This window comes from Bacillus sp. FSL M8-0063, assembly GCF_038005545.1.
GTDB classification, from domain to species: domain Bacteria; phylum Bacillota; class Bacilli; order Bacillales; family Bacillaceae_G; genus Bacillus_A; species Bacillus_A wiedmannii.
This window is the reverse complement of sequence record NZ_JBBOTJ010000003.1, coordinates 1-57,671: the sequence shown is the minus strand read 5'-3', so window position 1 is coordinate 57,671 and position 57,671 is coordinate 1. Positions and strand designations below refer to the sequence as shown.

Sequence of the window (57,671 nt, the reverse complement as noted above, 5' to 3'; positions counted from 1 at the left end):
ATCTATAAAAAATTTAAATTATCAGGATGTATATAAATACTGTCAAAATGTATCTCAAGGGCATCCATCAGCATATATCTCATTTTATAATGACAATTATTTATTGTATATAAATCAGGATGTACTTGATATAATTTCATTTAATGAGAAGTTAATAGAACAATTAAAAACTAAATATGCAGTGGAATATGATAAATATTACGAATAATTGATATATTTTAAAGGAATATATTAAGAGATTATAGAGAATTCCAAAAAGACCAACCCCTTAATAAATAAGGGTTTGGTCTTTTTTGATTTTTCTTCCATAATAAAGTATTTAATTACATTGAGTCTTGTTATTTATCCGTACATATGCAATGTTCTCAACTAATTGAAAGTCATTTTAATGGTACTAATAAACAATGGTTATCTTCATTGAAAAGTAGAATGATGGAGATTAAAGATTATACAACGTCTTCAGCAGCATTGGGAGAATTACGCGCATATGGTTATTTATTAATGGCAGGCGTAGAGGTAAAACCTGTACCATGTCAAAAAGGAATTGGAACGCCAGAATTTGAGTGTTCTTTTAATGGAAACCCGTTTATTGTTGAAGTGCATTCAAAACAAATGAATAATGAGGAAACTAGAGCTTATCAGGAATTCAAGAAAGAGGAAACAACAGCTCCTGTTAGGATGCATACAATTACACCATTTGGAAAACCAGATGCAAATAAACCTGGGGATACTGTATGTTTAAATGCAATTAGTAAAATTTGTGCTATGAAACAACGTGGTCATCAACTATCAAAAGAAATTCCATCTATTATTTGGCTGGATTATCAAGTTTTGTTTTTGGGGTGTTTACTTTTCTTAAGTTGATGGATGTGGTGATACCCCAAATATGACAAGAGAGCAATTTGGCTCTCTTGTTTCATACACAATAATAAGTTTATGGAATCGGGCTTGTAAAAGGAAATCTTGATGCCGCAAAGAATGTTGGATTAAATTGATCGCCCACAATACTTCCATTTGTAGTAGCACGAAATATAACTTGCACACTGTCTCCTGCTTTTAATCCATATATAGTGGAAATATTCACAAGTAAGTCGGCAAAAAAATCCACATTATTAGTTGCAACTATAACTTCAACATTGTTAAGAAAAATATTGAATGAAAACCCATATCTAACTAATGTACTACTAGGGCTAAATCTTGCACCTGCTGCTAATGAATATACTCCGTCTTGATTTGGTTGGAATGTTGAAACACCGTCAAATTCATTTCCAAAATCAAATTGTTCATTATTAAATGTAAGAACTAATTCATCCCCTGCGGTATATGCTTGTGCCTCTAATGGTCCTTGTTTAGAAGCTCTAAATGCAGATTCAATTACGTTTAATCCAGTTGGACCCGTTGGTCCTGTGGGGCCTGTTATTCCGGCTACTCCTGTAGGTCCCGTTGGTCCCGTGGGGCCTGTTATTCCGGCTACTCCTGTAGGTCCCGTTGGTCCTGTGGGGCCTGTTATTCCGGTTACTCCTGTAGGTCCCGTTGGTCCCGTGGGGCCTGTTATTCCGGCTACTCCTGTAGGTCCCGTTGGTCCTGTGGGGCCTGTTATTCCGACTACTCCTGTAGGTCCCGTTGGTCCTGTAGGCAAAGTAAATGGTGGAATAGGTGGAAGTGTCGGACCGAGTAAGCTTGGGTCTATTGCCGCACCTTGTAAATCTTTTTCTTCTGACATACGTCACCTCCAAAAAACACTTATCATACTAAATATATGCATTGTGGAATCAATTATGACAAAAGAACCTATCGGATCTCTTTTTTATTTTTTCTAAACAATACAGCAGATGGTTGCGAATAATTTCACTGTCGATATTCAATTGAAAAAAAGACATGCAATATTCATATCCACAATTTGTAATCTAATCCATATTTTACTAATACTACTATAGTTACAAGTATGCTAAAATACACTGGATCTGTTGCATTTGTTAGCTTGATAGCGATGGGGTACCGCCAGCATTTTGGAAAAAAATCACGCTAAGAGCATACAAGATTTTATACAGTTTTTCGGCTAATCTAGTAACAAACGAGAACCCGAAAACCCGCGCCACAATAGAAATGTATAAAAAGATGTATAGAATGATAGAAAAAGAAAAAGGCGGATTCCTTGTGAGAGTGAGGGTCCGCCTTTTTCCTTGCTACCGATAATAAGACGTTATGTTGACTAAAATTGTATACCATATACATCTTAAAAACAGAAAAAGACTACCTTTTCCCAGTTAAAAGAAGTAGTCTTTTTCTATTACGTAATTGGGTTTCATGAATAATTCCTTATCGCACCTTGGATAGTTTGCTCAAAGGATATTTCCCACAATTATGGAAAATATCCTTTGTTTGTTAAGTTTATTGTTGGCTAGATTGTTGGTTCTTTTTAGCTTCTGCTTGAGGGTTTTGTTGTTTTACTGCTTGTACATCTGTTTCACTAGCAAATTCCGTTCCAAATTTGTTAGATGCAGATGCACCATTTGTTCTTACAGAAGTTTTGTTTGGTTGTTTGTTATTATTCATTACAATCACCTCCATAAAAATTAATGTTCCCAATAGGATCGTAACTATCCCAAAAAGCTTTTAACAAATATAAGATCGCTAATAATAGGTCGTTATGTTAACTAGACGTGTATAAGATATACAATCAAACAAAGTTATTTTCCATTTTCATTCTTATTTTGAAATAGATGCACAATCAAAAGTCTACCAACAAATAAGATTGGAAATCCTACAACTATATATAATCCGTTTTTGGGTATTCCTAATATAATTGCAAGATAACTAAAAAAAAGCCCATAATGCTAAAATTATGATTTCTAACATCTTCTTTTTTTAAAAGTTAAGCACCCCAAATTCCCTTAAAAAAGTTGTATTCGGAATATTGTAACAAAATCAAAAAAAGACCCTACAAGAGGGTCTTTCATCAGCTAATATTAAGCTTTTTGAACATTAGTAGCTTGTAGGCCACGTTGTCCTTGTTCTACTTCAAACGTTACACTTTGTCCTTCGTCTAAAGATTTGTAACCGTCGATTTGGATAGCTGAGAAATGTACGAATACGTCTTCTCCACCTTCACGCTCGATGAATCCAAAACCTTTGTCTGCATTAAACCATTTTACTTTACCTTGTTCCATAATTGTTGCCTCCTAGTGTGGATACCCACACATATGTTACTACCCTTGCTCAAATACCTTAGACGAAAAACAAAATTTATTCTTAATCTCAAACCGAACAAAAATAGGTCTTTCTTAAATTAACATACTTTCTAAAAAATAGCAAATTTCAAAAATAAGTCCTTATGGTAATTAATCACTAATAGTGGTTGCTGGAGAAAAAGTCACTATGATAGTCATCGCAGCAAGAAGTTGCCAAAGGATCTCGACAATATCATTGATTTGATTTTTTTCAGACATTCAATAATTGATAAAATTAGCTATTTTCGAGTTAAATTTTACTTCTGATAACGATAATTATGTAAATGAGCTGTCCAAATGGATGGCTTATTTTATTTTTTGCTTAGCGTGGTTTTTTTCCAAAATGCTGGCGGTACCCCGAGTAGTGACATTCAATTCATTCTAAAATTTCTCAATATTTTTATCTTATTATTAAATTATAATATAAGTAATTCTTTTTATTATTATATGTTTGTTCTTTCCTGTTGCAGAATCCTTAAGCTATTAAGGATTCCTTTTTTGTACCTAAAATCCAAAAATAAAAAGATAAGATCCGGGAACAGGATCTTATCTTTAGCACAAGGAGTAAACAAAAGGATAACCATCATATTGTTATTATAATTTATTTTTTGTCAATTTTGAATATTAGAACCATAATTAACGAGTATATCTATATTGAGAAATTTATTACAAAATTAGTTATAAAAGATTCAAAACTCCAAAGTAAACTTTTACCCAAAGGTTTACTTTCATTTAAGTGTCGAAAACAATATAGATAATTGTCCAGAGATAAAAAAGAAGTTTAATTTACAATAGATTCGTTTAAAACATAATAAAATTGTTTAAAAAATGCTGGTCATGTTATTCAATAATTGGGCCATTTAATAGAATAACTCCTTGTAAAATTTATTTGAATTTAATTACTCTAAAGGGAGTTGACCCACCATCATATTTTCTAGCTACCATCTATCTTGGTGGTTCCACACACTACCATAAGAACGTAAAAATACATATTGCGTGGACCTTTTGGGATTAGTGCAGGTATGTAAAAATTTTAGCAAGGGTATGAATGTAGTGTTTAACGATTTTAATCTTATAGACGGCCGTCCTGTATAGTATTCCTTATGTATTGGAAGTTAATTAATTGCCTGGGAAGACGAAAAAAGTCTGTTCTTAAAAAGTGCACAATTAGCGGATAATCCGTTTAATGAGCTACTTGAAACGATCATTGAAAATTCACCTAAAGTGAGGGGAAATGATGTATAGACCAATATGGGCTTAAATTAGCCTTAGCAATATTTCACATAATATTAGTGAATTTCGAAGAATAATACCTAACTCAACAAGAATAATGGCCACCGTAAAAGCGAATGGTTATGGCCACGGTGCTGTCGAGGTTTCCAAAAAAGCTATTAATAGTGGAGTGGATTATTTAGCAGTGGCCAGTTTAGAAGAAGCTATTAAACTACGAAAATCAGATATTTAGGCACCTATACTTATATTTGGATACACACCTCCATCAGCAGCAAATCATGTTGTTTATTGGAATTTAACACAATCAATTTTTGATATGGAACATGCAGAAGCTTTATCAAAGTCTGGGCAGATCTTAGGAAAAAAGGCAAAGGTTCACATCAAAGTCGATACAGGAATGGGACGATTGGGACTTCAAGTAAAAGAAGCAAGTGATTTTATCCATATCGTGTCACAAATGGATGGGCTCTATCTAGAAGGAGTGTACTCACATTTTGCTACCGCAGATGAAGCCGACAAACGGTATGCAGAAAAACAAAAGAACCGATGGAAAAGGTTATTGGAAGAATTGGAGAAACGAAAAGTTTCTATTCCCCTATTTCATATTGCGAATAGTGCTGCAACAATAGAAATGCCAGATATGACCTACGATATGGTTCGTATTGGAATTTCAATGTATGGTCTTTATCCATCTAAAGAGGTGAATAAAACAAAAGTTAATCTTAAACAAGCAATACAGTTAAAAACCAAAGTCATCTATATTCAGACACTTGAGAAAGGGTATGGCGTATCATATGGAGCAACTAACATTGAAAGAGATAAAGCAATTATTGCAACTATTCCAATTGGGTATGCAGATGGATATTCGAGGCGATTATCTGGAACGGCTTATGTTCTTATACACGGACAAATAGCTCCTGTTTTTGGTAGAATATGTATGGATTTTTGTATGATTGATGTTACTGATATTAAGAATGTAAATATTGGTGATGAGGTGGTAGTATATGGAGGTCAAGGGGATTATTTCATATCATTAGATAAAGTGGCAAATATGTTAGGAACGATATCGTATGAAGTTGCTTGTAACTTGGGTCAGAGAGTTCCTAGAATTTACAAATAACCAGCTAAAGACAGCATTCATCATAATTATCTCGATTGTTATGTATTAGGTCACTATGTTGAAAAAATATGAAATGGATGTAGCGTCATAATCCTTTTCCCAGAATAAATACATAGCTTTATTCAAAACATGTTCTTTGTTAAAATTTATACTTCTACCCAATTTACAACACCCCATTCCTATAATTTATTTTGAAATCAATTCTTCCATAAAAGGGAGCTATTGTTGAATAAACCTAAGATTTTCAAACAACTGTATTGTTATATTTTTGAGTACAGTGAAATATCTTATTTCGAAAATTAAACAACTATAATTTAACCCCGTCCTAAATTTAGAACGGGGTTATGCTTGTTTTAGGTTTTGAAATTTAATAGCTTTATTTAGTTAAAAGCCTCGAAAATAAACCTTTTATAAAGGTTTCCTTTAAATATGATTATTGTATTTCGAGGGGTTCATTATAAATCTTAGCTATATATTTTACAAAATCAATGACGGGATAGTGTATGAGTGAACGGTGCTGCGTAAAATGAATCCCTGATTTTTCTATTTTCGAAATGAGTTGTTCAACTTTCAACTCTTTTTGTTGTATTCTATTATAATTTTGATATACAATGTTTTTCCATTGATGGGAAGAGCAGTGAAAATAACTCTCTCCTTTTACCATGTGACTAAATATAATTTCTATTTTTTCTCTACGTTGTTTTTCCTTCATATGCGCTTCCGTTGACTGCATGTTTATCGCCTCTTCCTTTTGTGTTGTATACCGTTTCACAAAATTTGGTCTAACTCATCCATAGCCAATGTACATTGATCTTGTTGGGATTTGTCGTTTAAGGCTATCTAATCAACTATATTTGTTTTTCAAGCGCTTAATCTTTACGTCTAAATAAACTGATAGTGTGTATAAAACACTATCAAACTTTATTATAAAACGATTCTTTATAGGCATGCACCTTTTTACACTCACCAAGATTTACAACATGACGATAATCTTCATCCATGAATGTTATTCTGTATTTACTGAGGTTAGTTTTTTTATTTAGGCTAACTAACATATTGTATGCCTCAGTATCTATTTTATAAAAAAGAAAATATATGTAACGGGTCCCCCTTTTGATATAAAAAAATCTTATAAAAATATTGCGCTCTTAAAGAATTTTATTACAAATTTATTATGTTTGACTTTAAAAAAGGAACGTAATATTTATTTGTAGAAAATTTTAAGAGTAAAAATAGAATGACTATTTATATGATAAGAAAAGGGGGCACTTATAGATGCTAACAAATGATTTAGATTTCCGATTAGAACCACGTTTAAAAGAACTGTATGAACAACATAAAATAAGAGCTCAGAAGATAGACTGGGGTTATCATGAGTTTTTACCATGGGATAAGGGAATGGACTTTAAAAGAGTTCCTTGGGATGAAAGTCAAGTTACTCTTCCTTCTGGTGTAATTACAGCCATTGAAACAGCTTTATTAACAGAAGTGAATTTACCATGGTTTACAACGTATTTATCTGCAACTTTTAAAGGATCCCTTTCTGTTATTACGGACTTTATTCACACATGGACTTCAGAAGAGGATCAACATTCGAATTTATTGGAGACATATTTACTACTCACTCGAAGTGTGAACCCTAAACGAATACATGAATTAAGAAAGTCAGTCGTTGAGGGTGGATTTGAGCCAGATTTTCATACACCAATCGAAGCCATGACGTATACGACCCTACAAGAACTTGCAACGATGGTGTTTTACAATAATGTTGCTAAGGTTGCAAGTAAGCATGATCCAGATCTTGCTACATTATTACGCCGTCTTGCAAAAGATGAGACTCTTCATTATGCGTTTTATCGAGATGTCATTCGAACACATTTGGAATTGGAACCTAATTATTGCTATCATATTGCCAATGTGATTAAGAATTTTAAAATGCCAGGTGCCGTTATGCCTGATTTTGAAAATAGAATGGCTGTGATTGCAAAAGAAGCGAATTATGGACCACTACAATATTTTGATCAAGTACTTGATGTAGTGGTTGATTATTGGGGGTTAAAAGACTTACGACCAATTGCACCTTTAGCTGAAAAAGCAAGAATTGAGATTTTGGAATACCACACAAGATTGAAAAAAATACGGGATCGATTTGGTCGTTTTCAAGGGTAAGCTGACACACTCCTTATTGTTTTGGGGGTGTTTTTTACTTAATTTAATTTTTATTAAAAAAGTTGTTGACGATAAAAATGATTTTATGATATTATTAAATATTTGATAAAAAATAACATGTGTGTTAAGCTTGAGAAGGTTACCACATATGGAGGTGGATTATATGTTTCAAATTGGCGATAACATTGTTTATCCAATGCACGGAGCAGGTATAATTGAAGCCATAGAAGAAAAAGAATTCTCAGGGAAAAAACAACAGTATTATGTTATAAAAATGTCAATCAGTAATATGCAAGTCATGATTCCTATGGGTAAAATACTAAGTTCGAGTATACGCCCAGTTACTGATATACTTGCATTAAAACAGATTATACACATTTTTCAGCATGGGGAATCAGATAAATCATTGCCGTGGAAACAAAGGTATAAAGTGAACACGGACAAAATAAAAACGGGTGAAATACAAGAAGGTGCTGAGGTTGTACGTGATTTAATGCGTATGAAGAAAGAGAAAGCACTGAATACAAGCGAAAAAAAAATGTTGGATAACGCACATGAATTTTTGATTAGTGAACTAGGATTAATTAAAGGGATCACTGAAAATCAAATAAAAAGTTTCTGTTAAGATTCATTATAGATAATGTATTAAATCCCCCGAAAATATCCTGAATTTTTCGGGAATATGATGAGTATTAAAAGTAAATCATTTCAAAGACATTCAACTTCTTCAACTCACTTTTAGAGTAGGAACCTCTTTTGTTATTACTTCAATCTTATCCATTTTTATTTTTAAATTTCTTTTACGAACGTTCAAAGTTTAATCAAATAACTCGATTAAATAGTCACTTGATTTTTGCAATCCTGATTCACACTGGCACGGACAAGGATCCGTAAGGATGGAAGAGAGGTAGGGCTTTCATTGTTTTAGGTAATATATTATCTAAGTCATTATTTCTAGAAGAAAAAACAATCAATCTCACCGCTATCTCTTTAAGAGTTCCTTACATCTACTGAGACAGTGAATAGTAATTGTTTATCTTCTTTACGTAAAATTGATAAACGAACTGGTAACACCATATGGTCAACTACAAAAAAATGGTTTCCAGACCAGGAAACCATTTTTAATCTTATTTACATTACAATAGTAAATGAAGCAGTAAGAAGGAGTGCACAAATGAAAAAAATGTTAACAAAAGAATTAAGTAATGAATTACAGAAGCGAGAAGGTGTCATTTCTATTACAGTTGAGTCTTATGAAAAAATTGAAGTTGGTGGAATTCGTGTAGATGGACCAGCTGTTATTCTAATTAATCAAGAATAGCTAAAAATAGTTGAATGAAAGAAGAAAAGGATCAACCTTTACGAGAAGGGAAGATCCTTTTTGTTTGCTACAGCTAATCTGGGATATACGTAACTTTTTTCTGATGTGTTGGGGTTAAAAGGAAGGAGAGGGTCGGGATTATCCTGGTGGAAAGCTTAATATTGGTAGGATTTCTTTTTACGTTATATAAATTAGTTGATAAAAAAACAAACTAATTTACATAACGATATATTGTTTCCTTTTTAAGGGCGAGATTTATTTGATAGTGAAATGGATAATTTAAAGGAGGAATTTAGATGGATGCAAGGAAAGAACGCATAAAATACGAAAAGATGTCAAAGAATTATGACCGTATGTATTCAGTTTCGTTTATCCTATTAATTGTGCTTGTTTGTAGCAGTGTGATTATTATAGGAGCTACAGGGGGGAAATATGGAGTGTATTTATTGTTAGCAATTTTACTTAACGCACGTATTACGAAAGAATCTCAAAAAAAGTATGAGTACTATTCTAATAAAGGGCGCATTTAAAATGATACATATCTTGAAAGGAACAACCTGGATGTACATTCAAAATATCCCTAAATCATTACCTATTAACTAGTAAAAGTAATCTAATATAAATAATTTTTTAGCAATTTAGGAATAGAAACCGTACCTTATTAAAATGTTATTTCCGTTCCTATAATGAATTATCCTTCTAGCATATTTATAAGATTTATATCATATATTAGGAGAAAGAATGTAAGTTAGAAAGGAGTCTTATAGAATGAGTTATTCGGAAGGAAATGACTTGAGTGAACAACATATGGTAAGTGTACCCAATCCCTACGTATATCAGACATTACAATCAGTAATTGGTAAACATGTGGTTATTGAAACTGTAAGAGGTAATGTAAGAGGAAAGTTAAAAGATGTGAAACCAGATCATTTGCTCATTGAAGATACGGTGCCATATATCGTACGCATTCAACAAATTGTATGGATTATGCCAAAACAATAATCAAATTACATCTAATTTAATTTATAACAGATTGGCGTCATAAACGACCCAATAAAAACACAGGGTTTTATCTCTGTGTTTCTTCAAGTTTTCGTTTTTGAATATATGCTTGAGCATGAATAATTTCTTTTTGAAGTTCTTTTAATTCTTCCGTAGATCCTGTTTCAATCCTCATGTAAGTAGTAACTAGACTAATCATCATATCCATCTTCTCTACTATATTTTGAATGACCTGTTCAGATTGCTCTTTTTTAGGGTGTTGTATTGCTATTAATACATTTTCTATATAATTGTTCTTTCTTTGCTGGATATCATTAATAAACTGTTTTGTGTTTGAGTTCATTTGTTTTTCCTCCGTTTTGCATATACTTCTATTCTATCATATTTGAATAGAAAATATTGGATCCCCCTAAATTCACATCTGTCTCGTACATCTCCTCAAATATACAAACTAATTCCTTAACGTACAGAGAACTAATTGAAATGTGTCATTTTTATGTCTAAACGTACAATTTTCTTTTTTTGATATGGTGACCACAAATAAGGGGTTCAGCCGAGATGCGTGTAAAATTGGGTCATAGCATGGAATTTATTTCCGCACTATGACCTTCTTTTGTTTTAATACGCATATGTGCATTGGCTTTTTGTATCATTTGCATAAAGTTTGGTAATTTAAAAAAAGATTGATAATTTGTATGAAAGTTGGATAAAAACTGTTTCTTATTTTTGAAGAGATCTCTAAGGATTTAAGTTACTTTTCAAAGCTACAAACAGCTACTATTGGACCCGCTTTTTTCCTCGCTACCGATAATCAGTTGTTATGTAAACCTAGAGTGCATGGAAATGTATAATCAAAGGCCATCATCCAGAAGGATTTAGAATTACAATCTAATTCAAAACAAAAAGAACTTGTAGAAATACTACAAGTTCTTTTTTACTAACAAGTATGTATAAATACTTGTTGCTATGATCTTTATTTTTTATTATTGATTTACTTTCAAGTAGTTTGTAAGTACTCTATGATAGTCTTCTTTTCCCCAAGCGCCATTTAAACGTACATCATATAAACCTTTTAGTCCTTTTGTTGGGAAACTAACAGTAAAATTCCCATTTTTCATATTTTCATAATCTACATCTTTACGGCCTACAACTTTACCATCCTTAGCTATTAATTCGATAGAAACAGCTCCTCCAGAAGTCCATCCAGATACAACGATAGGAGTATTATTAGAATACACATCTGCATTAGTGCTTAACTTCAACTTAGCATCACCTTTTGATCCCATTGCAAAGGCATCTGAAGTACTGAAAAGCAATCCGCTAGTTAAGATAAGTGCTGTTAAAAGTAGTTGTCCAAATTTTTTCATTTTATCCACCCTTTCTTTACCTGATTTACATAATAATGTTATCTAATATATTCAATAATATACCATAATACCCAACAAATTACCAAGACCTTTTAATTATATTTTCTAAATATAATTATAAATTAAATAATTGTATTTGTAATTAAGTATCTTTATTGGATAATTATGTTCGCGAATGATATGAATAATTTTTTTATCTATTTTCCAAAGTAAACTTTTGCCCATTAGTTTACATTAAGTTCTTCACAAACATTGAATTCAAGCTGAATCCTCTAATATCCTCAAAATACGTAACGAAAGTATACATTCAAAACACTATACATAAATAGGTGTAGAACCCAATGAACAAAAAACAAATCTAATTGATACTCACCCCATCCTAACATCCTAAGTGGAAAATTGGAGAAATAAATGAAGTCAAGTTTCTCGAAATGGTAGAACTGAAGAGGAATACACTTTATAAGGTAATAAAAGAATATGAAAGTACATTAAAAAGAATCAGTCGTAATCTGATTCTTTTTTTAGTGGAATTCTATATTAGCTCCGTATTAGCTGTTCACTTCACATATCTCTCAAATATAAAAATAATACTGATTCCTAAACGTATAATTTTCTATTCTGGAAATGGTAATTTCTAATAGTATCTATATGAGGTACGTAAAGTCCAAGAGAACACTCTAGGAATTAAACCGACAAATATATTTCTCAATTCTAGATTAGGAGTTAGTAAATTATACTTAATGGGTATTAAAATAACGAAATTAAGAGGTGATGAGTTACTTATTGCTCTTGCATTGTATTTTACTATATAAAGTTTGAAGTTCGAAATATTAATTGTATTGCTACGTATAGCAGGCGTATTATCAATAATGCGAATTAATTTTATATATTGAGAGGGTGTATTGTAATGGTAAAACGAGATATTTCTCCAAGAGATCTTGGAGGTAAAGAAGATTCCCCATTTTTACTTTCTAAAGAGGAATGGATTACGATTCAAAAATATACAGGAGATGGAGCATATGTACCTGTGAATGAAGCCGAAATGCGTAAAGCTTTAGCACTTTCAGCCTCAGACGAGATGCCAGATTTTAATGAATTATATTCTGTTTATACAAATGTTAAAAATCACTGTCAAAACTGGACAGATAACACATATAGAGAAGTTCTTGGAGTTGCTAATGAAATTGTAAATTATGCAAGAAGAGCAAAAGTTTACTACAAACCATTAATCGATTATTTACCAGCTATTATAGATGGCGATACTGAGGCTTTAGAAATGTTTAAGAGAATTTGTGAGAGGCTAGCAAGGGAAGCAGCCGAATTTCGTGATCATGCCGGTGCATTGGCAACGATGATTGGAGCATTTGCAATTGATACGGCAAACGATTATCAGAGTTTAATAGTAGTTAAGGATAAATATGATAAAAAATATGGTGAACATAGTGAAGAAGTAAAACAACTTAGAGCTTCGGTAGAGCGATTACGGGAAGACTTAGAGGAGTATATGGATGAGTATGAGGACTATCAATCTCAATCATGGTTATCTCTGTTACTTGGTCCGATTTTTGGATTTGTATTAAAAGGGATTCTCGACAGTACAAAAGGTAAAGCATTAAAAGCTCGAATTGATGCTACAAAACAACAAATTGAAGAATCTGATAAAATAATTCAAAGAAATGTTTATCTGATGTCTTTACTTGATAAAACTGATACAGGCACGGATAAAATCCAAGAACAAATGGCTGCTGCGTTACCTATCATACAGAAAATTCATGGCATTTGGAATTCTCTTCATAGTGATCTTGATGAACTATCTAAAATTGTTATGGAAGATATTCATGATGATCCAGAATTTGCTGATCTTGGGGTTGAATTGGCTATTATGCAGTGGGAAGCTGTTGGAAAACAAGCGGATGACTTCCGAGTTAATGCAGATGTTGGGTTTGTTGTTGAACAATACACAGCTTAAGTATGAAATATTCATGTCACTTATAATATAAACCGCCCTAATATAAAAATAACTGAATTAAAAACAGCTTGGGCTATAAATCTAGAGACAAAAGAAGAATAAGAAGGATAAATCCGCATTTATTCTATACATTCTTTCTTTTGTCTCTCATTTTTTAAATGGAGGAATTCATAATGGTTAGTAGTATTGATTATAAAGCTTTGTATGAGGAATTATTAACAAATCAACCAATTCCAGGAACGTCTTACTTAAATGCAACAAGAACAAAATACGAAATTCGAGATTTATTTGTGGACTTAGGTGAAGTATATAAGTCTATTGAGAACGGTGAATTAGCACCAAGAATGATTTCAATCTTTGCGGATGTTGTTCGAATTCCTGACAAATTTAGTTGTACTTTACAAGATATACAACTAGTTATTAGAGCAAGAAGAGTGGAAATACAATCAGAAGGGACCGCAGAGATTGTACTAGACTATAAGAATGGAGGCAAGTTAGCTCAGTTGACGATATATGGTATTGAACTTTCTGGAGTGTTACATGCAACTCCAATTTATAATCAAAGTTCTCCACCTCCTTATTCTATAGAGCTCAAAAATAAAGGCGTAAGATTGTCTGATAAGGATGGAATATTTACTGCAGAAGAAATTACACACGTAGTCCCAACACCACAACTTCCAAAGCTTTTTACTTCAGTTTTCCAAGTAGCATGTCTATTTTTTGAATCAAGGCCTGATATTGCAGCCGATCAGTTAAATTGGTTAAAGATATTTACTACCCAATATGACGGACTAACTTCATTGTGTGTACAAAGCACTTCATTGTTGGCTATTTTAACTGCTAATCGTGGTGATAATACGTTTGTGCCCCTTTTAGATAAAGAACTCTACAGAGATGAAATTAATGCTTTCTTGGGAGCTGCACAGCAATTTGAGGCACAATATCATCGTTACTTAGATAAAAATTTGTCAATTGAAGATCGCAAAAATGCAGCCTTGCTCATGCTAAAACATGAACAAGATACCCTATTATTTAAAGAAACATTAATTAATCAAGCAAAAAACAATTTAAAAAATTCTCGAGATGCCATTGAGACATCTTTACGCCAATTTGAGAAACAGCAACATGTCTTAACATTAGCTAAAATTGAGTTCGAGTATGGACTTAAGAAATATGAATATGAACAACAGATGAGATTAGCTTTTAAAATGGTAAGTACTGTACTAAATTTCGCACAATCTATGGGTTCCATAATTGCTTCAGGAGGAGCTTCTGCCCCTGGAGAAATAATAGGGATAATTAATGCTTTAAAGGAAATTATAGAAGCTGGTGGTGAGCTATCAGCATTAGCTCAAGCATTAAAAGAAAATATGGAGAAACTAAATGACCTCGTTGAATTAATTAACAAGGTATATGCATTAGCAGAAGATATATCAGAGGCATCAGGAGATATGCAATTCCCAGATGATTTATTTGAAAAAATTAAAGATACGGAATGGGATATTCCTCAAGAAGATTTAACTGGTAAAACAACTTGGGACATATTTAAGTTAAAGACAGCTGCAGCTTTAGACGATGCAATTAAGAAAGAAATTGAAGGTGCTAGGGCATATCTACTAGAGTTAGACATTTTAGCTGTTTATGGACAAACACTTGCTTCAATTCAAGTAGCTGTCATTCGTTGTGGTCAAGAACTATTCCGTCTGTTAATTGAAAAACATATCCATCAAGCTGACCTTGCAAGATTAGAAGAGTATATTAGAAATCTAGAGGGACAAGAATCTGAAAATGAAGAAATGGAACAAAAGTTGTATCAACGCTATATAGACATGAAGCAAATTCTATTTGTGGCATTAGCAAATTACAAACATGCTTATAAATATTGGGCTCTGCGAGATTCAGATGTAAACCCAAATATCTTAAAAGATGTAGCCGAGCTAAAAGTGGATGTAGCCACAATACAAACGGATTGTATGCAGGCTTTAAAACAATTTAATCCACCTCCTCAACTCTTTCAAAATAGAATAGTAGAAATTACAGATTCAAAAATTCTAGAGTTATTGAAGGAACAAAGAGAAGCTTCTTGGGAAATCAACTTAAACGATTCTCTTTTTGAAAATGAGTTTCGTGTTCGCCTTAAATTAATGCGAATTTGGTTAGATGGAATGGACGCTACTTCTAAAGTACAAATACGGATTACGAATTCAGGACACTATTATGATAATTATATGGAGAAAAAGTTTCAATTTAATTCGGAATCCTTTAATCGAGGATTTAGTTATCAAGGAGCTACCATTATTACTGATGGAATCATTGCGGACGAATTTGCTTACGATTACTTTATTCCAAACCCTTACACAACTTGGACAATTAAAGTACAGGATGGACCAGACCTTTCTAACGTGACAAAAATCAGAATGGAATTAGCAGGTTCTCTAATTACTAATTATAAGAAAAAATCCCTAATTTAATTAAACATGTACAGATAAATTTTTAAAATATAATGATTCATTAATCAAAAAATGAATAGTGAGGGGTTTATATGAATTATGCTGCAGCCTTTTCAACACATGAATTGGGAGGGAAAAGTTCTCCATTTCTCCTCTCAGTAGAAGAATGGAGAGATTTTTCTAATTATATGAAAAAATGCATCTCACTACCAACTACTCAAAGCATTCTACAGGAGAGAATATCTAATATAAATAACGGACAATTAACGCAAAGTTGGTTTAACCTCATAGAAAGAAGTACTGCATATTCTACACTAGTATTAACAGGTACAGAAATGACTACTAGGGTAAAAGAAGCCTCTGGATTTTGGGGCACTGGAGGACGTGCAGCAATCATTGCTCTCGCTCAAAATATTGTAGCTTATGCAGATCTGATTTGTATTAAACACCGTGATGATCTTAATCAAGTTCTATTGGAAGCGCATAATGGAAATATGTCTCCAAGTACTAAAACTAAGTTTATAAATGTATGTAAAGATTTATCTGAACATGCCCTAAGATATCATTTACAGTCTCAAACGATGCTGGCATATCTATCTGATTTTTATACAGTAATTGGAGAGTGTAAAGATACGCATCAAAGTTGCCTAAATCTGATTTCACGCATAGCAATAAGAGATCATCTTGAATATGCCGTTGTACATAATACGGGAACTTTTTTATTAGGTGCAATTAGCAGCGTAATTCCTTCTGAAACAAAGATTTTACCTGTAATTCGAAAAATCCATCTAATATGGAGTGCTATCTCTTATGATTTAAAAGAATTAGGGGAGAACATGAGTGAGGATTTAGTTAGTCTTCCTGATATTATTGCTGCTCTAGAACTTGAATTAGCATTTGAAAATTGGAGTGCAATTCGTGAGGAAGCTGAAGATTTTCAAAAAAATGCAGAGAACTTTTCTTGAAGAAAAGCATTTATAAGTAGATATTTTAATAGAAGTTATGTTATAAAAAAGCTCAGAAACCTCTGTTTTTGAGCTTTTTTATATTTACTTGGCTTAGGTGAACGATTATCATATCGAACCGTATCATGTGTAGATTGAACTTGTTCTTTTAACCACTCAAAAAAGAGTTCCTTATCTTTCGCAGTAAGTTCTCGATTACCTATTTCTTTTCGATGAGCTGTTTAGCTCCGCTCCTTGCCACCCCAACCGTATGTATCAAAAAAATCAGTACCAGCAATATCAATTTGATTAGCTACATATTGTACAACAACTGTGGGTACATCATGTTTGTCATTAGGAAATCGAGCTTCTTGTTGAAAGTATTTAAGTAGAATTGCAAAACCCAGACGGTTAGCATTAGTTCGTTTATTCATGATTAAGTTAATTTCATTTGGGAATAAGGAAAATTGTTCTTCTAGTTCAATTTGGCTCCAGTTTCTTTTCAATGCTTGAACCCCTTTTCTCTATATTGTTTTTAAAGAGTATAAACTCCAATAAAGGAAATGGACAATTAACGCTTAAAAACACAGAAAATCTATTATTAGGAAATGTTACTGCGGACTAGAGTAGCAACCCTGTCACTAGGCCCATATGGAGTGATTCAATTACTTGTGAAAAATACGTAAGTCCTTTGGTTTCCCCAAGAACGTTTCCTTTACTAACAGAAGATAGAACATTACCTTGTGATCAAATGTTGTCCATTGATTCAATTAGAAAAGATTTTCCTTATTTTCAAATACATAATACCAATGATGATTTATGGAAAAAAGGAATCAATTGTATGCCTCATAAGGAATTCAACTCAATTGCAAATAACTTTCTCCTATGGTGTAAAGCCATGAGAAGGAAAAAGATTTTTATCGTTTCTCATGATGGAACAATTACAGCATATCGTGAAATCTTAACGAAGCAAAAACTTACAAGAGAAGATTTCCTTGGTGAAACAGGTTGGATTAGAATAAATGTCATTGATTAATTAACTACGGATAACATTGATTATGTGAATGAAAAGTCCCTTCAGATCTTCTGAAGGGACTTTTCTAGGTTGCTAGATACATTGACTACTGATAAGTGAAGTTATGTAAACATGACATGTATATAATATACAAGGGGAATTTGCAGATAAATATAAGTAAGGGTATACAAAATATGTCTTACCATCCTACCGTGGTATGAATTTCTCTTTAGAAAGATACTACTATTGTTGGATGTTATGATGACTTTACTTGAATAAACTATAGATATCAAACTAACATAGGAGGAGAAAAGAATATGTCTAACAAGTCTAAAGTTCACGGTTTAAAAGAGAATCAGCAGGAAGAAATTGACGCCATTCAACAAACGATCACTGAGATTGAGGTTGCATTTAATCAACATGATGCGGATGAATTAGATCGTCACTTCACTTCAGACGCTACATGGGTAAATGTACTTGGTGAACGGCTATCAGGTTGGAAGCAAATCAATGAAGTGCACAAGATTATCTTGGCAGGACCACTTCGCAACTCATATGCTTCCTATACAGTTGAAAGCATTAACTTTGTGCGTTCGGATGTAGCAATTACACATATTAGGCAATACCCGACAACCTCTGAAGGGACAATAATAGAAAACGGGCAAGGCAGTCTTGCTATTTATGTGATGGTCAAAGAACTCGGAACTTGGCAGGTCGCTGCTGGACAGAATACATTTGTCCATAATTAAATACAAAATATATCTAGAGCGTTATCTTTTTCTTCTTTGTTGATTCCAATGTAATTTTTTGTTCATGGATTTTTGACCTTTTTATTTATAGTGTTTTAAATGTATAATTTTCTTGTTGATTTTGAGGATATCAAGGATTTCGGGGAGAAGTAAATATTTAAAAGGAACTGAAAGTAAACTAATATTCAAAAGTTTACTTTCATGTTTTAGGTCTAAGGAAAGGGAAATTAGAAGGGCTAGCTCCTCGGCTTGCTTCACCCAGCCATCACCTCGCATCTAAAAACAAGGAATTATAAAATATTAATTGAATATATTTTTTGATACCGACTAAAATTTAGGAATGGAAAGAGGGCAATCTGATGCATTACATAACTGCATGCTTGAAAATTATTAGTGATAAAGACCTTAATGAAATAATAGAGGAGTTCAAAAAACTTGAAAAAGAAACTATTAAAGAAGAAGGATGTATTCAATTTCATGTGTACCCTCTTGAACCCTCAGAACGAAAATTAATGCTGTGGGAGATTTGGGAAAATGAAGAAGCTCTTAATGTTCATTTCACCAAACCACACAATCAAAATACTCTAAAACAAGAATTAGCAGAAATAGAATGGGTAATTAGAAGTAATGTGAATTAACAAGATTGGTTGTTCTTGTAGTTTTGATAAAATATAAAAATGATGATTTTTTTTATGTTTAGGTGCTTTGGTATATGTAGAAAAATATAAAGTGGTTAGAAGGGTGTTTGCTATTTTCATACATTTGTAAAACTCGTTTTCACTAAATGAACATTAAACATGTTTTAAAAGTTGTACCTTTCGAAACGCTTCACAGACGTATAAAGGATTCTTTCATCTTTAGAAGTGTGAAAATAAAAACTATTCGAAAAAGTTATACTTTATCAATGCAAGTTTTTTTCCTCTTATATTAAAATGAAAATACCCTTTCAAAGTATCGTAACTCCTTTCGTAAATCATGGAAGGAGTTTTTTTATTCATAAAGGTATAATATAAAGAAAATATTTAAAATAAACCCACATATTTTCACATGACATGAAAATACTAATACTTGTTTTAGTACTTTAATTCCAAAGTATTAAAACAGGATTACTAACTGCGATACTAGGAGGACGTTACTATGAATATTCGTGAAGGATTAATTCCGACTACATTAGGTACAGCAGTTACAGCTGCGGGTTATGCTTTGAAGCAAACTCGTGGATCTAATAAGATGATTGCAAATACAGTATTTGGATTTGGCTTAGCTCACGTTGTTTTAGGTGTAATTGATCTTTTAGAACATCGTCGTTAGAAGAAAAGGCAAGCACATTTTGATGCTTACCTTTTTAATATCGTCAGTATGTATTATTTTTGTTTATAGATTTCTCGAGCTCTTTATTTATATTGTTTTGAAAGTAAACTTTTGTTGTTAATCTTGCTGAAAATAGCTAAAGTCCGATAAGGTTAATGAAAGAAACGTACTTAAGATATCGCATGCAGAAGGATATATAGTGAGTATTAGTTATGGTCATTGGGAAAGTTCTTTTTAATTAATATAAGTTATATATGGAATAAAGAAACATAAATTTCATAATATTCTACTTTATCTTTTGACACAGATTTATCAAAAATAGTTTCAAAGGAAGGGAGTTACTTTGAAAATGAAAATAGCAAAACCAAAATCTAAAAGTGTATGGAAAAAAAGGATGCTTATATCCCTTATAGTAGTTTTCGGATTGGCTCTTGTGGGAGTCAGTTATTGGAATCTTTCACCAGCTCCAAAGGCATTTTTGATTAAAAAAGCTTTTGACGGAGGAACATTTGTTCAATCGGATAACTATGACAATGCCTTAAAAGAAACAAGAATCGTTAGAGATATCAATTATAAATCTAAATTTCCAGATGGAACATTGGACATCGTTTATCCGAAAAATCATACAGAAAAAACTCCTGTTATTTTTTGGGTACATGGAGGTGGATTTGTGGGGGGAGATAAATCAGATATTACTGGATATGCGGTAGAATTAGCTGCTCGTGGTTATACAGTGGTGAATATAAACTACGCTCTTGCTCCTAAAAGAGAATATCCTACGCCAGTACTCCAACTAGGTGAAGCTTAAGAATACATAAAAGAAAATGTAAAGAAATATGACTTAAAACTAGATCGTGTTTATTTTGCAGGAGATTCTGCTGGAGCACAAATATCTGGTCAATTCGTTAATATTCAGACATCTGAAGAGTATGCAAAATTAACAAAGATTGACGCTATTGTTGATCCTTCTACAATAAAGGGCATACTGCTATTTTGCGGTCCATATAATATGTCTGAATTAGCTAAGATAGAATCAACTAAAGAAATACAAGATTTTATGCGTACCACTGGTTGGGCTTATTTGGGCAAAAAAAATTGGGAAGGATCATCAGAAGTAAAAATAGCTTCGATTTTAAATCATGTTACAAATAATTATCCACCAGCATTTATCACAGATGGGAACACTGGATCATTCGAAGAGCAAGGTAAAACATTGGCTTCTGCTTTACAAAGTAAAGGAGTGCCTGTAGATAGTCTTTTCTTTGATAAAAATATTTCTGGTGAGTTAGCACATGAATTTCAATTTAAAATGAATACCCAAGCAGGTTTAGAAACCTTTAACAAAGTTCTGGAATTTTTAAGTGAAAATAAATGATACGTTTAGGGATACCGTCACATCGCTATCAACCTAAGAAAAGCAAATACCCCAAAACGATAAATAAGCTTTTTCGTTACAAGAAAGCCTAAAAATTTCGGTTCTGGGGGTGTAATAAAACTTTAGCTTGATGGGCAATGGGGTAGCACTATCAAAACGCGAATTTCATACGCTAAGGGTTAATCATTTTTTTACAGTTAATTTCGTCTGTAGTAATCGAAGGAAGGTTACAGAGGGGGAGCTGAAAGCTTATAAGTATTGGTTGGACTTTTTGTACAGCAACATCATACATTTGTTACTACCTATATTAATTTAATTGAAAATACGAGATATAAAAAACATCCTGCATGTTTGAACCATGCAGGATGTTTTTTAGTCTTTATTTTTCATAATGTAAGAAACCAAACGAAGGATCTCTAAGTATAACCATACTAATGTCATCATAAGCCCTACTGCGCTGTACCACTCCATATACTTAGGTGCTCCACTCTGAGTACCATTTTCTATGGAAACAAAATCGAGTAATAAATCTAATGCAGCAACAATAATTACAATTGTACTTATAATGATACTAATTGTCCCACCTTGGTGAATATATGGAACTTTCACCCCTAAGATGCCCAGTAAGAAAACAATAAAATACATAATAAGAATTCCAAGTGTTGCAACCGTTACAACCGCACGAAACTTTTTAGTTACTTTTACTACTCGATTTGCGTATAACAAAAGCATGGAAAATAAAATTGAAATTGTCAGTAATACAGCAGTTAAAACGATAGAATCACCAAATCGCATTGTATAATACGCTGAAATACTTCCTAATAAAATTCCTTGTAATACTGCGTAAATCGGTGCGCAGATTGGTGATATACGAGGATTGAATATAACTACAAATGCGACAATTAGAGTAACTATTATAATTCCAATTAACACAGGTATTTTCATTGTCCCTTGTGTCATCTGTACGTATGAATAGACAGATGCTACAAGAAGTAAGATAAGCAAAATGAATGTTTTTGCTATCGTTCCGCCAATAGTCATCTTAGAAGCATTTGTATTCTCTTTATGAAATTTTTCTTTTTTTAATATTGGATTAGTTGTTCTCATTTTTTCCTCCTAAATACACTCTACCTTTGAAGCATATCTTTATATTTCTAATTTTTTATCAATGATACGACCTGTAATAGCTGTTAGGACAATTATGAATAAGCAAGTGAAACAAATATCTAAAATAGTGAACCCTTCACTAGGATACAGTGATGTGTCAATAAAACCATTGTTATCTATGAACCCCGTACTCTTTATGGTGATTACATATTTCTCTAATTTACTTAAAACGTCCAGTATGAATGTTTGGATTATTAAAAATAAAGCAAGGAAAATAACTGATAAAACCATCTTACTCATTGATGACTTTAAAGGAATCAGCTTTGTAATTACCATGGTGAAATAGCAGGAGATTAATATACTCATGAAATCGATTCCCCATAATAAAACAGAAAGTATGTGATGGTGAAATCCATATGCATATAACTTATGAAATTCTTGTTGGTATCCCCCGACCACTTTTCCTCCGTAGGTACTTTGGGAGAAATAGTATAGAAAAATTAAGCCTATTACTAGTAAAAGAATAAACATTAACGTGAAAAAGAATAAATTTGCATATATATATTTTTTTCCTGAGATGGCTGTATAACGTATCATTGTATTTTTTAGCATTTTATTGAAAGAAGGTAAAGCTATTAAAAGCAGTAAAAATGCAGTGATACCTATAATTAATACATATATACCTAATGTTATATCCTTTGTAAGCTGATTTGTTAGCTTTGATAGTCCCATCATATTAAATAAAAGAAGTAACGAAATAGTAATAAATCCAAAATAAAGGATGGCTATCTTTTTTCTATTACAATTAAATAAATAGCGAAAAAGTGGATTCATTTCTCAAAAACCTCCTTAAATAACTCATGTACTGCTTTTCCATGGTGAAAACGAATTTCTTCTACATTTTCATGCAATACAATACTCCCGTCTTTTAAAAAGATTACCTCATCAAATATATTTTCAATTTCCTCTATTAAATGAGTCGAAATAAGAATGGTACTATCTTCACGATAAAAGTTAAGAATTAAATCTACTATATGCTTTCTAGAAACAAGATCAATTCCACCTAATGGCTCATCTAATACATATACCGTTGCTTTCCTTGAAAAAGTTAATATTAGCTGTAATATCCCTGTTTTCCCTTTTGATAAAATGCTTATATTCTCCTCTAGCGGGATTTTAAAGTTAGCTATTAAATCTATTGCTTGTTGTAGATTAAAATCAGCATACATATCTCGATAGAACAACAAAGCATCTTTTACGGTCATCCATTTTTCAAAAACAGGACTATCGGGCATAAATGAAACGATTTTTTTCGTTTCTAATCCCACCTTTTTATCTTTAATTGTAATACTTCCTTTAGAAGGAAAACGTAAACCCGAAATCATTTTTAATAATGTCGTTTTCCCACTACCATTTTCACCAACAAGACCGATAATTTTTCCTTCTGAGATTGTTAGGCTTACATCTTGAATCACTGTTTTTAAATCATATCTTTTCGACAGATTTTCAACTTTCAATAATTCTTTCATTCATTTCCCTCCTTTTTCTTTTCCAAAGAAGAACGGAGTATTGAGAGAACCTCTTCTTCCATAAATCCTAAGTTATTCATTCCATTTATAAAATTATCAAGCAACTCTTTTGCCATTTCTTTGCGTAGCCCTGTAATTTTTTCTTCATTCATTGTTACAAATCTTCCTGTTCCTCTACGTGTCTCAGCAATACCTTCCCGTTCTAGCTCTTGAAACGTACGTTGAATTGTATTTGGATTAACTTGTAATTCACCCGCTAATTCACGTACGGCAGGAATTTTTTTACCTGGCGCCAAACGTCCTGTTACAATTTCTTTTTTGATGTATTCCATTACCTGAACATAAATAGGGATATTAGGAGAAAACTCAGTTTTCATTTCTTTCCTCCTCTGTATTAGTGTACTAGACAAATAGTACACTAATGTAAATTATATGTAAATAGTTATTTTGAAAACCATAATAAATGGAAGGTGATATATTTAGTGAATTCATGTAAACACCCAAGTGCCAAAAACGACCGTTTATGGAACTGGTTTGTCTTTTTAACAAAAGCGTTAAAAAATCATTCATATCGAGTACCAAAACTCATATTCAAAAACAAAGTTCTTTATTTTAATCCAATGAGGTTTTTGGTACTATTTTAATGGATATATTTAGATAGGAAGTGAAACAATTTGATTTTTGGTTATGCTCGTGTCAGCACAGAAGAACAAAATCTCGATATGCAAATAGATGCTTTGCAACAATATGGTGTAGAAAAGCTATATCAGGAGAAAATGACAGCAATAAAAAAAGATCGTCCGCAACTCGAAGAGTTACTAAAGGTATTACGCAAAGACGATAAGATAGTTGTTTACAAACTTGATCGAATTATTGGGTGAATCATAGACGCAAGAAAAAGAAACCGAAACAAATAAGAAAAAAACTGTTCAGATGAAACCAATTGTTGGAGAAGAAAAACCATCTAAGGAGAGTAGTAATAAGTTTGTTGACGTTCTCCTTGGTATTCTTCTATTTCCAATTCTTATATGGGCTGTCATGGGAAGTTCTAATATACGAGTAAGTAAAGGAAAAAAGGTCCTTATTATTGTTTTCTTTCTCTTAATTGCAATAGGGTTATCTATGATAGGAAACAAATAAGGAGGAGTTCAGATGTTTAAGAAAAAAAACATTCGCGCTAAACTCGTTAACAAACAAGGGGAAGTCATTCGAGAGTTAAATGGTACAGAAGAAGACTTAGAAGAAATAAGAAAAACGGGTATTGAAATTCGTTTAGTCGAAGAAAACTCATATGAAATGGTAGCAACCGATGAACAACTAGAATTACTAGCAAGAATCGAAGAAGAATATTTAGATGCATGGGAAGAAGACTTAAACAAGAGATTAGAAGAACGAGAAAAAGAAGAAGCAAGACAGAAAGAATTGAAAGAGAAGAATAAATGGAGTACAAAGAAGAAGGTAATTGTCTTTGGACTAATAGCATTCGTCTTTTTCGGATTTCCAATGATTGATGGGTATTATGAAGCAAAACTGGTACACGAAGGAACTTCATTAAACGCTGAAATTACAGGGAGACATGTAGAAAAAGGGTTTATATCTGAACATGGAATACTAATCGTAAAGATAGACGGTAAAGAGTATAATGTAAGAGTAGCTAGAATAACCTTCAACGATGCACAGTGGTTTGGTGGACTAAGAGTCATCAAAACAAAAGATGATAAAGTTAAGATAGACCCTAGATATGAAGCCGAAGATTTAGTTACAAGCAATAAAGAAATAACAAAGTAAAACTTTAATATCTGCTTCTAAAATTAAACAACATTATTATATGCAAATTTGAATTTATTAAAATAAGAAAATTCTAATAAATTTATCATCTCAATATAAACGGTAAGGGTTATTAATATATCGGGGGAATAAAAATTGTTAAACAATAATGTATTAGATGAACTATTTAATGAGGTAGCACATGAGGATGAATCGTATTTTTATTATTTTTACACTATGAAAATGGCAGCAACATCAGAATATATTAAATTTGGTCCTGGTGCATTTTTAGAAAATCAACATCAGGTGATTTGTTTTACTAATAAGAGGGTAATAATGCTTGAATTGAATCCATTAACTGGTAAGTTTAATGGCAATAAGATAATAATAGATATTGAAGATGTAGAGGGGATAAAAGTAAAAAGAGGGCTAATAAAATCTAAAGTTATTGTTACATTAAAAGGTAACAAAGGAGATATCGTTATGAATCCAAATAGTTTTACAATTGGATTGTCAAATCATAAAAAAAATTTAGTGAAACTGCAAGAGATGTATAGTTAAAAATCAGTCTCTATAAAGTTAAAAATCCATTTTGATTAAGATCTTGATTAAAGACTTATTAGGTGAGTAATTTTGTTTAAAAGGAAGAATTATCCTTAATGCTTGTACTCCATTGGATGGGAAGATGTAAGGGATTACGCAAGGAATATCACACTATCAAAAAATTACAGTAAGTTATCTTTATAAAAGAGGTTTCTATTTACGGGTTTATGTGAAAAAATAATTTCATATAACGGATTTAAGGAGGACATTTCATAAATGGAGCAGGTTATACAAGAGTTTTTTTCTCCAAATAAAAACTATAAGGTTCAAATCATTGAAAGAAAAGATGGTCTATATACAACAGAAGCGTATAGATGGATGGAGGATTGTGGATATGAATTTTGGAGTTATATATCACAAGGATTGACTTTGATAGATAGTGAGGAACATGCGCGAAAGATCGCAATGGAACAACTAAAGGAATGTTCAAGGGATGAGTTTTAAAAATATGCTAATTTATCTGTAAAATTATAAGGAATGATGATGTTTTATTGTTGGTGAAAGAATACAAATCTTTCGTAAGTGAACTTAGTATTATTAATTTTTAGACTCACATCTTTTTTAAGAAAATATATAAGTGAATTTCAATTAACCTTATTTATCTTATGTGAATTATAAGGTATAATAAAATTAGGTGCAAAGATGCACTATTTGAAAAAGAGTGCAAGGCAAAAAGGAATCCGTAAAGGGTTCCTTTTTTTTAGAAAAATGAAACAACTTTGTAATTATAAGGGGATTCATTTTCGTAGATTCAAAATGTAAAAATAACTAAAGAATTAAGTACAAGCACACATTTTAAATAAAAGCTCTGTTAAAGGTAAATGTTGATATTTGAAACCAATCCGAAATCTTAGTATTCTTGTATAAGAACTAACGTTCGTGATATATTAAGGTTGAGCAAAGCGTTCAGTAATCTATTGAAACATATTCGTGATTTGTCTCACAGAGAGAGCAAGTGTTTCAGTGGGGAAAACGCTATGTTGAGCCTTTTTTCTCTGTAGGTGGCCGTGTAATCAATGAAATGACTGATGCTTATGATAGTTTGCGCCTAGCAACATTCAGTGTATAAACGAATGAATTAAGAAAAGGGTGAAATATTGGATAACTCGAAATGGATGCCTTTAAGTAATGTTGATGATGATGAAGAAATTTGGGCAGGAGCAAGAGTTAGGTTGTACAATGTTGGTATGAATAGAGAAGACAAAGAAAATGATTTCTATGAATATATTATTTCTTATATCTACGACAACAATAACTACTTACAACTAACTAATTTAACAACAGGAAAAGCAGGTTATATTATTTGTGTCATTGAAAAAGAATTACCAAATAATTATGCTTTGGGCAAAACATTAAAGCAAAAAATAGGCTTAGAAAATACCTATTTTAGATTTGAATGTGAATAATCAGCAACTAAGGGAAGCACTAACTCTAAGGTGTCTTCCCATATTTAATACTTTTTATCAATAATCAATATTAACAGAGCCTAAATAAAAAAGTGAGAAGAATGAATAACATTCTTCTCACTTTCAGCAATTAGGGTGGCATATTCATCAATATGCATTAGGGTGGAATTTTGGATGAAAAATCCACATGCATAGTATAACAAACTACATAAGGTAGATTATATGTAATATTGCATATAGGGAAAGATTCTTCTATAGAAATAAAATACAGTTTATAATAAGTTATTGATATATTATAAAAAAATAATATGTTATTGGATTTTATATCTATAACTTATGTATACGTGTTACAATGAATTTCTCCAATGTATTTTATTCTCCCATTTAGATTTTATGGTTTAGTTATCCCTTACAACAAAATCGGCCGTAGTGAATGATTCATGAATAGGGTGATGCATTTCGAATGGTTCAAAGGCTGTTAAACATAATCATGCAAAGAATAAATTTACGTAGTTACGTTTTAGAGAATTTATAATGGTAAGGATTTCATCCGATTTGAATAGCACTAAATTAAATTTTTTATCCAATTAAGGACAAATAATATCTGTTAAATGAAGGTTATGTTTCATCCATTTTATTGGAAACAATTCGTAGTCTTAGAATTGCTGAAAATGAAAAGATAACATATTTGAAAGGAGGATAGATAAAACGCTGACTGTGAAATACAAATCGTAAAATAAGAAAGTGTAGATAATAGGATGTAATTGTGGTTTCATTTCGAATGGTACCATAAATGAATGTGGAAAAAATAAAGGAGAAAAATTTAAATAAACTATATAAGTAGTAAAAATGAAAAGGAGAGTATCTAGTGTTTAATATAAAAGAAAGATTGGGACAAATAAAGCTTAAAACGAAGTTGTCTATGGCATTTATCGCAATATTAATTATACCAAGTCTTATCGTAGGAGTGTCATCTTATAATAAAGCAAAAACAGATCTTAATGAAATAATTCTACAATCAGCAAAAGATAATATAAGTATTTTAGATAAGATTGTTGATGATGAATTAGAAAATAAGCATACAGATGTCACTCATTTTGCAAAGGTACTTACACAAGGGGATTATAATCCTGAACAATCGCAAAATGTACAGAGTAAATTTGATCAATATATACAGTTACATCCAGAGATAGAAACGATTTATACAGCATCCAGTAACAATCAATTTATTCATGCACCTGTTGGCAAAATACCAGAAGGATTTAATCCATTAGAAAGTAGTTGGTATAAGGATGCAGTAAAAGCAAATGGAGAGATTATTGTTTCATCTCCATATAAATCAAAGTCTACAGGAAATATGGTAATTGCAATTGCAAAGCAAAATGCTGATAAAAGTGGTGTCATTGGTGTTGACTTGAATATTGAGGATATCGTAAAAACTTCTAAAATGATAAAAATAGGTAAACAAGGCTTCGTATCTATCGTCAGTCAAGATAAGACTATAGTTGTTCATCCTACGCTCAAGCCAGGTGAGAAATTAGAGAAATCATTAGCGGATGAACTGTACAAGAAAGAAGATGACGTAATTACTTATAGCCTTAACGGGGAAGATCGAAACATAAGTTTTAAGACAAACAAAAAAACAGGTTGGAAAATAGCTGGCGTAATGCCTACGAAAGAAATTGAAGAAGCTACCAATCCTATTTTTTATAAAACGCTCACTATAATAGGGGCTTCATTATTGTTAGGCGGAATTGTAATTTTATTCATACTTAGATCCATTATTACTCCACTAAGACAATTAGTTATTTCAGCTCAAAGGATTAGTCAGGGAGATTTAACCGAGAAAATAGATATTCGTTCAAAGGATGAACTTGGTCAATTAGGTGGTAGTTTCAATACAATGGCAGAGTCATTACGTAATATTATTTCTCAAATCAACACATCTGCAGGTCATGTAGCTGCGTCTTCTGAGGAACTAACTGCTAGTGTAGAGCAAGCAAGTGTTGCGACAGAACAAATTACAAAAGAGATGGAAGAAATCTCGAACAGTGCAGAGGTTCAAAATAATGAAGTTGCGTCTGGAGCGAAATTAATTGGTGAGGTAACACGAAATATTCAATACATAGCTGAGAATGCTTCTGAAGTATCGGCTTCATCCATATATACAAAACAAAAAGCCAATGAAGGTGAACAATTAGTAGAACAAACTGTAACACAAATGCAGTCTATACATCACTCGGTTTCTCAATCCGATAATGTAATAAAATTATTAGATAAGAAATCTCAACAAATTGGAAGTATATTAGAAGCGATTCAAAATATTGCGGAACAAACAAATTTATTAGCATTGAATGCAGCAATTGAAGCAGCTAGAGCAGGTGAACAGGGGCGAGGATTTGCAATTGTCGCCGATGAAGTTAGGAAGTTGGCGGAGCAATCATCTGAATCTTCAATGGAAATTGGAAGTTTAATCAATGAAATACAAGCAGACGTACATGAGACTGTAAAAGCTATGAATGAAGTAGGAGTAGAAGTAGAGTCGGGAATTCAGGTTGCGAATGACACAAAACAAAGTTTTTATGAGATTTCAAAATCTGCAAATGATATTGTATCAAAAGTGCATGGTATGGTGGAACTATCAAATAAAATGACAACTGATGCAATGAAAGTCGATACATCAATTGATCAAATAGCTATGGCTGTAAAAGAGAATTCTTCAAGCATGCAAACGATAGCTGGCTCATCTGAGGAACAACATGCTTCTATGGAAGAGATAAATTCTTCAGCAATACAATTAGCACAGATGGCGGAAGAACTTCAAGAGCTAATCGGTGGGTTTAAGATATAAGTTCAGATTTCTAGGATAGAATACTAGAAAGCGTGTTAAAGAACGGGAATTAGAAATCTTATATCATAGTAAAAATTATAGTATGTATTACCTATATGGCATCTAGGAAGTTCTAACCCAACTCTTGAAGGGAATTATGGAATTGTTTACGACTTTCAATTTAAAAATGCGGCAGGAAAGAAAATTAGAATTAAACCTGAAATTATTTCAGAAAATGATAAGCCATCTGATCCAGAGAAATTTCCGCCACTAGCATTTTTTTCACAAGTAACTTATTGGACTTCAGGAACTTGGAAAAGTACTAATAAATTAACAAAACCCGATCAATATCATTATATAACTATTCCAGCAGACCAACATGTAAAATTCATTTTACCAAGTGGTAATAATGGTAATAATCTTAATCCCAAATCATTGAATAATGATTTGGGATTAAGATTAAATAAGAAGGTGGAGCATATTGCTGATGCCTTTTTGTCACAAAGGTGTAGGAGAATAAAAAATCGTCAGTCGCTGTTTAAAAGCACTGACGATTTTTTTGTATAGTCTCATAGTTATAGTTAAGTGTTTAAGGTTATATAAATTTCTTTTGAGTGTAAAATCAAAGGAGCGTCACATATTTAATAGAAATTCGGAACATAATTTATTTAAAGAGATTCAGGTGGGTTTAACTTAATTGAATCTATCATAACTGTAATATTATTCGAATTACCTTTAACTGATAGTTTCATCTTTTCAAGTTGTACTGTTTTTGAAAAATTTTCATGTCCAATTGAATCAATTAATTGATCTAATTCATTAGTCCATGTAATGTTAGTAGCTTGTATCATCGCTTTAATCGTAGGTTTATCTGCATGGCCATTATACATAATTCCATCAATCATTTTTCCGCCTTCCCTTAACATAACACTTACCCATTTTGCATTTCTATCTGAATCATCTCTTGTTTTTGGATAATAAAATCTATATGTATTAGATTTTTTTTCTAGCTCAAGATTAAATGGGAGAATTTTGATATCCTGAGCAGATAATGTACTCTTTATATTATTATAGTTCTTCAAATATTCTTCTGTTGTCATATTATTAAATGGAATTTTTTCTTTTTCACCTTCATGCTTTTTTTGAGATGTTTCCATTTTATTTAGAGTATCCTTGTGTTCTGTATCTTTGCAACCTAATAGGCTAGCTGCTAACAGAAAGGTTCCTAGTAGAAGGATTTTTTTTGTCATATGAATCTCTCCTTAAGTAGTATAGAAAAATGCAGAAAGAGTGGGTATCGGTATCCCTAACACTTTCTGCATTTTTCATGTTTAGATACTTATTGTGTTTTTGGTATATCGAAAGAATATTATTTATATGATCTAATTGATTTAAGAAAGAACAGCACAATTAGCCCTGAAATAAATAATAAGACTCCATTTATTAATAAGATTAATGGTGGACCATATATGTCAGCAAAAAATGAGGAAATAGCTAGAGCGACTGGTGATGCTATACTCGTAAGGGAACCAAGTGTTCCAAAGGTTCTACCTTGCAATTCTGGTGATACTTCAACCTTAATAATGACATTGACTAAGAGTGTGCAGAACGAAAAAAGTATTCCCAAGAGTAGAATTAAAGGCACTGCATACAGTACTGATGGAGCAAAAGATATTCCTACAAAGATTGGAGCCAATAAAACCATACTAAGAATTATCCACCAACCACGACGATGTAATTTTTTATCAAAAAAGATGATAATCCCTGCGCCTAACATATAACCTATTGGAATACTGGATTCTATTATTCCAAATTCAATAGGATTTGCTTTCCATACTTTTACAGACATTACCTGGATAAGCATTAAAGAAGCGGTGAAAAATGTAATTAAAGTGGGTGAGAGAATAATAATAGACTTAGCAAATGGATTCTTCCATATATACTTAAAGCCTGCAATAAGGTCTTCATGAAATGAGTTTTTCACATCAGATTTTTTAATAGAATTAGGAAATTTTCCACTTAACAACACTAGAATGGCAGATAGCATAAAAGTAAATGCGTCGACTGAAATAGCGATGCTCCCACCAAAGGCTGCAACGACAATTCCTCCTATAGCTAGCCCTGATATTCGGGAAACGTTATCTGCGACATTTAATACACCAGTTGCTTGTTGAACTTTTTCTTTTCCTACAATATCGATTAAGGAAGCATGGAAGGCGGGAGATTGAAATAACCCTGCGCAAGAAGTGAGGGCAGTTAAGATAATAATGAGAATAAATGGTGTGCCAGGAAGTGCAATACAAAGTGCAATACCTAGTATCAAAAGACTTCGTATCATATCTGTTATCCACATTAATTTTCTGCGATCGACCCTATCAGCAACAGTACCTGCGATGGAAGAAAATAACATGCTCATAACCATATGAGTTATAGCAATGGTAGACATTAATTTAGCACTACCGGTGGATTGCAGTACCCAGAGATTTAAAGCAATACTGTGAAATGAATTCCCAAACATTGACAAAGTATAACCTGTAAATACAAATGTAAATGTACGATTTTTCCATATTGTCTTTTTAGAAGAAACAGCAAGAGAAGAATCTAATTCGACTTGTTGTTGCATAGTATGGCCACCTCACAAATTTAAGTATTTAATTTTGAAAATTTGCTTACAAACTAAAAGTGGTGAATTTAAGTAATCAAGTTAATTAGAAGGCTAATGAAATAGAATCTTGCTGCATTAGAGTTATATTAATATAAAATATTGTTATTCTGAGGTAATAAAGGCAGTGAAGAGATAGATTTAAGTACATAAGTAACTAATATAATCCCTATACATTATTTTTATGAAATCAAATTACATGAAAATAACTACTAATAGCATTATTACATTCGTAGAAGCAAGTCTATAATGTACAGAGAAATTGTTAATGAATATTTAAGGGAGAACATTTTAACTGTACAATAATGTTTTAACTTTTATATAAGATTTTCAAAAATAAAATATTTCTCCAGATTATTTTGAAATTTCCTTACAACTTTTTCCTAGGTTTTTAATATTTGTAAGAACAGAAACTATATTTGTATTTTATAGTTAATTTAGGCATATAAGATTGAAATTAGTAGTATAAATGGTGATTTTATTAAAAATCTAGCATTTATTATAAATACTCCTCTCTTCAGAAAATTTTACCAAATATTTTCAGGTGAATATTACCAAATTAAAAATGTTTTGTCTATATATTTTATTAGTTCTCTATTTTGTAAGCTGATTCAATGAAAATATTTTCTATATTTATCCTCCCTATATAATGACAATTTTTCCCTTACTTCGACATAAATCAAATGGTACAGTTTACAGGACAAATATAGAACCTACTTGTAGACGTTATTTTATATAAAAATTAAAAAAACAGTAGTTACTAGTTAGGAGGGAAAATATATTCTAACTATTTTTCAAATGGTACTTAAGGGTAGGGTGCTGAATGTTTGAAAATAGCTGATTAATACTTCTATAGGATGGAGGTTGTCATTTGAAAGAAAAAGATAGGCTTAAATTTAGTAGGAGTAGTGTGAATTTTTCTAAAGATATAATATATCAAATTGTAACTGACAGATTTCTTAATGGATGTCCATCATATAACCCAAAAGGAGAGTTATACGATGAATCTAGGAGAAATAAAAAGAAATACTTTGGTGGGGATTGGATAGGGATTATTGAAAAATTAAATGCAAATTATTTTACTGAACTAGGTGTGACGTCTCTATGGATATCTCAACCGGTAGAAAATATCTTTACACCAATAAATGATTTGGTAGGAAGTACTTCATATCATGGGTATTGGGCTCGTGATTTTAAAAGAACAAATCCTTTTTTTGGGACATTTGAAGACTTCCAAACATTAATCAAAACTGCTCATGCAAAAGACATAAAAGTTATTATGGATTTTGCGCCGAATCATACCTCACCTGCATTACACGATGATGCGACCTATGCTGAAAATGGTAGATTATATGATGATGGATTATTACTTGGTGGATACGATAATGATTACAATCATTATTTTCATCATAATGGTGGGACGGATTTTGAAGAATATGAAGATGGAGTTTATCGTAATTTATTTGATCTTGCAGATCTAAATCATCAAAATATCGTTATTGATTTGTATTTTAAAGAAGCTATTAAACTATGGTTAGATCAAGGAATAGATGGCATACGGGTTGATGCAGTGAAACATATGTCATACGGCTGGCAAAAAAGTTGGCTAAATTCAATCTATAATCATAGGCCAGTATTTATTTTTGGTGAATGGTATATAAATCCGAATGAGTATGATCATAGAAATATTAACTTTGCAAATAATAGTGGTATGAGTTTGTTAGATTTTAGTTTTGCTCATAAAGTACGTGAAGTTTTTCGAGATGGAATTGATTCCATTTATGGTTTACACAAAATGATTGAAGAAACATATCAAATTTATAATGATGCGAACAATCTTGTTACTTTTATTGACAATCATGATATGGATCGTTTTCACATGAAGGAACAAAGTAAACGTGGAGTAGAACAATCATTAGTATTTTTATTAACTTCAAGGGGGATCCCTTCTATATACTACGGTACAGAACAGTATATGGTTGGGAATGGAGATCCGAATAATCGTGGTCAAATGGAATCTTTTAATGTAAATACAGACAATTTTAAGATAATACAAGCTTTATCTTCGTTACGTAGATTAAATAATGCACTTCCATATGGAACTACTAAGGAACGGTATATAACAGATGATCTCTATGTATATGAAAGATGCTTTGGCGGTGATGTGGTATTAATAGCTTTGAATCGAAATTTAACAGAAGGGTATGAAATAAAAGGTGTTAAAACAGCACTTCCTTCTAGAAAGTATAAAGATATATTAGAGGGCCTTTTAGATGGTGAGGTAATTACGGTTGAGAATAATAGTATAAATTCATTATGGCTCGGACCAGGATCAGTACATGTTTGGCACCATAAAGGAGTAAATAGTTTACCTTTAATAGGAACTGTGGGACATAAAATGACTACAGTTGGTCAAATAATTTGTATTGATGGATGTGGTTTTACTTCTAAAAAAGGATCTGTATTTTTTGAGGAAGAAGAGGCGGAAGTGATTTCATGGTCACATACTAGTATTCAAGTGAAAATTCCAGTGGTGAACGACGGTAAATATGGAATTACTGTTGTAACAGATAAAGGAACTAGAAGTAATATCTATAAACATGTGGAGGTCTTAAATAAAAAACAAGTTTGTATTCGATTTGTTATTGAAAACGGATATGAAATACCCGAGAGTGAAGTTTTTATAATGGGGAATACATATTCATTAGGGGATATGAACCCTTGCAAAGCAGTAGGGCCATTTTTTAACCAAATCATGTATCAATTTCCTATTGGTTATTTTGATATATGTGTTCCAGCAGATACCCTGCTTGAATTTAAATTTATTAGAAGGGTAAATAAAACACTACATATTGAAGGGGGAGAGAATCATAGATACCAGACACCAAAGTTTGGAACAGGTGAGGTTGTGGTAAAATGGCAAACCGCAGAAAAATCTATCTTGGTTGAGATTTAATGATATGAATCTACTTGCTATTAAAAATATTAATTTATATCCATGAGCTATTTCGTTTTGAGGGTTAAATCAGAAATTTATACTAAAGATTTCTAGAGTATAGCTTTGGAGTTTAAAAAATCCGTGTTGAACTGTATGAAGAGAAGTGAAAAAAACAATTTTGGAGGTTGCTATGGTACAAGCTTCTAAAGTGATTACTATTGAAGATTTTTACTCTGAAACACTAGAAAATAGTAGGAAATTATTTGTATATTTACCACCTGGTTACGAAAAGCATTCACAGGAAAGGTATCCTGTATTATATATGCATGCCGGGCAACGTCTATTTGAGCCTTTAATAAAAAATGATGAATCTTGGAATGTCCACAAGACAGCTGATGAGCTAATTCTTGAAGGGAAAATTCAAAAAATAATAATTGTAGGTATAGCACATAAAAGAATTATAGAGAACAATGAGTTTTGCCATTTTATTTCACCAGATAAACATATAAAATGCTCAGGTTTATTATATGAAAAATTTATAATCAATGAGGTGAAACCTTATATCGATGATAATTTCAGAACAATGTCTGACGCTAAAAATACTGCTTTAATAGGTTCTTCAGCAGGAGGTTTATCAACTTATAATATCGGTTTCCGTAACCCTAAAGTGTTTGGGAAAATAGGGATGATATCTCCATTCTTTGTGAAAGTCGAAGATGACCATTCAGAATTAAAATTATATGAGATGTATAAAGGGAAAAAAGACTTGAAAGTTTGGATGGATATAGGTAGTGCAGAAGGCTTTTTCTTGGTGAAACATGTAAGAGATATTGCAGAAACTTTATTAAAAAATGGTTATAAATATAGAGATAATTTAATTTTTTATCAGGATCCAAATGGTGCTCATTTTGAAAAAGACTGGGGAGATCGTATGCATCTTCCATTAATATATTTCTTTGGAGATATAGGGAATATAGTTAATGTTACCTTAGATGGGCGAGATGAAGTTGGATTAACTGGAATGAAGGTGAAAATTAATCCAATTATGACGTACGATAGTGGCTTTAAAATGAGTGATTTAGATGGTGTGTTTTTAGTCAATAACCCAGATGTATTAGAGGTTATGAATGATGGAACGATTATACCCAAAAAAATAGGAGAAGCCGAAGTCACCTTTGTAACACAAGGTGTGAAGGGAATACCAAAAAAATATAAGGTAATAGAAACATTATCAGAATTTGTAGATGTTTCCGTAACAGTCGAAGTACCTGAAAATACACCAGCTGGTGAACGAATTTATATGAGTGTAGGAATGATACTAGATAGAATAGAAAAAAATCGTTTTGCTGGGAACTTTACAGTGCCTAGGGATCTTGCATGCAAGTTTAAGTTTTCAAGAGGCTTTAGGCTCTTTGAAGTGGATAAATTTGGACAACCTATTCAAAATAGGAAATTTAAAGCTACTAAGGACTTACAGTTAAATTATACTGTCGAGAACTGGATAGGACTATAAAAATTAAAAGTGTGGGGTGAGTGCTGCAGTGAAAATGAAGGAATTAACACCAACCTTTGATGTTCCTTATTATTATTCATGTTATATACCAATTCTTCACGATAAATTAAAAAGTATGGGTAGTATTAGTTACTTGAGCTTAATAGCAAATGAAGAATTATATAGCATACCATCTTACCGTGTGGATACTACCACATCTGCACCTTCTGTAGCTAGATATACACAGTTGTTAGAATATAATCAAACATTTCGCATGGAGAAAAATGTGTATTCTGATTTTGGAAATGGTCTTCAATTTATAAAAGAATGTCTGAATCGTCAAGAAGTTTTTATTGCCTTAGGAAGTACATTTTTTCTACCTTATAGTAATGATTATTTGAATCCAAAATTTATAAAGAGTCATATAGATATCCATACGGATAAGTATGTTACAGACCACTACTTAGCGATTAACAAACTTACAGAAGATAGTGTATTTGTTCAAGATCCTGTCCCTAATAAATATATGGGAGAGATATCACTTGAGGAGTTTCATTCTTTTTGGAAAGGTGGAAGAGGTATACCTGAATTGGTTCAGGCAAAAGGAATAGAAAGAATCTCATCTTACTCCTCAATTAATGTGATTATAGAGACAAAAATAAACCTAGAAAATATTAGAGATATTTTTTTGAGAACATTACAAAAGATATCGAGTGAGTATATTAGAGGTTTAGTTATGAGAAAAAACAATAAGATATATTATTTTGGCAAGACTGCAGCACTTGAACTTAAAGAAAATATAAATACCGATTTTCATAAGCAACGAAACATGTTTCCTTTGTATTTAAAATGTTTATTTGATATGAGATGGAGTAGATATTTTTTATATGACTTACTTATAGATATGAATGATTTATTTAAAGATAAATTTATGCATCTTGCTAGTGACTTAATGGATATAAAGCAATCATGGGAAAGACTGTATAAGATTGCACATATTAAATTATTAAAAAAAGATAGTAACTTAAGTGATCTTGAATCTTTTAATTTGATAATGATGGATGTTATTACTAGAGAGAGTGTATTACACGAGAATATTTTATTTCTTCTGCAACATAATTATAGTCTCCAGTCTTGATAGAGAAGAGATAATTGAGAAGTAAAGTAAGGGAACTACTATGTGTATACTTATGTATCTTAGTAGTAGATGAAAACGTGTATCTAGTGTTCATGTTAAACACTTCTACAGGTGTTGGAAGGAAATCTTCATAGTAAAAAATGATTTATAAAAAGGAGTGCATTTACTTGGAAAATACTAATAAAGAAAAGATTATTCAAATCGTATTGTGCTGTGTTGAAGAAGTGAATGAAAATCTTGAAAATAAAATTGATCTTGAAAAAGGCTTGAAAGCACATCTTTATGATTGGGAAGGGTATTTAGATTCGTTGGGACTGGTATCTTTGCTGGTAAGTATTGAACAAGGCTTAGAAGATGAATTGGGTTTATCCGTTGATTTGGTTAATTTAGATACAATGTCACAACATAATAGCCCATTTAAAACAATAGATACATTAGTTGCGTATATCATACAATCCCAGGAAACATTAAAATCACTAACATAGCAAAATAATAAAGGATAAAACTTAAAAGGAGGTTGGGTATGCATATTGATTTTTTATTAGAAAGGTTTGAACTGAACAAAGAATGCGAAGCTATTGTTTGGGAGGATAAAACTTACACGTATGAGTGGTTACTAAATCAAACAAAGATTTATACTAGGGAGTTAAATGAACATAGAAAGATGGAGTATAAAATAGTCTCTTTAGAAGCGGACTATTCTCCATATTCCATAGCAATGTTTTTAGCACTTATTGAATTAGGATGTACAGTAGTACCAATCTTAAATTCCTTGGTTGACAGCAAGAAGAAAGAATACTATGAAATAGTTGAATTAGAAAAAGTAATTAAAGTTGAAAGTGGATGTTTTGAAATCATTAATATGCAAAGAGATTACATTCAAAATGAATTATTATTACAACTGAAAAAGTTAAAACATCCAGGATTAGTATTGTTTTCATCTGGCACAACTGGACGCAGTAAAGCAATTGTACATGACTTTACGTTACTTCAAAAGAAGTACAGCGTTGCAAGAAGTGCAAAGCGGGTTATACCATTTATGTTATTTGATCATATTGGAGGAGTTAATACGCTCTTCCAAATTCTTTCTAGCCTAGGGTGTTTGGTAATTATAGATGATCGTACCCCTAATCAAGTATGTAATATGATTGAGAAACATCAAGTGCAAGCTTTACCCGCATCACCAACTTTTATAAATTTACTTATACTGAGTGAAGTTTATAAAAAGTATAAATTAAATAGTTTGCAGACTATTTCTTATGGATCAGAAGTTATGCCGGAGGCTACATTAAATAAAATAAACGAAATTTTCCCTCACATTAAAATTATACAAATGTATGGCTTGTCAGAATTGGGGGTTTTATATTCACAATCTAAATCGAATGATTCTTTGTGGATCAAACTAAGCGATGGGAATATTGAGACAAGAGTTGTGGATGGAATGTTGCAGGTTAAATCAGTGTCTACGATGATTGGTTATATTAATGCTCCAAGCCCATTTACCATAGATGGCTGGCTTATGACAGGCGATATGGTGGAAGTAGACGGAGATTATATTAAAATCTTAGGAAGAAAATCAGAGCTTATAAATATTGGCGGAGAAAAAGTATTTCCAGCTGAAGTTGAAAATGTAATACAGCTAATGAGTGGAGTAGAAGAGGTCGCCGTAGTTGGTGAAAAAAATGTAATCACGGGGCAAATGGTTAAGGCTGTTGTTAAATTGAATACGAATGAAACTGTAAGTGAATTTAGAAAGCGATTGAGAGAGTTCTGTAAAGATAAACTACCAGTATATAAGATTCCACAGAAAGTGGTTCTAACAACTGAGAAAATGCATACAGATAGGTTTAAAAAAAACAAGAAAGTATTTATGTAATTATAGTTTTTATAATAGGGAGAGGTCGCCTTAGATTAAAATACAAATAAAAAAGTACTTCTATTTAAGTTCTTTTAATTTAGGAAATAGATTGGCCTGACTTACGTCTGGGATATGTTATCTTATCCTTTTTCGAATTGGCTTGTTTTTAATTTAATTACAAGTTTCGCATAAATAAGCTTCTCCTTAACACAAATAATGAAGTGTTGGGGAGAAGCTTTATTTTTGTTAGTGTACTTATAAAGTTTGCTGTTGTTTAGTTTTATGATTTAGTAGTAATTTATCTAAGGAAATAGATTGGATGTTAGTTAGTACAAAAATAAAGATACAGCTAATAATAACTCAAATTCAAACCCTCCTATAAATCCTTTATTGAATTTTATGGTAATAATCGGTCCAGCCAAAAGTATAGAAAATAAGGTTGAAATGCATTGGTTTTTATTTTCCAACTTTTGGTTTAATGAAATAAGGTTCGACTTCTCCATTTTGTATTTGAATATCCTGAATTGCTGTATTATTAATAGAACCTTTAATGGATCCAAATGTTTTATTTAGGATGTGACCAGCGCTTTTGAATCCAACATAATGCCCACGGACCATCCGTGGAAAACATGCACCAAACATACCGTGTACCGATATAATTGATTGAAAATGTAGAATTTCTGTAATTAATGTGCCGATTGTTGTTATCTTCATCTTACTATTTGGAGGTACTTTAATAGAACGCTCAATGGAAGGAGAGGTAATGATTGATTTTGAATTACTTTCTCCCACAAAAGTTGAAATATTAAATTTGTTACCGGATTGAAATTCACCTGACATGATAAAATCTGATGTTAAAGTTAAACCTGTAGTAGATACCGAAGTCCAAGATTGAATATTGGCCCATTGCTCTTTTATTGAGACTACAATTTCTGCTTCTTCATTATTAGCATTAAATACAAATTGTTCCCCTAGGCTTACTTCATTCTTTGAAGGCTCTTCAATATTGCGAAATATAAAAGGGCCAAGCATTTTATAACAAGCGTGACCATAACGTTCAGTAATTGCAGGCTTATTATGAATTGGAAACGTCTCATTATTTACTGCGATTTCATCAGGAAGTATTCCATAAAAATCTTTAAACGCGTCCATTATGGAATCTGTAGTTGAATCTAATGAATCTAGATCTGAAAAAGATAATTTTTCTTGTATAATCATACTAATACTCCTTACTTATCCGTGATTTTATTTGTTTGATCGTGGTGGAAAAGCAATTGAAATATGAGGAGAAGATAAACTAATAGTTTGACAGATACAATAAATAATCACTATTGAGAATAAATTCCATTTTTTACTGCAGGATTCCTATCAATAAATACTCGTTAGAAATTTATAAATATTTAATTGAATTTTAGGAAAATAGAAGGCTATAATTAATAAATCTAACTAATAAATATTAGAGTTAATTCAGACTTTCTAGGGGATATTAGTTGAATAAAGAATACCATTAACTAGTTTACTCTATATCTCTGTTTAAATTTTAACTATGATGATTCAAAATCAAATAATCTTTATGCTTTAGATACACAACATGGTAGATTTGAAATACTTAATAAAAAAGGAAAACGGGAGAAGTAGACTTCAATTTAAACTCAACAAAACCAGCGGACAAATCTGGGGACATGGTTTGAAAATGGGTTAAGAAAGGATTCATTTATGAATGAATTAGTAAAAAAAGCAATACAATATTTTACCACAAAAGAAATGGAATAGGGTCAAAACCCATTTGTAAAAATGAATGGATCCACTTTAATTGGCGGAAAACCAATCGTTGGTTGGTATCATAAGTGAAATGTAGATTTGAAATAAAATTGTACCACTTATAAAAAATATGATGTTTTGAATAAAGTTGTCATGTTTATATAAAAAATTTTATAGATAAGTTTAAAAAAAGAGTGAAACTCGTCTCAAAATGAAAAGAATACTTATCTTATTGAGATAAGAGGAAAATTTTGTAGCTATATTTTAAAATCTGCATTTGAATGAAACTAAACTGAATGTTTACCTAAAGAAAGTACAATAAAAAAACCTTGGATGCAAAAGAACTAAAGGAAACACTCTCTATCGACATCACGCACTATTAAGTTTTGAGTACAACACAAGCTATTTAGTCTTAAGGGGTTAAAGTTAACTGTTTTTATTAAAGTGTATTTACATGATAGCTATAGCCTATAAGCAACCATGTAATCAATATAATATGTATAGGTGAATGTATCTGAAACTAAAAGATATTCATACTGATGAAAGGGAATGATGCATTTTATTGAATTAACATAAGAGTATTATAAAAAAAGTAAAAAAGTAAAGACCTTATAACTTCGCACGAAATACCAATTTTACGAACAATAAGATGTATTAATAAAACTCTAATACAGTATTTAGGAATTTCGAGCTCATTAGCATGAATCTCCCTATATTGGCATGTGTCCATATAATTCATATTTTATATAGAAATTATCAAATACTAAATTACTCATTGCAAAATTTTTATAGTAAATTACATTTAAATTTATAAAAGTTTTTCTTATGTTGATCTATTTAACTCCTTATAATCATGATTAAATTAACCAATTCGTATTTAATAACAACTGTTAAAAATTTTTCGTGTATTCATTTTGTATGAATTTATATATGAAAATTGTTTTATTTTGTACACCTGTGAATGTGATTTTTATAGCTTAATACAGATTTATCACATGCATATCTATAATTTTATTAGAATGACTACACTATCCTTATTTAATTTTGAGTATATTTTAGTAACCCATAATTTAATTATGTAAATAAGTCTGTGTAAAAATTGAATTTAACGCGAACTTGTGTTCGTAACTTTTTTCTGTTATAGTATTTATGAGGTGATTTTTATGGATTACAGCAAGCAACGTCAAAAATCCGTACATCGTAAAAAATTATACGAAAATTTAAATGAAATGCCCTTTTACATAGAAGAATTTGTGGAGTATAAAGTATTGCATGATGCCTCTCCCTCCACCCTACTGAATTATGTATATGATTTTAGAGTCTTCTTTAATTGGCTATTATCTGAACAAATTATTGAATTTAAGCCCATTAAAGACGTATCTTTCTCTGATTTGGAGAATTTAAAGAAAAAAGATGTCGAGAACTTTATGAGGTTTCTAAAACTACAACAAAACATGCAGAATTCCTCTGTTAACAGAAAAATTTCGGCCTTAAAATCTTTATTTAAGTACCTCACCTCCCTATCAGAGAATGAAGATGGAGAATGCTATTTTTATAGAAATGTAATGGCTAAAATTGAAATACATAAAGATAAAGAAACATTAAATGCTCGTGCAAAACGTATGAGGTCTAAAATATTCCATAATGATGATGATCAAGAATTTCTGGATTATGTTAAGTACGAACATGAAAAATCTTTAACAAAACATCAGTTATTCTATTTCTTAAGAGATAAGGAGCGTGATGTAGCTATTCTTTCCCTCTTTCTTGGTAGTGGTATTCGTGTAAGTGAATTGGCCGATCTCCGCATGGAAGATATAAACTTAAAAGAAAGACTAATTGATGTAATCCGAAAGGGAAACAAAGAAGATTCCGTTTGGATTACCCCCATTGCATTAAATGATATTGAAAAATATATAGAAACTAGAGATAACAAATACGCTCCAGGGAAAGAATTAAAGAATGTGTTTCTATCAAAGTATAAACATACTGCACAGCCTCTTTCAGTTAGGGCTATTCAGGATATAGTAGAAAAATATACTAAGGCTTATGGAAAAAGAATGTCTCCTCATAAATTACGACATACATTGGCAAATAAGTTATATATGGAAGAAAAAGACTCGTTACAAGTGATGCAGCAGCTTGGGCATACCAGTCAAGATACAGCTCTGTTATATACTCAACTTGGAGAAACAACTATTAAAGATAGTTTAGGAAGAATAGGAAAAAATAAAGAATAAGGTTTTAGCAATTTTGTATTGCTGAACTCTTATTCTTTTTCTTACCCCAAAAAAGGGTTTACATATTATATATATTTAGCTTGAAATGTAGTTTTATTGTATAAAAAATACATAATATAAATTTTACATTAATTGGTTTATAAAAACACTTCATATTTACATTTGCTTCTTATTACTATTTAATGAGATATAATATTTGTATCAAACTTATCCAATGTTTCGGAATTTACTTTTTCTCCATCTATCGTCATATTTATTTTCTGTTTCGGATTTGCTGTTACCACCCAAGCATTTGGTAAATAACGATCTTCATGTGATAATGTAGAAGGTGAATTTATAACCCTGCCTCCTAAATATATAGTAGCAGAGGATCCTCCATCCATTGCCATTGCATTTATTGCTCCTTTTTCATATAGAATATCTTGACACTCTTTTAACGTAGCTCCTATGCTATGTGTTTGTCTACCATCTATTACTAGAAACATAATTGTACCATCTTCTTTTTGGGCCATAATACTTCGCGGAGCAGAACCCCAACCACCGTCTCCTTCTGTAATCATTTTTTCACCATTTACAATTAACTGTGGCATAAATCCTGCTGCTGAAACGACTTGTTTATCCAAAAGTTGTCGGGTAGAATAATTTCCTGTTATCATATGCCCAAACTTTGTTAAACCCGTAATAATTGTAGGGGTATTAATATCCATATTCGTATCAATAGCTTTCCCATTTTCTATTACTATTCCAGTTGCAACATTTCCTCCACCCCTTCCTGTTTCATCAGCAAATCCACTTGCATTCACAGCAACAAGTGCATGATTACGTTTTGCCATTACACTAATTTTTTCTCCCCTGTTAGCACCCTGTGTTCCTTGATGGCTAACAAGTTTAACATTGAAAGGATTACTAATAGTGACTAACTTTCCTTCGAATAGAAAGCGACTATCTTTATTACTTTTAATTGTTTCTACATCAATTTCTAATGGCTGACTTTTTAATTCTTCTAATCTTTTTCCTACTATTTTTTTATAAATATGCTCATCACTGTTTGACCATTTCGGATGATTAATTCTATCTTGCAGTTTATCTAGTTCCTTTTGGGATAGGAGTGTATATTTCGCATATTGTGGATGCTGAGAAGTTAGTATACTCCCAGCGATTGTTATACGAAGCTCTCGGCCATAGCTAGTACCAAATAATATTCCTATGCCAATAATCATTAAAATAGAAAATAGAAGCAAGATTCTTTTGAAGATTTTTCTTAGATGTTTCATAGTTTTATCCTCCAGCATTCATTACATTCAATAAATCCATTAAAATATTATTTATCTAAAGACAAAAGTGCTTGATTTTCTCATTACTAAATTTCCCACTATATTTTAGTAATCAAGGCAAAATACTTATTCCGCATTTGTTTTTTTTCAGTGTATATTTACAAATGTAATAACGTTTTTGCAACCATGAAATAAATTACTAATCCTGTTCCGTCAACAAATGTTGTAATAAATGGACCTGAAACAACTGCAGGATCCAGTTTTAATTTTCTTAGAATTAAAGGTAAAACAGCTGCAACAAGAGAGGCCCAAATAACAATAAATAATAAAGTGATTGCTACAACTTGTGCAACTTCTGTTCCAACACCTAACATATAAGCACGAGTGAGTCCAGCTACCGCAAGTGCAAGTCCAAGAAGCATACCAATTGCAAGTTCCTTTTTCATTACACGGAAAATGTCTTTAAATTTCACCTCTCCAATACCAATTGCACGAGTAATTGTTGCTACAACCTGTGTTCCTGTATTCCCTCCAGTACCTACTAATAATGGAACAAAGAAAGCAAGGGCAACTACAGTTTCAATTTCGTCTTCAAAATACTTTAATACTGTACCTGTATATGCCTCAGCAACAAAAAGAAGTAATAACCATGGTAGACGTTTTAAGAAAATGCTCCAAATGCTAGCTTCAAAGTAAGATTGATTTAATGGTTCACTTCCGCCTAACTTTTGAATATCTTCTGTAGCTTCTGCTTCCATAACATTCATTACGTCATCAAATGTTATAATACCAATCATTTTATTATTTGCTGTTGTGACAGGTATTGCTGCTAAATTATAATTCAGTAGCTTTTTTACAACTTCTTGCTGATTAATTTCAGCTTGTACTGAAATTACCTCTTGAATCATGATAGTAGATAATATCTCTTCATCTGGTGCTAGTAATAACTCATGTATGGAAACGATTCCCTTAAGATAACCGTGATTATCAAGAACATAACTATAAGATATTGATTCTACATTTTTAGAATGTTCCCTAATGTACTTCAATGTCATTTTTACTGACCAATTTCCTCTAACTGCAACAAAATCACTTGTTACAAGACTTCCCGCCGTTTCAGGTTTGAAAGTCATCAATTTTTTCACGTTATGTTTTGTAATTTTATCTAGATACGCCATTAATTTAGCCTGTTTTTCCGGATGAACCGCTAGAAGTAAATCTACTAATTCATCAATCGGTTGTAAATTTAGCAACTTTTTGGCTTTATTTTCAGATAAGTGAATTAAGATATTATATTTTTCTTCTGCACTCATATATTGAAAAATTTTAGAGCTTTTTAATACAGGTATTGTATTTAGCAATATGACTTGATCTTCAATTGAAAACTGTTTTACTTCTTGCGCAATATCATACGACGGATGACGTAAAACTTTCTCTGCATCCACGTTATTTTTGGTTATAAGTAATTCCTTTAATAATTTCTTCATGTTAACTCCTCCTCATATTGCTAAGGGAGACTCTAGAGTTTCATGAGTGGTTTTGTTTTATTTTATCTGTCTTAAATTTTTTATTAGAGCAATAATAGTTACATTGCAATCAATTCATTAGTTAGAATTACCTCCTTTTTGAATATAGACAAGATAAAAACAAATAAAATTAAACAGAAAAACCTTTACTCAAAAAGGAGTAAAGGTTTTTTCACAATACAAATAAATGATTATTAAGACCGCCCTGCCAAAATCACAGAGGTGCCTTTCTATCAAATCGTATACCACTCCCTCGTTGAGTTTTAGCACTGTATAGCATAGGTTTTTATAACCAGCTACATTAAGAAGGGCCTTAATCCGACCGTTCCTGTTGACCCATTGGCGTCTCTCGACATTTTTGGGCAGCAGCGTTTCTCTATACAGGAGCCTCACCTAACAAAGATTATTGAATTACTTCAAAATTTAAACCAGAATTTAATATTTGTCAACTCACTTTCAATTCTATTCTTAAAAACTTTTTTATAGAAAATGAAAATATATCTATCACAAATTTAAAATTGCACTAAAAAACATAGAATTCATTCGAAGAAACGTTAAAAAACATATGAAATTTCGTATATGAAACTTATTGTTTATAATTAATCTTTAACTTTATAGCAAAAGATAAATGATTAGTCATTCTGTACTTTAAAAGAACATTCTTAAAAAAATCTTCTTTTATGATTAAAATCTTCTTTACTGTTTATCAAATTTATATGGTTAAACTACTTAATCAAACTATATACTACAAGTCGAAAATATGTACTTATACGGAATGATTACATACATTTTCTCACATCATTTCTCAAAGGATTATAAAGCAATAAAACATATAAAATTAGCAATACGGTTACTTGACAAGAAAAAAATATATATTTATGCTTGCTACACGAAACAAATACATAAAATTTATATTGCTTAACCTGTTAGGTGAGGCTCCTATGCAAACACAGGCTATTGCCCAAAAATGTCGAAAGACGCCAATGGGTAGAACAGGAATTGTCGGATTAAGGCTCTTCTTAAGATAGCTAAGTGATGAATTTTCATTACTTTACGTTGTATAGTGCCAAAGCTCTACTAGGGGGAAAAAGCCTTATTTAGTCATGCCATTTTGAATCCCCCTAGTTATATACTAGGGGGATTTTTACGTAAGAAAACAGGGTGTAAGCGATAGAATCTGCCTAAACAAAAATCCTGTTAAGTAATTGACGAGAAAAAGGTTTAATGGATTAGCAAATGTAATATTATGTTTTGTTTTAAATTAGGAGGATATTAAAATGAAAAAAATATTAAAACTCGATTATCTATTGCTCCTCCCTCTACTCATAACATGTACCTTAGGTATTATCATGATGTATAGTGCGAGTTCCATTGTCGCTGTCCAGCATTACGGTTATAACAGTAGACACTTTATTGATTCTCAATTAACAAAGCTAATTTTAGGAACAATAGGGTTAATAGTTTGTGCCATACTCCCATATGAAATATGGAAAAAACGAATAGTCTCTATTTGTATTATGGTTGGGGGGATTTTTTTATTAATTATGGTTTTATGGAAAGGAAAAGTGGTAAATAATGCTCAATCATGGATCTTTGGAATACAGCCAGCTGAATTTCTTAAATTAGGAACAATACTCGTAACAGCCCGTTTTTTTGCATTACGACAAGAACAAGCTAAAAATAGCTGGAGTGGTAGTGGAAAACTTTTATTGTTTTTAGCTACAATTTTTTTTCTTATCTTTAAACAACCAAATTTAGGATCAGCACTTTTAATAATAGGTATAGGTTTTAGCATATTTTTTTGCTCAGGAATAAATATAAATCTACTAATCAAAAGAACTACCATCGGTTCTATTTTGGGATTACCTATTTCATATTTTTTAATTCAATATAGTTTGTCAGAAGTTCAAAAGACACGTATTACTACGATTTTCAATCCCTTTGTTGATGCACAAGGAAATGGATACCAGCTTGTAAATTCTTTTATTGCCATTGGCTCTGGAGGAATTATTGGTCGTGGATTTGGAAATAGCATACAAAAACAGGTTATCTTCCAGAACCACATACTGATTTTATAATGGCAATAGTTTCTGAAGAACTAGGATTTATTGGTGTATTTATTCTATTGGCTGGTGTTTTGACTATAGTACTTCGCTCTTTAAAAATAGCACAATTATGTGTAGATCCATTCGCCAGTTTTATAGCAATTGGTATAGGGTGTATGATTGGTATGCAATCCGTTGTAAATTTAGGTGGTATTACAGGACTATTTCCTCTTACGGGTACTCCATTTCCGTTTATAAGTTTTGGTGGAAGTTCTTTAATGGTCAATTTAATAGCAATAGGAATATTGCTTAATATTTCAATTTTCAATAAAATTAAGTTTGATAATTAGAATATTTAGTTTTAAAATTATAAAATTCCACCCTATTAATTAATCTATATTCAAAGAATTTCTAATTAATTTTTTACTGTATGAATGCTAATATTTATATTTATTTCAATACCTAAAAAGGCAAGCATAAATTTATGCTTGCCTTCCGTTCTCAAAATTGATTACACCTAAAACAACGTGGGATAAAGCAAATTTAAATACTGACTTCTACCCTCTATTTTTTACTTTTCTAAAACAATTTCTGCTATTTCATTAGCATATTTTTTAGAATCAAATCCATCATAGTTACTTAGGACTATAACAGACAAATATTCTTGTGGAAACCGCATGAAGTGTGAACGATAACCCGCCCAACTTCCTGAATGTTCCAAGTACCGACAGTTAAAACCTTCAGCAAGCCTTAGTCCAAAAGCATAATCTTCATTGTCAATAATCGTCTGCCCAGTTGGGGGAATTTTTGGACCTATTTCGCTCATTCTTTTAACAAGTTCTTTTCCACCAACGGTACCTGTAGTTAAATTTTCTCCCCACTTTATCAGGTCTTCAACTGTTGCATGAACTGCCCCATCCCCTGTATGTTCCCAAGGACTTTCATAGACCATATATGCTCCTTGTTCATTCTTTGAATACCCTCTAGCAATTGATATAGTAGTTGGGTAGCAATCCACAATTGTTGTGTCTTTCATATGTAAAGGATCAAAAATACGATCCTTTGTAAACTGACGTAGAGACTTGCCGCTTACCTTCTCTACCACTTGTGATAATAAAAAATATCCTGTATTGCTATACTCAAATTTTGTACCAGCTGCGAACCTTGCAATTTGATGACCATTAAGGTGGTTTAGCGATTCTTCCACAGTTAATGTATCAGTAAATTTAATAGTTGCTGTTTCAGCCAATTCCATATAATCAACTAGTCCACCAGTATGATGAATTAGATGTCTTAATGTTACATGTTCAGCATATGTTCCAATAAAAGGGATGAACCTCACAATTGAATCATCTAAACTCAATCTTCTCTCTTGTTCTAAGAGTAATATAGAAAATGCTGTGAATTGTTTAGAAACTGAGGCAATGTTAAAAATATTCTTTGTGGTTATAGGTAAATTTTCCTCTATAGAAGCTAAGCCAACCGCACCTTTATAAGTTACCCCGCTATCAAAACTAGCAATATATGCACAGCCAGGAGCTTTTGGTGAAAACTTGTTAAATAATTGTTTAATCAATGTATGTGTCTTTTCATTATATGAATTAACCATCTCAATCTCGTACCCCTTCCATTAAATAATTAAAAATAGATTACCCTATTATCTTTCTCATATTGAATCCAATTAACCTTCGTATCGAATGTTTGATATAGGGAATATCTCAAATTACCCCCACTTTAGTTTCCAGGGAAACTAAAGTGGGGTATAATTATATCTGTACAATAGATATCGTTTACAAATCCATTGTGCAAAATCTTGTCTTAGCTCTTAATTACGTAAAAAAATGGAAGGCATGACATGGAAATTTATTATGATGTAGCGGTAGTTGGCGGTGGTCCGGTTGGACTTATGACAGCATGTGAATTAGCTATTCAAGATGTAAAAGTTGTGGTTTTAGTGAGAAGATTAAATCGGATAAGAAATTCTAGAGCACTCATACTTCATCCCCGCTCCTTAGAATTAATGGCTATGAGAGGTATTGAAAATCGCTTTTTATCCAGAGGGAAGAAATTAGATACAAGCCATTTTGCTGCCCTAGATACAAGATTAAACTTTAAAAATTTAGATACCGATTTTCCATATACGCTTTTTATTCCCTAATCTATTATAGAAGAAATATTAGAAGAGCGTGCGTTAGAATTAGGTGTAGACATTAAACATGGTCATACTTTAAAAGATTTAAAACAGTATGAAACATTCGTACAATTAGAAATAGAACAAGGAAAAACAATATATATAATAGAAGTTCCATATGTAGTAAGCGCTGATGGCGCAAGAATATATTAATAAATATTTATATATAAACATAAGGATTCATATATTATATTAATTAAAAACTTATATTTAAAAGACATTTACTTACTCTAATTCATAAGTAAATGTCTTTTGATTAAAAAATAGTTATTTCTATTAATAACTCCGAGTGGGAAATCCAACAATATAATTAACTATTTAAATTTAACTGTTAACCAGACTTAAAAATTGCCCTATTTTAATAGCAATTTTTTATTTTTCTTACATTATATTTGATTGCTCTTTGTCTTGCTTCTCGATAGTAAATTTTGAAACTAATTCTGACAATGCTTCTACTTTTTCTTTTATTTTGTTCGATTGATTCGATATCTCCTCGATTGATGCTGCTTGTGATTGGATAGACTGTACAGTTTGAGTTGTTTCCTTAGCTACTTGCGTGGCAGTTTCAGAAACACTAGACATAGAGGCATTGACTTCTTCTGTACCCGCAGACATTTCTTCTGTCGCTGCAGATACTTCTTGAATTTGACTAGCGATTTTATTAATATCCGACATAATAGATGAGAATGCTTGATCTGCTTTATTAGCTGTTTCTTTTCCTTCTGAAGCTTTTTGTTGGCCTTTTTGCATTGCAGCAACTGTATCTTTGGTATCTTGTTGAATGGCTTGTATTAAATGATTGATTTCATATGCAGATGTTTTAGACTGCTCAGCTAAATTTCCTACTTCCGTAACCACTACTGCAAATCCTTTTCCGTTTTCTCCAGCACGTGCAGCTTCAATTGAGGCGTTCAAGGCAAGAAGATTTGTTTGTTCTGCAATATTAGTGATTGCATCCAGAGCTTTATCAATTTGCTGCGTACGTGTAACAAGTCTCTCTATTACTTTGGATGTTTCTTCAACAACCTCATGAATACTATTCATTTGAAGTATAGATTGTTTTATTACTTCACTACCAGAATTGACTTGTTCTGTTGTTGTGACAGCCACTTCTGTAACCGTTGCTGAAGATTCAGCTACTGTTTGAACGCCAGTCGCAATTTCTTCCATTGATGAGGAACTTTCTTGAATACTAGTAACTTGTCCTTCTATTTTTTTATCGACCTCAGATATAGTTTGGACAACCTCTCTTGATATATGAGATGCTCGTTTAGTATCTTGCAACATCCCATTGGTAGAAGAAATAACCTCTTGTGTTGTGTTTTTTACTTCTCCAATTAATTTTTGCAAGTTATCCAGCATACTATTAAAAGACTTCACAATGCTTCCCAATTCATTATTTGATTTATAAGAAGTACGTATCGTTAAGTCACCTTCAGATACTCGCTCCATATCCCTTTGTAATAATACAATTGGTTGTTTAATCGCACTTTTAATGATATAGCCAATAAAAATAACGATTGCGATTGCTATAATGGAGATACTAACAAACAGCATCATGGTATTTGTTGCACTGTCAGTATTATTTTTTTGTAATTGATCTGCATTATTATTATTAAATTGGATAAGTTCACGAATTGACTGAATTGACTTTTTCATATTGGGATCAACCTCTTTTAGGTAATAAGCATATGCTTCTTCATTATTAGATTGTCCCAAATCTTGCACTTTTTTCAGTTGTGTTCTTAAGTCTTTAAATATTGTATAAAATGTGTTATACAATTCCTTTTCTCTATTAGAACTAACTCTTGTCTCAAACTTCTTTAATAACTGATCAGTTTCTGTACGAGCTACATCTATTTCTGTTAAAAGTTCTTTTATTCGTTTTTCATCTTTTGATAGGATTGTTTCTTTTACATTCATATTGATAAGATAAAAATTAGACTCTATAGCTCCTATCCACTGAATTGGTAATAAACTATCTTCATACATAGTAGTAGAAGCATGTTCCCCTTTTTTAAGGCCCCAAAATCCTAGTATAGATAATATTATACAAGAGACACTTGCTATAACTACCATTACGTTTAGTGTTGTTCCAATTTTACTGTTTTTTAAAAACGACAATTAAATCCACCTCATTGTTATATATTGATTAAATAATTAGATGTATAAAAATAAAATACACTTAATTACTTGTATACATTGAAAATACTATAATTTAACTTAAATAATAAATATAAATGGTTAAAAGAGCGTGTTGTTATATATTTAGGTCAACGCGCTCTTACATATATTTAAACCCTATATCATTTTCTTATTCTATTCATTTAACTCATAAAGCCTTTTTATATTTGGTTATCATGCCAGAAGTTTATTGAAAAATGATTATTCTCATCATAAGCTTCAAATTCATAACCTTTTTCTTTTAATCCCTTTATAATTGCTGGAACTGCCGAGACAGATTGTGGATGAATATCATGCATTAAAATAATTTCTTTTGAAGACGTCGCACCTGCTAAGACATTTTGAACAATTTTTGCGGCTGCTACATCAACGGGTAATTTATTGTATTTCCAATCTAAAGAATCAATTGTCCAATCCCATACTTTTAAATTATTTCCGACCACTTCATTTCGAAGTGATTCATTTAACCCGGGCATTGATCCATATGGTGGGCGTGTTAATTTCGGTGAGTTTCCAATAACATTTCTAATTAAAGATTGATCCTCTTTCATTTCCTTAACATATTGCTGATTGGTGTATAGCTTTTTAAAATCATGTGTCATACTATGCATGCCCACATAATGGTTCTCTACATGCTCTCGTTTCACTAAATCTGGGAACCTTTTCACATTGTCGCCAATTAAAAAGAATGTTGCTTTCACATTATTTCTTTTTAATATATCTAATAGGTTAGCTGTATATTTTCCTGGTCCATCATCAAATGTTAAATATGCAACTTTTCTTTCTTTACCATCAAAACGAGTAGGTATCAATTTTTTCAATTCATTTTTAGGTAGACTGCTCACTTGTTGAACACGGTTTACTTCTTCTGCATTTACCAGCTTAGGATTTGTAATAGATTGAAACATGTAATACCCTATTGCTACTAATGTAATAGCCAACAATACACTTATAATTCTTTTTTTCTTAAGTTTAATTTTCATATTATAATCTTCTTTCTATCCTATTATTTCACTTTATGTTGTTTAGTTATATTATCCTATTAGCTTATAAAGTTCTTTAACTTAACCAATGTCAATTTTGGATTACTTATTTTAATAATCTATATAGGTAAAAATTAGTGTCCTGCACTAGCATTCATGCCATTTCCTATGATAGTTAGAACCAAAGGATATAATACTGGTCCTAGGGTAAGGAAAATGTTCGAAATTACAATAAATGTATATAACAGGCTGTAATTTTGACTATTTTGATGTACAAATACTAGGATAACTAATGTTATTATAGTAATGAAATGTAGTGATAACATTATCAACCAATAATACATCATTATAGTAAGATTCGCCTTTCCTAATAGTTGGCATGTTATCCCTATTATTATTCCTAATACTGTAGCATTAAAGGAAATAAATAAAATCCTTTTTAGTATTCTAGGAAATGTTTTGTGATCCACCGTTTTATTATATAAGCCTATTAAAATGCCCAAAGATAGATATGCCAGTAATAGCCCTATCCAATCCCAGATCCAATCTTGACCTCCTATTAAAGTAAACAAAAGCGAAATGACGCCTCCTACTGCAAGAATCAAGGAGATCATAATGTTAGTTAAAGCTGATTTCATAATGTTTTCACTTCCTAAAAAATTTTATAATAAAGCATTGGTGTTTACTCATATGTTTTCATTTACTTATTAGAAATTCTTTTTAATTAACTGAGAATCTGTTTGATAGTATTCTTCCATTAATTTTTTTGGAATTATACTTCCTCCTGTTCCCTATACAATTTGTGTACCTTGATTCAATTTATGTTTTAAATCATTATTTTGTAAATAGTCTCTCCCCCCTTTATGCAATTTAATAAGTCTAATCATTCCTGCTAATGCTGATGGTTCTAGCTAAATATCCTCTTTACCCACTATTTCTTTTAATAGCTTATATAAATGATTATTACCAACTGTATATGCTCCACTTAAAAATGGTTCTATTGCTTTCCCTACAAACCCAGATGCTATTCCAAGTGCCAGTCCATCCGCTATTGCATTATTGTCAATCCCAAAATCTTATACAAAAATTCAATCATATAATCAGGTCATCATACTTATAGTTCACATTGAAGAATAAGTATCAATCATGTCTCGTCTTATTTACTATTCTCACAACTATGCAGGTGCTTGAAAATTAATCATACTTTATTATAATTAAGTATATTAACAACATGTTTAGTATAAGTGAATAAAATTAATTTTAATTTTATTTACTTATTTAAAGGGGATTACGCATATGAACAATATTAATATCGGTGAAAAAATTATGGTATTTAGAAAAGGTGCCGGATTAACTAGTAAACGGTTAGCTGAATTAGCTGATATAACACCTTCCATGTTAAGTCAGATTGAGAAAGGAATCACGAATCCATCCTTACAAACACTAAAACTAATTTCTGCAGCATTAAATATTGCTTTATTTAATTTTTTCTTAGAAGATACCAATACAGAAGAATTAGTTGTAAGAGCTAATCAAAGAAAAAAAATAACTTTCCCTGAAAGCGGCAATGTTTCGTATGAGTTATTATCACCTAATTTAGAAGGATCACTGGAATTAGCTTTAATGAATCTGTTGCCTCAAACCGCTTCTTCTATGGAGCCTATGGCACATAAAGGTGAAGAAATAGCATTTGTTATGGAAGGACAAGTAAAACTATATCTAAATGATGAGGTTTTACTTCTTAATCCAGGTGATAGTGTGAAAATCCCACCATACGCAAAACATAAATGGGAAAACACTTCTTTACACAAAGTCACTGTTATATTTGGAGTAACCCCACCATCTTTTTAATTTCAAGTAATACCGCAAAAAAGTTAGAGAAAATAATTCTCTAACTTTTTTGTATACATAACTATATTTAATAAAGTAAAAAACTTGTCTTATAATTATATGTCATTTAATTCTAAACGATTATGAGTAGTGAAAGAGACCTTTCTAATTACATACTTAATTTACTTTTTAATGTCCAGTATTTTTCTCCAGTAGCTTCAAAAGAGAATTCTACCCATCCATTTGGATCTTCACGATAAATAAAGATGTTTGTTCCAGGAGTTACTGTACCGACTTTATTTTCCTCGACTGCAACATCTGATTTACTTTTAATTTTTAAATGAAATGGATAAGGTACTTGGTAATAAGCAGTTGATGATACCACATTTGCTGTTGTCCCATCTTCATACATGTTATACGGAATGTTATTAGATAACGCTTCAACATCTAATGTTTCAGGATTCTTTGGTAATTTTTTTGCAGATGTATAGTCTTCCACACGGAACGGTTTAATACGTTCCATAATATTTGCAATTTTTCCAGCCCACCCTTTATCAGATGCATATTTTACGTTCATACCAACTAACGTTGGTCCGTTATAATGCATACCATCTTCTTCTAAATATCTTTCTCGCACATAATTGGCATTATAAGCAATACTGTCGCTGTATGTTGGTAAATATTTTGCATATTTAAACGGATCCTTATCATACGCACGTAACCCAAATAAATTGTGTTTTTGATATGCGATTTCTGATTTTCCATATCCAGACTCTAAAATTGCATGTGCTGCTAAATACTGTGCATTGACACCGTATTGATTTTGCGCATTAATAAAATCTTGCCCATGGCCAACTAACGGACTATCTGAATGGTATTTTGCAATAAAACTATCAATCTCTTGGGCTGTAATTTTTGAAGCCACTGTTAAATTTAAATCTTCATATGACGTAGCAGTAATGATTTCGTTTCCTTCTAAACCATCGTTTTGATTTTTTTGCAGCACATCAGTTTTAGCAGTAAGTTGAACAGCTTCGGCGCGTGTTATAGAC

Annotated in this window: 46 protein-coding genes, 10 pseudogenes and 2 riboswitches (1 of these 58 running past the window's edge); of the genes and pseudogenes, 35 read left to right on the top strand and 21 right to left on the bottom strand. The window is 31.6% G+C overall.

Features of this window, described 5'->3' with window-relative positions; translation table 11 throughout:
* Both MKX31_RS26785 and MKX31_RS26780 read left to right on the top strand, forming a co-directional pair.
* Positions 1–208, top strand: partial view of a hypothetical protein gene (locus MKX31_RS26785; RefSeq protein WP_000357144.1) — the 3' portion only. Its footprint begins 311 nt before the window's first position; 208 of the gene's 519 nt are visible here — the last part of the coding sequence; its start codon lies beyond the left edge, outside the window; its stop codon occupies positions 206–208.
* A 224-nt stretch (positions 209–432) separates the two neighbouring features.
* Entirely contained in the window at positions 433–864 is a 432-nt protein-coding gene (locus MKX31_RS26780; protein WP_340981717.1) for a hypothetical protein, read from the top strand.
* A gap of 70 nt (positions 865–934) precedes the next feature.
* Here the strand turns inward: MKX31_RS26780 and MKX31_RS26775 are convergent, their stop codons facing one another.
* The 3 genes from MKX31_RS26775 to MKX31_RS26765 form a co-directional block, all read right to left on the bottom strand.
* Positions 935–1,723 carry an exosporium leader peptide-containing protein gene (locus MKX31_RS26775; RefSeq protein ID WP_340981716.1) on the bottom strand — a complete coding sequence of 263 codons (789 nt, stop codon included), beginning with the start codon at positions 1,721–1,723 and terminating at the stop codon, positions 935–937.
* A gap of 668 nt (positions 1,724–2,391) precedes the next feature.
* Complete coding sequence (locus tag MKX31_RS26770) at positions 2,392–2,571, bottom strand: gamma-type small acid-soluble spore protein (protein WP_262787647.1); 180 nt, start codon at positions 2,569–2,571, stop codon at positions 2,392–2,394.
* 398 nt (positions 2,572–2,969) lie between these two features.
* Positions 2,970–3,170 carry a cold-shock protein gene (locus tag MKX31_RS26765; protein ID WP_000434817.1) on the bottom strand — a complete coding sequence of 67 codons (201 nt, stop codon included), beginning with the start codon at positions 3,168–3,170 and terminating at the stop codon, positions 2,970–2,972.
* Positions 3,171–4,491: 1,321 nt separating this feature from the next.
* Between MKX31_RS26765 and alr the strand changes: the two are divergent.
* Positions 4,492–5,583: pseudogene (gene alr, locus MKX31_RS26760) on the top strand (alanine racemase).
* A gap of 433 nt (positions 5,584–6,016) precedes the next feature.
* Here the strand turns inward: alr and MKX31_RS26755 are convergent.
* Positions 6,017–6,316 (bottom strand): hypothetical protein, encoded by a 300-nt coding sequence (locus MKX31_RS26755; RefSeq protein ID WP_098103626.1) that lies wholly within the window; start codon positions 6,314–6,316, stop codon positions 6,017–6,019.
* Positions 6,317–6,858: 542 nt separating this feature from the next.
* Between MKX31_RS26755 and MKX31_RS26750 the strand changes: the two genes are divergently transcribed.
* From MKX31_RS26750 to MKX31_RS26730, 5 genes are all read left to right on the top strand, one after another.
* Positions 6,859–7,752, top strand: a complete 894-nt coding sequence (locus tag MKX31_RS26750; RefSeq protein WP_098251879.1) for an acyl-ACP desaturase — start codon at positions 6,859–6,861, stop codon at positions 7,750–7,752.
* A 163-nt stretch (positions 7,753–7,915) separates the two neighbouring features.
* Positions 7,916–8,377 (top strand): CarD family transcriptional regulator, encoded by a 462-nt coding sequence (locus tag MKX31_RS26745; RefSeq protein WP_180229441.1) that lies wholly within the window; start codon positions 7,916–7,918, stop codon positions 8,375–8,377.
* 549 nt (positions 8,378–8,926) lie between these two features.
* Positions 8,927–9,073, top strand: coding sequence for a BC1881 family protein (locus MKX31_RS26740; RefSeq protein WP_000738553.1), 147 nt, complete (start codon positions 8,927–8,929; stop codon positions 9,071–9,073).
* A gap of 296 nt (positions 9,074–9,369) precedes the next feature.
* Complete coding sequence (locus MKX31_RS26735; RefSeq protein ID WP_098015914.1) at positions 9,370–9,603, top strand: hypothetical protein; 234 nt, start codon at positions 9,370–9,372, stop codon at positions 9,601–9,603.
* Positions 9,604–9,841: 238 nt separating this feature from the next.
* Positions 9,842–10,075, top strand: a complete 234-nt coding sequence (locus MKX31_RS26730; protein ID WP_070169566.1) for a YuzF family protein — start codon at positions 9,842–9,844, stop codon at positions 10,073–10,075.
* Positions 10,076–10,142: 67 nt separating this feature from the next.
* On the opposite strand, the gene MKX31_RS26725 is transcribed toward MKX31_RS26730, so the two are convergent.
* Together MKX31_RS26725 and MKX31_RS26720 are read right to left on the bottom strand one after the other, a co-directional pair.
* Positions 10,143–10,418 (bottom strand): hypothetical protein, encoded by a 276-nt coding sequence (locus MKX31_RS26725; RefSeq protein ID WP_098015913.1) that lies wholly within the window; start codon positions 10,416–10,418, stop codon positions 10,143–10,145.
* Positions 10,419–11,058: 640 nt separating this feature from the next.
* A complete protein-coding gene (locus MKX31_RS26720) occupies positions 11,059–11,442 on the bottom strand; it encodes a hypothetical protein (RefSeq protein ID WP_098015912.1) in 384 nt (127 codons plus the stop codon).
* Between the two features lie 383 nt (positions 11,443–11,825).
* On the opposite strand from MKX31_RS26720, the pseudogene MKX31_RS29350 reads away from it, so the two are divergent.
* The 4 genes and pseudogenes from MKX31_RS29350 to MKX31_RS26705 all read left to right on the top strand — a co-directional run.
* A pseudogene (locus MKX31_RS29350) lies at positions 11,826–11,930 on the top strand (recombinase family protein); the annotation flags it as partial.
* Between the two features lie 419 nt (positions 11,931–12,349).
* The gene (locus MKX31_RS26715; protein ID WP_340981715.1) at positions 12,350–13,411 is read left to right on the top strand and encodes an alpha-xenorhabdolysin family binary toxin subunit A; all 1,062 of its coding nucleotides are present in this window, start codon (positions 12,350–12,352) and stop codon (positions 13,409–13,411) included.
* 173 nt (positions 13,412–13,584) lie between these two features.
* A complete protein-coding gene (locus tag MKX31_RS26710) occupies positions 13,585–15,882 on the top strand; it encodes a hypothetical protein (RefSeq protein WP_340981714.1) in 2,298 nt (765 codons plus the stop codon).
* Positions 15,883–15,953: 71 nt separating this feature from the next.
* Complete coding sequence (locus MKX31_RS26705) at positions 15,954–16,826, top strand: hypothetical protein (protein ID WP_098015909.1); 873 nt, start codon at positions 15,954–15,956, stop codon at positions 16,824–16,826.
* Positions 16,827–16,945: 119 nt separating this feature from the next.
* Here MKX31_RS26705 and MKX31_RS26700 read toward each other — a convergent pair.
* Positions 16,946–17,311 (bottom strand): annotated as a pseudogene (locus tag MKX31_RS26700) (DUF4158 domain-containing protein); the annotation flags it as partial.
* 392 nt (positions 17,312–17,703) lie between these two features.
* Here MKX31_RS26700 and MKX31_RS26695 point away from each other — a divergent pair.
* The 5 genes and pseudogenes from MKX31_RS26695 to MKX31_RS26675 all read left to right on the top strand — a co-directional run bounded on the left by MKX31_RS26695 (position 17,704) and on the right by MKX31_RS26675 (position 21,255).
* Positions 17,704–17,841, top strand: a complete 138-nt coding sequence (locus MKX31_RS26695) for a hypothetical protein (protein WP_170960703.1) — start codon at positions 17,704–17,706, stop codon at positions 17,839–17,841.
* Positions 17,842–18,137: 296 nt separating this feature from the next.
* On the top strand, positions 18,138–18,569 hold the full coding sequence (locus MKX31_RS26690) for an SgcJ/EcaC family oxidoreductase (protein WP_002204171.1): 432 nt from the start codon (positions 18,138–18,140) through the stop codon (positions 18,567–18,569).
* Positions 18,570–18,928: 359 nt separating this feature from the next.
* Positions 18,929–19,207, top strand: coding sequence for a putative quinol monooxygenase (locus tag MKX31_RS26685; RefSeq protein ID WP_340981713.1), 279 nt, complete (start codon positions 18,929–18,931; stop codon positions 19,205–19,207).
* A 499-nt stretch (positions 19,208–19,706) separates the two neighbouring features.
* On the top strand, positions 19,707–19,880 hold the full coding sequence (locus tag MKX31_RS26680; RefSeq protein WP_098103517.1) for an asparagine synthase: 174 nt from the start codon (positions 19,707–19,709) through the stop codon (positions 19,878–19,880).
* 349 nt (positions 19,881–20,229) lie between these two features.
* Positions 20,230–21,255, top strand: a pseudogene (locus MKX31_RS26675) (alpha/beta hydrolase).
* A gap of 372 nt (positions 21,256–21,627) precedes the next feature.
* On the opposite strand, the gene MKX31_RS26670 reads toward MKX31_RS26675, so the two are convergent.
* Genes MKX31_RS26670 through MKX31_RS26655 form a run of 4 tightly spaced genes read right to left on the bottom strand, consistent with a single transcriptional unit; the run spans position 21,628 to position 24,268 of the window.
* Positions 21,628–22,362 (bottom strand): Bax inhibitor-1/YccA family protein, encoded by a 735-nt coding sequence (locus MKX31_RS26670; RefSeq protein ID WP_340981712.1) that lies wholly within the window; start codon positions 22,360–22,362, stop codon positions 21,628–21,630.
* Positions 22,363–22,401: 39 nt separating this feature from the next.
* A complete protein-coding gene (locus MKX31_RS26665; RefSeq protein WP_222655422.1) occupies positions 22,402–23,196 on the bottom strand; it encodes an ABC transporter permease in 795 nt (264 codons plus the stop codon).
* The gene (locus tag MKX31_RS26660) at positions 23,193–23,891 is read right to left on the bottom strand and encodes an ABC transporter ATP-binding protein (protein ID WP_098103514.1); all 699 of its coding nucleotides are present in this window, start codon (positions 23,889–23,891) and stop codon (positions 23,193–23,195) included. Before MKX31_RS26660 ends, MKX31_RS26665 begins: the two co-directional genes overlap by 4 nt.
* Positions 23,888–24,268, bottom strand: coding sequence for a GntR family transcriptional regulator (locus MKX31_RS26655; protein ID WP_098103513.1), 381 nt, complete (start codon positions 24,266–24,268; stop codon positions 23,888–23,890). Before MKX31_RS26655 ends, MKX31_RS26660 begins: the two co-directional genes overlap by 4 nt.
* A gap of 297 nt (positions 24,269–24,565) precedes the next feature.
* Here MKX31_RS26655 and MKX31_RS26650 point away from each other — a divergent pair.
* From MKX31_RS26650 to MKX31_RS26615, 8 genes and pseudogenes are all read left to right on the top strand, one after another.
* A pseudogene (locus tag MKX31_RS26650) lies at positions 24,566–24,763 on the top strand (recombinase family protein); the annotation flags it as partial.
* A 5-nt stretch (positions 24,764–24,768) separates the two neighbouring features.
* Positions 24,769–25,031: pseudogene (locus MKX31_RS26645) on the top strand (hypothetical protein).
* A 12-nt stretch (positions 25,032–25,043) separates the two neighbouring features.
* Positions 25,044–25,679, top strand: coding sequence for a hypothetical protein (locus tag MKX31_RS26640; protein ID WP_340981711.1), 636 nt, complete (start codon positions 25,044–25,046; stop codon positions 25,677–25,679).
* 135 nt (positions 25,680–25,814) lie between these two features.
* A complete protein-coding gene (locus tag MKX31_RS26635; RefSeq protein ID WP_098103227.1) occupies positions 25,815–26,219 on the top strand; it encodes a PH domain-containing protein in 405 nt (134 codons plus the stop codon).
* Positions 26,220–26,477: 258 nt separating this feature from the next.
* On the top strand, positions 26,478–26,705 hold the full coding sequence (locus MKX31_RS26630) for a hypothetical protein (protein ID WP_000438636.1): 228 nt from the start codon (positions 26,478–26,480) through the stop codon (positions 26,703–26,705).
* 449 nt (positions 26,706–27,154) lie between these two features.
* Positions 27,155–27,291: pseudogene (locus tag MKX31_RS26625) on the top strand (IS1595 family transposase); the annotation flags it as partial.
* An 85-nt stretch (positions 27,292–27,376) separates the two neighbouring features.
* Positions 27,377–27,667 (top strand): hypothetical protein, encoded by a 291-nt coding sequence (locus MKX31_RS26620; RefSeq protein WP_041184987.1) that lies wholly within the window; start codon positions 27,377–27,379, stop codon positions 27,665–27,667.
* A gap of 868 nt (positions 27,668–28,535) precedes the next feature.
* A complete protein-coding gene (locus MKX31_RS26615) occupies positions 28,536–30,518 on the top strand; it encodes a methyl-accepting chemotaxis protein (RefSeq protein WP_222655418.1) in 1,983 nt (660 codons plus the stop codon).
* Between the two features lie 647 nt (positions 30,519–31,165).
* On the opposite strand, the gene MKX31_RS26610 is transcribed toward MKX31_RS26615, so the two are convergent.
* Together MKX31_RS26610 and MKX31_RS26605 are read right to left on the bottom strand one after the other, a co-directional pair.
* Complete coding sequence (locus MKX31_RS26610) at positions 31,166–31,747, bottom strand: hypothetical protein (RefSeq protein ID WP_340981710.1); 582 nt, start codon at positions 31,745–31,747, stop codon at positions 31,166–31,168.
* Positions 31,748–31,866: 119 nt separating this feature from the next.
* Complete coding sequence (locus MKX31_RS26605; protein WP_222655416.1) at positions 31,867–33,120, bottom strand: MFS transporter; 1,254 nt, start codon at positions 33,118–33,120, stop codon at positions 31,867–31,869.
* 910 nt (positions 33,121–34,030) lie between these two features.
* On the opposite strand from MKX31_RS26605, the gene MKX31_RS26600 reads away from it, so the two are divergent.
* The 5 genes from MKX31_RS26600 to MKX31_RS26580 all read left to right on the top strand — a co-directional run bounded on the left by MKX31_RS26600 (position 34,031) and on the right by MKX31_RS26580 (position 40,603).
* Positions 34,031–36,115, top strand: a complete 2,085-nt coding sequence (locus MKX31_RS26600; RefSeq protein WP_222655415.1) for an alpha-amylase family glycosyl hydrolase — start codon at positions 34,031–34,033, stop codon at positions 36,113–36,115.
* Between the two features lie 172 nt (positions 36,116–36,287).
* Positions 36,288–37,610 (top strand): alpha/beta hydrolase, encoded by a 1,323-nt coding sequence (locus tag MKX31_RS26595; RefSeq protein ID WP_154131532.1) that lies wholly within the window; start codon positions 36,288–36,290, stop codon positions 37,608–37,610.
* Positions 37,611–37,638: 28 nt separating this feature from the next.
* The gene (locus MKX31_RS26590) at positions 37,639–38,727 is read left to right on the top strand and encodes a hypothetical protein (RefSeq protein ID WP_222655540.1); all 1,089 of its coding nucleotides are present in this window, start codon (positions 37,639–37,641) and stop codon (positions 38,725–38,727) included.
* Positions 38,728–38,894: 167 nt separating this feature from the next.
* Complete coding sequence (locus tag MKX31_RS26585; protein WP_064474063.1) at positions 38,895–39,212, top strand: hypothetical protein; 318 nt, start codon at positions 38,895–38,897, stop codon at positions 39,210–39,212.
* A 38-nt stretch (positions 39,213–39,250) separates the two neighbouring features.
* The gene (locus tag MKX31_RS26580; RefSeq protein WP_061530405.1) at positions 39,251–40,603 is read left to right on the top strand and encodes an ANL family adenylate-forming protein; all 1,353 of its coding nucleotides are present in this window, start codon (positions 39,251–39,253) and stop codon (positions 40,601–40,603) included.
* 438 nt (positions 40,604–41,041) lie between these two features.
* On the opposite strand, the gene MKX31_RS26575 is transcribed toward MKX31_RS26580, so the two are convergent.
* On the bottom strand, positions 41,042–41,803 hold the full coding sequence (locus tag MKX31_RS26575) for a hydralysin-2 (RefSeq protein WP_222655413.1): 762 nt from the start codon (positions 41,801–41,803) through the stop codon (positions 41,042–41,044).
* 528 nt (positions 41,804–42,331) lie between these two features.
* Between MKX31_RS26575 and MKX31_RS26570 the strand changes: the two are divergent.
* Both MKX31_RS26570 and xerS read left to right on the top strand, forming a co-directional pair.
* Positions 42,332–42,433 (top strand): annotated as a pseudogene (locus MKX31_RS26570) (DUF4879 domain-containing protein); the annotation flags it as partial.
* A 1,076-nt stretch (positions 42,434–43,509) separates the two neighbouring features.
* The gene (xerS, locus tag MKX31_RS26565; protein ID WP_340981709.1) at positions 43,510–44,586 is read left to right on the top strand and encodes a tyrosine recombinase XerS; all 1,077 of its coding nucleotides are present in this window, start codon (positions 43,510–43,512) and stop codon (positions 44,584–44,586) included.
* Between the two features lie 179 nt (positions 44,587–44,765).
* Here the strand turns inward: xerS and MKX31_RS26560 are convergent, their stop codons facing one another.
* Both MKX31_RS26560 and mgtE read right to left on the bottom strand, forming a co-directional pair.
* Positions 44,766–45,860, bottom strand: coding sequence for a phosphodiester glycosidase family protein (locus tag MKX31_RS26560; protein WP_222655412.1), 1,095 nt, complete (start codon positions 45,858–45,860; stop codon positions 44,766–44,768).
* Between the two features lie 158 nt (positions 45,861–46,018).
* Positions 46,019–47,347: a magnesium transporter gene (gene mgtE, locus MKX31_RS26555; RefSeq protein WP_098103237.1), complete on the bottom strand. Its 1,329-nt coding sequence runs from the start codon at positions 47,345–47,347 to the stop codon at positions 46,019–46,021.
* A 279-nt stretch (positions 47,348–47,626) separates the two neighbouring features.
* Positions 47,627–47,794, bottom strand: a riboswitch (M-box (ykoK) riboswitch).
* A gap of 507 nt (positions 47,795–48,301) precedes the next feature.
* Positions 48,302–48,478: riboswitch (M-box (ykoK) riboswitch) on the top strand.
* A 185-nt stretch (positions 48,479–48,663) separates the two neighbouring features.
* On the opposite strand from mgtE, the pseudogene MKX31_RS26550 reads away from it, so the two are divergent.
* Positions 48,664–49,781: pseudogene (locus MKX31_RS26550) on the top strand (FtsW/RodA/SpoVE family cell cycle protein).
* A gap of 221 nt (positions 49,782–50,002) precedes the next feature.
* Here the strand turns inward: MKX31_RS26550 and MKX31_RS26545 are convergent.
* Entirely contained in the window at positions 50,003–51,040 is a 1,038-nt protein-coding gene (locus MKX31_RS26545; protein WP_340981708.1) for a serine hydrolase domain-containing protein, read from the bottom strand.
* 246 nt (positions 51,041–51,286) lie between these two features.
* Between MKX31_RS26545 and MKX31_RS26540 the strand changes: the two are divergent.
* Positions 51,287–51,766 (top strand): annotated as a pseudogene (locus MKX31_RS26540) (FAD-dependent monooxygenase); the annotation flags it as partial.
* Between the two features lie 237 nt (positions 51,767–52,003).
* Here the strand turns inward: MKX31_RS26540 and MKX31_RS26535 are convergent.
* The 3 genes from MKX31_RS26535 to MKX31_RS26525 form a co-directional block, all read right to left on the bottom strand.
* Positions 52,004–53,746, bottom strand: a complete 1,743-nt coding sequence (locus MKX31_RS26535) for a methyl-accepting chemotaxis protein (RefSeq protein ID WP_340981707.1) — start codon at positions 53,744–53,746, stop codon at positions 52,004–52,006.
* Positions 53,747–53,967: 221 nt separating this feature from the next.
* Positions 53,968–54,789, bottom strand: a complete 822-nt coding sequence (locus MKX31_RS26530) for a peptidoglycan-N-acetylglucosamine deacetylase (protein ID WP_340981706.1) — start codon at positions 54,787–54,789, stop codon at positions 53,968–53,970.
* A 134-nt stretch (positions 54,790–54,923) separates the two neighbouring features.
* Entirely contained in the window at positions 54,924–55,427 is a 504-nt protein-coding gene (locus MKX31_RS26525) for a DUF3902 family protein (protein WP_000833556.1), read from the bottom strand.
* Between the two features lie 658 nt (positions 55,428–56,085).
* Here MKX31_RS26525 and MKX31_RS26520 point away from each other — a divergent pair.
* Positions 56,086–56,640, top strand: coding sequence for a helix-turn-helix domain-containing protein (locus MKX31_RS26520; protein WP_001059762.1), 555 nt, complete (start codon positions 56,086–56,088; stop codon positions 56,638–56,640).
* Positions 56,641–56,788: 148 nt separating this feature from the next.
* On the opposite strand, the gene MKX31_RS26515 is transcribed toward MKX31_RS26520, so the two are convergent.
* A partial coding sequence (locus MKX31_RS26515; protein WP_340981705.1) for an N-acetylglucosaminidase occupies positions 56,789–57,671 on the bottom strand: 883 nt, incomplete at its 5' end.

Excerpts from the sequence above, each read along its gene's own strand:
- MKX31_RS26755 (WP_098103626.1), bottom strand. The coding sequence starts at position 6,316 with ATGCAGTCAACGGAAGCGCATATGAAGGAAAAACAACGTAGAGAAAAA.
- MKX31_RS26775 (WP_340981716.1), bottom strand. The coding sequence starts at position 1,723 with ATGTCAGAAGAAAAAGATTTACAAGGTGCGGCAATAGACCCAAGCTTA.
- xerS (WP_340981709.1), top strand. The coding sequence starts at position 43,510 with ATGGATTACAGCAAGCAACGTCAAAAATCCGTACATCGTAAAAAATTA.
- MKX31_RS26745 (WP_180229441.1), top strand. The coding sequence starts at position 7,916 with ATGTTTCAAATTGGCGATAACATTGTTTATCCAATGCACGGAGCAGGT.
- MKX31_RS26605 (WP_222655416.1), bottom strand. The coding sequence starts at position 33,120 with ATGCAACAACAAGTCGAATTAGATTCTTCTCTTGCTGTTTCTTCTAAA.
- MKX31_RS26620 (WP_041184987.1), top strand. The coding sequence starts at position 27,377 with ATGCCTTTAAGTAATGTTGATGATGATGAAGAAATTTGGGCAGGAGCA.
- MKX31_RS26750 (WP_098251879.1), top strand. The coding sequence starts at position 6,859 with ATGCTAACAAATGATTTAGATTTCCGATTAGAACCACGTTTAAAAGAA.
- MKX31_RS26680 (WP_098103517.1), top strand. The coding sequence starts at position 19,707 with ATGAATATTCGTGAAGGATTAATTCCGACTACATTAGGTACAGCAGTT.
- MKX31_RS26530 (WP_340981706.1), bottom strand. The coding sequence starts at position 54,789 with ATGAAAATTAAACTTAAGAAAAAAAGAATTATAAGTGTATTGTTGGCT.
- MKX31_RS26720 (WP_098015912.1), bottom strand. The coding sequence starts at position 11,442 with ATGAAAAAATTTGGACAACTACTTTTAACAGCACTTATCTTAACTAGC.
- MKX31_RS26765 (WP_000434817.1), bottom strand. The coding sequence starts at position 3,170 with ATGGAACAAGGTAAAGTAAAATGGTTTAATGCAGACAAAGGTTTTGGA.
- MKX31_RS26710 (WP_340981714.1), top strand. The coding sequence starts at position 13,585 with ATGGTTAGTAGTATTGATTATAAAGCTTTGTATGAGGAATTATTAACA.
- MKX31_RS26715 (WP_340981715.1), top strand. The coding sequence starts at position 12,350 with ATGGTAAAACGAGATATTTCTCCAAGAGATCTTGGAGGTAAAGAAGAT.
- MKX31_RS26520 (WP_001059762.1), top strand. The coding sequence starts at position 56,086 with ATGAACAATATTAATATCGGTGAAAAAATTATGGTATTTAGAAAAGGT.
- MKX31_RS26545 (WP_340981708.1), bottom strand. The coding sequence starts at position 51,040 with ATGGTTAATTCATATAATGAAAAGACACATACATTGATTAAACAATTA.
- MKX31_RS26580 (WP_061530405.1), top strand. The coding sequence starts at position 39,251 with ATGCATATTGATTTTTTATTAGAAAGGTTTGAACTGAACAAAGAATGC.
- MKX31_RS26695 (WP_170960703.1), top strand. The coding sequence starts at position 17,704 with ATGAGAAGGAAAAAGATTTTTATCGTTTCTCATGATGGAACAATTACA.
- MKX31_RS26560 (WP_222655412.1), bottom strand. The coding sequence starts at position 45,860 with ATGAAACATCTAAGAAAAATCTTCAAAAGAATCTTGCTTCTATTTTCT.
- MKX31_RS26705 (WP_098015909.1), top strand. The coding sequence starts at position 15,954 with ATGAATTATGCTGCAGCCTTTTCAACACATGAATTGGGAGGGAAAAGT.
- MKX31_RS26690 (WP_002204171.1), top strand. The coding sequence starts at position 18,138 with ATGTCTAACAAGTCTAAAGTTCACGGTTTAAAAGAGAATCAGCAGGAA.
- MKX31_RS26525 (WP_000833556.1), bottom strand. The coding sequence starts at position 55,427 with ATGAAATCAGCTTTAACTAACATTATGATCTCCTTGATTCTTGCAGTA.
- MKX31_RS26780 (WP_340981717.1), top strand. The coding sequence starts at position 433 with ATGGAGATTAAAGATTATACAACGTCTTCAGCAGCATTGGGAGAATTA.
- MKX31_RS26595 (WP_154131532.1), top strand. The coding sequence starts at position 36,288 with ATGGTACAAGCTTCTAAAGTGATTACTATTGAAGATTTTTACTCTGAA.
- MKX31_RS26660 (WP_098103514.1), bottom strand. The coding sequence starts at position 23,891 with ATGAAAGAATTATTGAAAGTTGAAAATCTGTCGAAAAGATATGATTTA.
- MKX31_RS26735 (WP_098015914.1), top strand. The coding sequence starts at position 9,370 with ATGGATGCAAGGAAAGAACGCATAAAATACGAAAAGATGTCAAAGAAT.
- MKX31_RS26610 (WP_340981710.1), bottom strand. The coding sequence starts at position 31,747 with ATGACAAAAAAAATCCTTCTACTAGGAACCTTTCTGTTAGCAGCTAGC.
- MKX31_RS26655 (WP_098103513.1), bottom strand. The coding sequence starts at position 24,268 with ATGAAAACTGAGTTTTCTCCTAATATCCCTATTTATGTTCAGGTAATG.
- MKX31_RS26740 (WP_000738553.1), top strand. The coding sequence starts at position 8,927 with ATGAAAAAAATGTTAACAAAAGAATTAAGTAATGAATTACAGAAGCGA.
- MKX31_RS26575 (WP_222655413.1), bottom strand. The coding sequence starts at position 41,803 with ATGATTATACAAGAAAAATTATCTTTTTCAGATCTAGATTCATTAGAT.
- MKX31_RS26670 (WP_340981712.1), bottom strand. The coding sequence starts at position 22,362 with ATGAGAACAACTAATCCAATATTAAAAAAAGAAAAATTTCATAAAGAG.
- mgtE (WP_098103237.1), bottom strand. The coding sequence starts at position 47,347 with ATGAAGAAATTATTAAAGGAATTACTTATAACCAAAAATAACGTGGAT.
- MKX31_RS26730 (WP_070169566.1), top strand. The coding sequence starts at position 9,842 with ATGAGTTATTCGGAAGGAAATGACTTGAGTGAACAACATATGGTAAGT.
- MKX31_RS26770 (WP_262787647.1), bottom strand. The coding sequence starts at position 2,571 with ATGGAGGTGATTGTAATGAATAATAACAAACAACCAAACAAAACTTCT.
- MKX31_RS26685 (WP_340981713.1), top strand. The coding sequence starts at position 18,929 with ATGCATTACATAACTGCATGCTTGAAAATTATTAGTGATAAAGACCTT.
- MKX31_RS26665 (WP_222655422.1), bottom strand. The coding sequence starts at position 23,196 with ATGAATCCACTTTTTCGCTATTTATTTAATTGTAATAGAAAAAAGATA.
- MKX31_RS26630 (WP_000438636.1), top strand. The coding sequence starts at position 26,478 with ATGGAGCAGGTTATACAAGAGTTTTTTTCTCCAAATAAAAACTATAAG.
- MKX31_RS26725 (WP_098015913.1), bottom strand. The coding sequence starts at position 10,418 with ATGAACTCAAACACAAAACAGTTTATTAATGATATCCAGCAAAGAAAG.
- MKX31_RS26640 (WP_340981711.1), top strand. The coding sequence starts at position 25,044 with ATGTTTAAGAAAAAAAACATTCGCGCTAAACTCGTTAACAAACAAGGG.